This is a genomic window from Indolivaga alginatilytica (assembly GCF_003201355.1).
GTDB classification, from domain to species: Bacteria; Bacteroidota; Bacteroidia; order Bacteroidales; family Dysgonomonadaceae; genus Dysgonomonas_A; species Dysgonomonas_A alginatilytica.
Map to the genome: position 1 here is coordinate 1 of NZ_QICL01000019.1, position 57,671 is coordinate 57,671.

Here is a 57,671-nt window from a genome sequence, read left to right on the forward strand (position 1 = left end):
TTTTGTCTGAGACCTTGGTTTGCATATCTTGAAAAACTCCCCAGTTTTTCTTTCTAAGATACGAAAAATCAAGGTCTTTTCAAAATATTAAAAAACTTATATTCAAATAATTATATCAATTTAGTGCCTCTTTTTGTCATGTACTATGGACAAAAGTAACAAAAGTGACACTTTTTTCAATGTCTTATTTTCCTTATTCATTCGTGTTACTTTTGTAATCGCATCAAGGTCTCATATATACTCCCTCTCAGCAGAAAAGAGTTGAAGTGAGGTCTTAACACATCCTTACATGGATAGATAAAACCATACAACTCTACTGATCTTCATGCACCCAAAACAATAAAAAGGTCTGTGACCTCAAACAGCAAATGAATAACAATAAAACATCCTAAAAGTTTACTTATCTTTGTAGAAACCATGATAAAGATACCTATTGTTATTTTATGAAAACAGATATTGAAATTGCCAGAAGCATCAAACTTGAGCCGATCAGTAAAATAGCTCAACAGATAAACATAGCTGATGAACACATCCATAACTATGGAAAGTACATGGCTAAAGTGCCTGTATCACTTATTGACAATGAAAAGGTAAACCAAAGTAATCTCATACTCGTAACTGCTATAACACCAACCAAAGCAGGTATCGGTAAAACAACAGTTTCTATAGGTTTGACTTTAGGACTAAACAAAATAGGAAAGAAAGCAGTAGTAGCCTTACGCGAACCCTCTCTGGGACCTTGCTTCGGTATGAAAGGGGGAGCAGCAGGAGGCGGATATGCACAGGTTCTACCGATGGAAGATATAAACCTGCACTTCACAGGAGATTTTCATGCAATCACCTCAGCACACAATATGATATCGGCTTTGCTTGATAATTATTTGTATCAAAATCGCGCGGCAGGAAAAGGACTGAAAGAAATTCTTTGGAAAAGAGTATTGGATATTAATGACAGAAGCTTACGTTATATAGTTTCAGGATTACACGGGTCGGCTAACGGTATTCCTACCGAATCGGGTTTCGATATAACTCCTGCATCTGAAATAATGGCAATACTTTGTTTATCGAAAGACATCGCCGATTTAAGAAGACGTATCGAAAAAATCATATTAGGATACAATTACGACAATACACCTTTCACGGTGAAAGACCTGGGTATTGCAGGAGCGATAGTTGTATTACTTAAAGACGCCATCAACCCTAATCTGGTACAAACTACCGAACACAACGCTGCCATAGTACATGGAGGACCCTTTGCAAATATTGCTCATGGGTGTAATTCAGTCATTGCTACTAAAGTAGCCATGAGCCATGCCGATTATGTAGTAACGGAAGCCGGATTCGGAGCAGATTTAGGAGCCGAAAAATTCTTCAATATCAAATGCCGTAAAGCAGGGCTAAATCCCAAGCTGACCGTTATTGTAGCAACAGCCCAAGGCTTGAAAATGCACGGCGGCGTTGCCATAGAAGACATAAAGAAAGAAAACACAGAAGGCTTAAAAAACGGATTAGCCAATATCGAAAAACATATCGTTAATATGCAATCGTTTGGTCAGACTGTAGTTGTAGCTTTCAACAAATATGCACAGGACACTCAGGCTGAACTGGATATTATCACCCGATTCTGCCAAGAAAAAAACATAGGATTTGCCATCAACAACGCTTTCACCGAAGGAGGCGAAGGAGCTGTGGAATTAGCGAATCTGGTTGTGGATACTATTGAGAAGAATCCATCAAAAGCGCTTTCATTTACATACGAAGACAGTGATTCTATACAACAAAAAGTAGAAAAAGTAGCAAAAAAAATATATGGTGCCGAATCGGTTGAATTCAGCGGCAAGGCTCAAAAAATACTGCAATTAATAAAGGGTACCGACATAGAAAAATATCCGATATGTATTGCAAAGACTCAATATTCGTTTTCGGAAGACCCGAAAGCTTACGGAGTCGCAAAAGGCTTTACTCTGACTATTAATGATATGGTAATTAATAACGGAGCAGAATTTATCGTAGCCATAGCAGGTACTATTATGAGGATGCCCGGATTACCAAAAAAACCACAAGCAAATCATATTGATATTGTAGACGGTTTAATTGACGGCTTAAGTTAAGGTCGAAGACCTTTTGATTGTTTTGGCAAGTTTAAAAAGCACAGTCAGTTATAATTTTAGAATATACCATTTCTCATGAAAAAAATGTTGATCCTGTTTTCGTTCCTTACTGTAGCATTTATTACTAATGCAACAGTAATGTATACAATACAAGATTCGCTTATTTACGAAAGGTATATCAGCCGGTTAAAAGCGGATGCAAGTTTACCGATAAGTGAATTGATAGTAAAAACAGCGTTATTTTTTCGGGAGGCTCCCTATGTAGCATCAACACTCGATAATAATCAATCGGAACAGCTGGTAATCAATCTCCGTCAATTCGATTGTACTACATTCGTAGAAAGTTGTATTGCCCTTAGCAGAACACTTAAAACGGGAGATCATACATTTTCTAATTTCGCCAATCAGTTACAGATTATCCGATATAGAAATGGTAAGATCGAGGATTATGCCTCCCGGTTACATTATGTAACAGACTGGATATACGACAATACAAAAAAAGGTATTCTAAAGAATGAAAGTTCGGCTTTAGGGGGAACATTAAACAACAAAACAATAGATTTCATGTCAACCCATACGGATGCTTACAAGCCTCTCCGCAATAATCCAAAGCTGCAACAAAAAATCACAGACACAGAGCATCAGATAAATAGCAGAGGCGGGTATTACTTTGTAAAAAAGGAGAACATAGGCAAGATTAACAATCAAATCGAAAATGGTGATATACTGGCATTTGCAACCACTATCAACGGTTTAGACTATACGCATATAGGCATCGCTTATCATAACGGAACAAAGCTTACCTTTATCCATGCATCCAGTAAAGCAATGAAAGTAATTATGGAACCTCAGCCCTTGTCTGATTATTGCCTGAAATCAGCGAAATGTACAGGCGTAAGTATTTTACGCATAATAGAACAATAAGTATTTTACATTAAGGTCTTAGACCTTTTTATTGCTTTGGTAAGCATAACAGCAATAGTCTGTTATAATTCGAAAATACATCATTAAATATTTTTATTTACATTACTAAATATAAACGATGAATAAAGAAATATTTTTAAGGATGAGCAGTTGGTCACAACTCTTTTTCCTTTGCCTTTTTAGCTTTGGCGGTTTAATCATAGCTTCCATTCTTACTCTTGCAATAGGAGCAGGTATGAACTCGCTTCAATCATTGGATTTTATGAAGGCTATGCAAGTGGTTCAGGTAATATTCATTTTCCTGATCCCGGCTTTACTGTGCGCTCATTTATTTCACAAGTCAGCTCCCCGCTTTCTGAAAATAAATAAACCGATTGATGTAAAATTTCTGTTACTTTCTATTCTTCTTATATTCGCAATTCAGCCGTTAATAGCCTTTACGGGTTATTACAATGGCTTGATGACTCTTCCCGAATCTCTGGCAGGATTAGAACGGATTATGAAAATGATGGAAGAACAAACACAGGAGCTGGTAGAGAGAATGCTTACTACCAATTCTATTATTATTCTATTAATCAACCTGTTTGTAATAGCTATCACTGCAGGCGTTACCGAAGAGTTTTTCTTTAGAGGATCCATGCAGCAAACCATCAAGAAAATCTGTAAAAACAGGCATGTAGCTGTATGGATTACCGCATTTATATTCAGTTTCATCCATTTCCAATTCTATGGATTTGTACCGCGCTTGCTTCTTGGGGCTTTACTGGGATATATCTTCCTGTGGTCGGGTAACCTGTGGATACCGGTAATTGTTCACGCAATTAATAACACCATAGGCGTTCTGACCTTTCATTTCTTCCACAATACTCCTATATACGAGAAACTCGAAACTTTCGGGGTAGGCAATACCCTATGGGCTACAGTGGTAAGCGTTGTTTTGTCAGGAACTATTCTGGCTATTCTTTCACGGGAATATCAGAAGAATAATCCGCAGGACTTCACGATATAAAGATTCGACCGTTATTTTGGCAGGATATAATAACGTGACATAACTATAAGGAATGGTAAATATTTATTGTTACATTCTTAATATTAGATTTACTCTTAATGGAGCTTACAAAAAGAAAAGATGGTTTTGGACATCTGATAAAATGGATTATCAGACTAGGGGATCTTATTCTTATCAATCTCTGTCTGATTCTCTTATCGAATCTTCTTTTTTCGGATAATACATTCACACTCTTTATAAATAATGTCAGTTTGGGAGAGATATTCCTCCTTATCAATCTGATCTATTTTGTAGTTGTGAGTATTATTCCCATAAACTTATCATCAAATATTATTTTCTTTGACAAAGTCGTCCATCGGAGTTTCTTATTTATATCTCTTTATTTTATATTACTTACGGCAGGGATGCTATTATTGGGAGTCGGCAAAATCAGCTTCGACGATTGGTTAATCTTTTTCTGCGGATTGGCATTCTCTTATATTCTATGGCATATCGCAGTACGCATGGGTTTGAAACTATACCGCAGTAAAGGTTATAACTATAAGCGGATTGTAATTATCGGAAGCGGCAACAATGCTTTGAATGTTTACAACGAACTGAAATCAAGCGACTACGGATACAAAGTATTAGGGCTATTTGACGACAATCCCGATTTTCAGAACTCAACTCTTAACTATCTGGGAACATTATCTCAGGTTGACAAATTCTGTATCGAAAATAAGGTAGACGAAATCTATTGCACTCTCCCAAACAATGAAGAGTCTGCTATTTTACGTCTGGTGAACTTTTCCGAGAAAAACATGATACGCTTCTTTCTTATACCCGAATTTTACGGCTATATCAGAAGAAAATTAGTGTTAAACTCACTTCAATCGATACCACTGATCGGTATCAGACCCGAACCCCTGCAATTAGTATATAATAGAATACTGAAAAGAACATTCGATATCGTATTCTCATTTATTGTATTAATCACTGTCTATCCCATTATTTATATTGTATTCGGAATCATTATCAAACTTACATCACACGGCCCTGTTGTTTTCAGGCAACGAAGAACCGGATTGCAGGGAAAAGAGTTTACATGTTATAAATTCCGAACCATGCATCTCAATGACAAATCGGATTCCCTCACAACGCAGCATACCGATCCGCGAATTACACCCATAGGAAGATTCATGAGGCGAACAAGCATGGATGAACTCCCTCAATTTTTCAATGTTTTAATAGGGAATATGTCGGTTGTAGGACCTCGCCCCCATATGACTAAACAGACTAATTTATACAATGGACTTATAGATAAGTTTATGATACGCCACATGATAAAACCGGGAATCACGGGTTGGGCTCAGATATCGGGCTATAGAGGGGAAACAAAAACAATCGAACAAATGGAAGGCCGGTTCAAGCGTGATGTGTGGTATATCGAGAACTGGTCTTTTATGCTTGATATCAAGATAATCGTTGTAACTACCCTCCAATTACTGAAGGGTGATGAAAATGTTTATTAATAAAGAGAAGAGAGTTGTAACTGAAAATTCAGTTACAACTCTCTTCTCTTTCAAAGAATATCCAAGATAAAATTACTTATCTCTTAGTTTATCTTCTTATAAGTTTCTGCCATTTCACTTCCCGGGTTTATTGTCAGTTTATCCCCTTCAATAAGGTAATACACTTTATTCGCAGGACCGCCAAAAGAAGAAGCCTGTAAGAAATAAGATGCTCCGTCTACATACGTATAAGCCTGATTAAATTGATAAGCAATTTTATCCTTTACGAAAATACCATTCTCGTATACCCCTGTTATCTGTTCAATACATTGGGTATTGGTAAATTCCACATAGTCACACTTAGTATTTCCTTGTTCATCAACATCTTCCTTAAGCCATTTACCCATAAGAGGATTAGAAACAACTCTGGTGTAGGTCTCAGCTATTTCGGTTCCGGGATTTATGGTCAGTTTATCCCCTTCAATAAGATAGTACACTTTATTACCAGGACCGCCAAAAGAAGAAGCCTGTAAAAAATAAGATGCTCCGTCTACATATGTATAACCCAGATTAAATTGATAAGCAACCTTTTCATTGTCAAAAGGACTGTCACCGTTTGATTCATAACCTCCAACCACAGACCCGATATATCTGTCTGCTGTAAACTCGGCATACTCATAGCTGGTATTTCCCTGATTGTCGGTATACGACTTCGACCATTTACCCATAAGAGGATTAGATGCAGCAGCAGATCTCAATTCCTGATTTTGGTTATCGCCTTCAAACTCATCATTCGAACATGAGGTAAAAAGCAGCATACCAAGACCAACTACAAACGTCGATTTAAGAAAATAAGATAGTTTCATTATTGTGTGTTTAATTATTAATATTACCCCCTTAGGGGCGATGATTCAGATCATTCTAAAATTAACAGATAAAGTTTGTGTAATATGATTTGTTCCTATTCCGTTAAAATATTTTCCGTTGATTAAGAGCGGTTCTGTAGCGATTTGCGTTTCTTACGTGCTCAGCATGAGTCACGGCAAAATTATGCCTACCCGAAAAGTCTTCTTTAGCACACATATAAAGGTAATCATGTTTTTGTGAATTCAATACAGAATCTATTCCTTTTATTGAAGCAACCCTGATCGGACCCGGAGGCAATCCCGGATGTTTGTAAGTATTGTATGGTGATTCTACTTGTAAATGTTCGAAAAGTATTCGTTTTAACGAAAAGTCTCCGACCGCAAACTTCACCGTTGGGTCAGCCTGTAATAATTGCCCGATCCTCAATCTATTTAAATACAACCCTGCTACGACCGGGTACTCGTCCGGAAAATAACATTCTTCCTCCACGATAGATGCCAGAATAGATACTTCGACTGGAGTCAACCCCTGAGCCTTTGCTTTTTCAAGACGATCGCTTGTCCAGAATTTCGAGTATTCCTCCTTCATTCTTTTCAGAAAGCTATCCAAAGTTACATCCCAATAGACTTCATAAGTATTAGGAACAAACATGCACGTGATTGTTTCGGGCGTAAAACCTAATTTAGAGCAGATTTCCGCATCATTGAATGCATCCATAAACTCTTGCTCTGTCAACATCAGTTGAGACGCAAGGCGCTTCGCTAAGTCTTCCTTGGTGCGGATATTATTAAATTTCAGTTTCACAGGAGCTTGATGTCCTCCTTTTAATTCGCTTACAGCCTCCTGTATACTCATATCCGGAGTAATTGCATAACGTCCCGTCTTCATATTCGCGGGATACTTCATATAATTAGCCAGACGCTTAAATGCATTTAAGTCCGAAACATGAGCAGTAGTATCCATTTGGATAAGTACCGCATCGAAACTCTTTTGCTTATCGACATAAATATAAACAGTCTCTTTTATTCTGAATTCTGCATCCAGAAAACTCTTGATATATACAAAAACACCTCCTGCGGCAAGAATTAACACGGCAAGGATTATGAACAGAACATTACGTTTAGTTTTAGCCATCTTTTTAATGAAGGTCTCAGACCTGTTTTATTATTTTTTGTAAATATCGTAAATCAGTTTTGCAATACCCAAACAAGGTAAGGTCTTAAACCTTTTTGTTGCTTTGGTAAGCACAACAGCAATAGCCTGTTATAATTGGAAAGCATATCATTAAATACTTTCATTTACTTAGTTATAACTATTTTACGATATTCGGTTATCTAATCTCCGCCAAAATTAAACATATTATTTAGAAAAAATGAGGGTCTGATCTTGATAAATCAAAACAAACAGCTATATTTGCATCGCAATTCGGTTTTGCCTACGGAAAACCGTTGTTTGGAAGTGTGGGTGAGTGGCTGAAACCACCAGTTTGCTAAACTGACGTACGGGTAACTGTACCGGGGGTTCGAATCCCCCCGCTTCCGCAAACAACACTGAATTTCAGTGTTTTATAAGAACAAAGACTAAATCAGAGGCTACTCTTTAGATTTAGTCTTTATTTTTTAATAGTAAAAGAAAAACTTTAGAAACTACAAATAAGTTTTCCGGAATAAAATAATAAAACAACTTCGCTTTTAAAGTAGATACCCTCAAAGAACACTCTAAATCAGCAGGAGTCGCATGACAGACGCCCACTCTTTCTAAATAGAACTATATTCTGAAAAGATACTTAATTATCATAATGATAGGAGTACTGCCATTAGGAATATCCAATCATAAAATTATCTTGAAAAAATAATCGAAATTTGATATAGAGGTTGAGAACTATTAATCGACCTCTAGTTTAATCATCACTTAAATTATCTTGAACGTACACTATCAAAGTTTCGTTATCATGCCTTAGAAACAAGTGTCCATTTTCAATATAATAATTATTAGCATTCTTCAGCGCATCAAAAATTATAGTTTCTATGCTTGGGTTTCCCGGGCATCCTTTTGATGTGCTTAAAAACTCAGTAAACTGAATGAAATTATGTTTGATATTTATATGCCCCGTAAAGCCATTACATCCAGAATAACCGCCATAACGATTATTGGCCCATATTTTCAGAGTTATATAATTCTTCTCAGGGATATTTATGTATTCCCTTCCATCTACCTTCACTGTGTATAATTTCCATTTAGAAAGAGGTTTTTCTCCTTCCTGCTTTTCAGATGAAGAATAATCTCGATCATACAACGAATATTCATTATATCCTGAAATTGATCCACATCCCGAAAAGATGAAAACGAGAACAGAATAAATAAATAATTTAAGAGCGATATTGATTTGCATAAAACTATAGTATCTTAAGAATTTTATACTAAAATAAGGAAATAAACGAATAAAAGCATCATTAAATATAAAACCGCCCTAAAGCTATATTTTAGACTTTAGGACGGAAGTAATTTAGCAATAAAAAGCAAATACGATCCCTTCTTTGCTTTTCTTAATTTTCACACTGCAATTGGATAATAACCAATGACTTTTTAAATAATTATAATTAAATCTATCGTTCAGATATATAATTATTTGATCTATATCGCCAATTTTATCAGGAAATAAAAGCACAAGGTTGCAAATATTGTCATTGTCGAATGTTGTCGCTAATGTTACTTCCTGTTCATCAAACCTTATTTCAATTATATCCTCACATACACCCTTTTCAATATGCTTCATAATGCAGATCGGGTAATTGACATATTTATTTTCTATATCGCCATGAGAAAGCCATAGTATAGAGCCTGCGTGTTTAATCAGTTCGGAGAAATGTTGTATATCCATAGATGTCCGCTTTTAAGCCTGATTGAATAAATCAAGCCGATATAAATATTATTAATCAATAGTTTATATCCCTGTGTTTCCTTTTGTTCAAGTCAAACGGACTGATAACACGAACAATTACAGGCAGCAATACAAATATACAATTTTGCACCAAAAGTTAATATCGGTTTTTCTTTTTTACTTATCTTTAAAATCAAAAAGAATTATATTGTATGGTACATCTAGTTTATTGTGATGATAAGGCAAAGGTCTTAGAAAAGATATTAAATGGAGAGAAAACAATGATTGTACGGGGTGCTGCAGGTCGAAAAATACCTCATAGTCGGGTATTTGAGGGCGAAACCCTTTATTTTATGAAAAAGGGGTCTAAGAAAATCACAGCAAAAGCCATAGTATTGAATGTTGAAAATTTGGTAAAACTAACAGATGCGGAAATAATTTCCACACTTGAAACGAATCAAGCAAAACTAAGGCTTACAGATAATCAAAAAGAACGATGGCATAAAAAATGTCTTTGCTTAATTGAATTTAAAGATGTTGAAGAAATTACCCCGTTCGACTTTGACCATCAAGGCAATATGGATGATTGGTTGATTATCGAAAAAATAGAAGATGTAGTTGTAGGTACAAGCAAACCATATAATTATGACAATAGTCGATTTAAATGAAAACCATTAAAAATATCTCTTTACCTTTGTGTGTATAATTCAATCAGAATGAAGAGAAGCATTGCATATTTGCCGAAAAATAAACAACAAGATTTATATTTCATTATCAATGAGATAAAAAAGCGGTTGCCCCAAACTGAAATGATAATTCTATATGGCAGCTATGCAAGGGATCAATTTGTGGACTTTGACGAAAGGGAAGAATTTGGCATCATAACATCTTTTCGCAGTGATTATGATGTGTTGGTGGTAACAAGTGGAATATCTGATAAGAGTGCAGGGCAAAAACTCGACAATGTAGAAAATATCTATTACAAAGACCCCGAAGGTCAAACCCCTCTGCAATTTATCAATGAGGATATTAAAACCCTGAATAAACTGATTGAAGAAGGTCGTTATTTCTATACGCAGATAAAACAGGAAGGTGTTATTCTGTATGATAGCGGAAAACATAAACTTGCCCGTCGTCGTAAGCTAAACTTTGACGAAATAAGACAACAAGCTCAGGAATATTTTAATCAGAAATTTAGAAAAGCAAATGGCTTTTTTGATGGAGTAGAGTTTTATTCGAGTAAAAAAGATTATCAACTTGCATCTTTTAATCTGCATCAAGCAGCAGAAAACTATTATCATGCTATCCATTTGGTTTTTACGTTAAAAGATACTAAGCAACACAATCTTTTCAAATTATCTTCATCCGTTAAGCACTATTCAACAGATTTGACAAAAGTATTTCCCCAAAATACAGCAGAAGAAAAACGTTTGTTCAATTTGCTCAAAGATGCGTATGTCGAAGCGAGATATAATGCTGATTTTCTGGTAACAAAAGAGGATATTGACGCTCTTATTCCGAAAGTGGAATTACTAAGGGATATTACAAAACAGATATGTGAAAAGAAGATTGCCGAGTATACACAAATGTAACAATCGACTCATTAAAAAAGCGGCATAGTGGAATACTTAGATCAACTACTTATAATCTGCCCACTTATATTCATCAGTGGATTTATTGACAGTATCGCAGGCGGAGGAGGACTTGTATCACTACCTACCTACAACATCGCAGGCTTATCGCCCCATTTTGCATTGGGGACTAATAAGTTCAGCAGTTGCATAGGAACGTTTTTCAGCACTATGCGTTTTGTGAAGAACAAAAGCTACAATCTCACCAGTGCCATTCCCTCCATTATATTTGCGTTTATAGGATCGGCTATCGGATCAAAAATTGCGGTATGTCTGGATGCTAAAATATTACAGTATGTTCTAGTTGGCGGAATACCTGTAATTGCAGTCGTGATCTTCAAAAAGAAGGATTTATCGAATATCAAACCTCGAAAGCAGTCAAAAGCCAAAGTGATTATCTTATCATCCGTTATAGGCTTTGTGATAGGCGGATATGACGGTTTCTTCGGACCCGGAACGGGCACTTTCCTTATATTAGCTTATACTTCTATTTTAGGTTTCGACCTTTTAACGAGTATGGGTAATGCAAAACTAGTGAATCTCACATCCAACATTGCCTCTTTTATTGTATTTGCAATAGAGGGTAAAATTCTCCTCGCAATAGGAATCCCTGCCGCTTTGTGTGCCATTGCAGGGCATTATATAGGCAGTGGACTTGCCATCAAAAACGGGCAAAAGGTTATTCGCCCGATGCTGATATTCGTTCTCTCGTTACTTCTGATAAAACTGGTTTGGGATCTGTTCTTTTAAACTCAATATTTAAAAGATATATAGCTATAAAAAGCATCTTTAATTACATCGTTTGCTTCGTCATGAAACGGTACGCACGATTCCAGTATATCACATAATTTCGGATCTTTCGATCTTATGAATGGAAAAGGATTGCTATCAATTTCTTTTGTATTTATCTTATCAGCACATTCTTTCAAAAAAAACATGGTAGTAATTAGCTTTATCGTCCTGTACAAGATTTCTTTTCGCTCTATGGTATCAGATGCATTAACTTCCAGCAATCGATAAATCTCACCTTTTAAATCTCTTATCAGGCTCTTTCGGCTAATGCCCCTTCTCATCAACAGATTTATGATTCTTTCCTTCAAATCTAAAATTAAATTTGAAGGGTCATAAATTATTTCCGACCTGTAAATAATCGAAATTGGAACAACGTCGTAATTATGCAAAAATACCGAGTCGTTCTGTTGAAGAAATTGTCGCTGAAAAATAAAAATACTGATCCTTATACCTTTATAGATATATCCTATGTTATAGGAATTATGTATTGTTTTACTCGAAAAAAGTATATCTATATCACTTTCTTTTTTGAATGTTCCATGAGCTACCGACCCCGATAAAGCAATAGAGGCGTCCGGAAAAGAATTGTGCAGGCATTCCATTAATTCAGTTGCTATTTTCAGATGCATTATCGTAAAAATTTAATCGTTATTTCAGGATCTTGAAGGGAAAAGTATTCCTGTTGCATTTCTTCCAGCATTTTTTTCAACGGTTGTATGGCACTTTCCGATATTGGAACTTCCAGAATTTTTCTGAGTTCTTCCACATAAGCAGTATACTCCTGAGTTGCCCGTATTTTTTTATAAAGATATAAAACGCCAACTTCCAGATAATACAGGAAATAACGAGACTCCATAGAGGATTGCTTTTCAAACAGTTCTAATATATTTTGGACTATGAAAATTTCTCCATATCCATCTATACCTTCCGAAAGCAGTAACTGTTCATTTGATAGTAAGGCTATTATTCTCTCCATAACTTTTAAATAAAAATAATACCCTAAATGGTATTTAAGGTCTCAGACCTTTTTATTGCTTTGGTGTAGGGGTGAATCTATGTGTTCACCCATCTGTATCGGGCTGACACATAGGTCTGCCCCTACGACTAAAAATATAGCATTAAATATTTTGTATTACTTATTATTGAAAATCGGGCACAAAATAAGATTTTGTTTTTTGCAGTTCATCGACATCTATACTATAAAGATTGTCTGATGGCATCCTTAGATTTTCAACATATTCAAGTCCGCCGATAATATATAAAATACCATCTTTACAGACCATTTCACTATACATCAAGTCCAGATTAATTCGATAGGCATACATTTTACCGGATTCTACCTCATAGGTGAAGAGTAAATCGTGCTCGTATATATATATGACTCCCTCATTATATGCCAAGGCGGGTCTCTCCAGTCCATGGGGTAGCTTTCTTACCATTTTATATTCTCCCGTGGATATATTGTAAGTATTAATATACCTTATAGGAGCTTTTGAAAAACCTCCTATTTGATATAGAATACTATCGACAACAATACTCTTTGTCTCTTTGAAATAAGCCATGTCATCCAATTCATACCAATAACCTGTTTCCAGATTAAATAGATGAACCTTGTTTGTTAATTTTTTGCCATTATTGTTTTTCTTTATCGAGCCTCCCATTACAATAAGATTGTCTTGGAACACAGAAGATGCAAAATTGACAGCAGGATGTGGATTTGTCTTACTCGAAGAGATAGTATTATGCTCTATATCATACACTTCAACTTCGTCATTCAAATATTCAAGTTTTGGATTTTTTGCAAGTTTTTTCCCTCCAAGTATATAAATTTTCCCCTCATAATAATGAATATTATGATATGCTCTTTTTGAAAATTGCAAGTCCGAAGAATACCATGTATCACTGTTTATATCATATATTTGCAGTTTATTACTGCTATATTCCCATCTGTAGTAATCAAAAAGTTCGTTTCTCACAGAGCTGTCACCCCCTATAAGATATATTTTATTACCTACAAGTGCAGCACCAAATGCAAAGACTCCATTTTTAAGCGGTGCCAATTTTTCAAATTGAATACTCTCCTGCAAATACGTTCTATCGCCAACAACGGTTACTTCAGCAAGCGATTCCGATTTAGGGAGCATGTATACAATCTTACTTTTTCTTAACTCGGACAAGGATACTATTTTGGTATTATAACCCAGAAAAGAGAATGTCAAAGAGTCTTGTTCCGATAATGAGGAGAACTCTTGTTCCGAAAAAAATCCGTCATTGTCGGTTGTTACCCCTATCTTATTAAATGACACACTTACCCCTGCCATAGGTGTTCTGAATACGCCGTCTACGACCTGCATTTTCTCTTGAGCTGTAATAGTGCAAATTGAGTATATAAGTAGTAAAGTTAGAAGGACTCTCATAAGAATACAACTCTTATAAATTTTTATTCAGGAGAAAAAAAGGGTGAAACTTAATCCACCCTTAGATTAATACATTAAGTTCCCATTCTGGGGCACCAGTCATTTTCAGGACACCAACCGCTGAAATCCTGCATCCCTGTTCCAATGCTAACACAACTACCATTACCAGAGGGACCGGGAAGACCATTAGCTCCAACACAGTTACAACCATCGATTCCGCCACGATTTTCCTCGTAAGGACATATGGGATCTTCTGAACTTGAATCATACAAGGTTGTACCACCCTTTATTTCCTGTAAGTCAGACTTACTCAAAACCTGCAGCCTCTCTTCAAGACCCATTTCACTACTAAACTCAGCTTTTGCTAAATTTAGAGAGATCATCTCTTTTTTTTGTTTCATAGTTTTCTGTTTAATAGTTTATAAAAATGTAGCTATCGATAGCTTTTTGTATCAGTTTAAATGAATTTTGATGACAGGGATAGCACGCTCGCAATATATTGTATAGTTCTATGTCTTTTTCTTTTATAATAGAATAAGGGTCTATAGCTTCCTTTTTTGTAAGAATTTTGCTACTGTATTCTTTCAGAAAGAAAATCGAGATTATATTATTCAAGATAGCATATAACGATTCTTTGTGTTCTATACAGTCCGATTTTCTATTGCTTAACAGTTCCTTAATTTCACTTTTTAAATCACTGATAAGAGTTTTCTTTAAGAGTTTTTTTCTCAATAAAAGATCGTCGATCCGATCCTTTAAATCGATGATCAATTTGTCAGAATCATAAATTATCTGAGAATAATAGATGTATCCGATTCGCAAATTTTGATAGTAGTAAAGCAAATCCAAGCTCTTCTGCCAAAATATTTTTTTATGATATGAGAATATACCTATCTTAATATCCTTATAATAGCCGTATACATAATACGAGTTCGTAAAGTCTTTATGCGAAACCAGAATATCTATGTCGCTATTTTCGTTATAAGACCCGTTTGCGACTGATCCGGTCAAAGCAATCGAGAGATCAGGGCAGGCAGAATGAAGATAGTCGATAATTTCCGTAGCTACTTGTTTGTGCATTATCTCAAATTTTTTATAACTATACCAACAGTATCCGTATTGATAAAAAAATCAGTTTGCATTCTTTTTAAGAGTGCTTCCAGCAATAATATTACATTATCCGACATCTGCTGCTCCAAAAGACATCTCAATTCTTCAGCATATAATTGATATTTAGGCATGCTCTTTATTTGTTTATAAAAAGCGATCACCGCAGTCTCAATCTGGCAGAAAGAGAAGTTGGTATCTAAAGATTCTCTCCTTCCGATTAGTCGTAGAATACTCCTGATTTCAAAATTCTCATTATAGCCTGTAGCATTATTGATCAATAAATCATCGTTCGATAATAATCGAGCCAATATTGATAATTCTTCCATCGGTCATATCTGGTTATAATTTTCCTTAATGGTTTCCTGATACAGGTTTTTTACGAGGGAGTTAAACACCTGAGGGTATTGATTACAATTACCGGGGCGAATTCTTTTTTTACTTTTTAGTGATCTGATAACACATCCGCCTCCACAAAAAAGAACATATTTACATTTAATACACTTGTATCCGCTGATCTTATCATCAAACCACTTCTGATATCCTTCTTCTGATATTTCCAGATCAGGAATATAGCTTCCAACCTTATGCTCAGGTTGTCCCACCACATCCCAACAGGAGTACAAATCACCCACCGGGTCAAAAATCAAACTACTAACCTGTGCACCACAGAAATAACCTTTATATTTCACATCCTTACCCAGTATCATGTTGTTTAGAATGGAAGATATCCCATAATCCTGACATGAAAGCTTAGAAGAAAGGTTTCCAGTTGCTTTTTGCTCCTGAAAAGAACTCATTAGATCCAATTGATTTATTTGAGGTTTCTCGCCCTCAGCCGGTGCTGCTCCCGAGTCTATGTCATCTCTCAAAAGAGCCCAGTACGCACTGAAATTTTCATAACCATACCAGCCTTTAGCTTCGAAAAGGCTCATTAATTCATTCATCTTGGTTAAAGAGTATTCACTTGTATTTATTCTTAAACGTATAGTGATTCCCAACTTTAACAGATGGTCAATATTATTGGTAATTTTCTCAAAAGAGTCTTTATTCTTAAAGTGCGGCCTGTTTCGGTTTTGTATCTCTTCAACACCATCTAATGTGATTTGAAAGTGAAATAAATTACTATTCTCTTTTAAAAGATCAAAATAAGCGTCAATATCATATCCGTTTGTGGGAGCATAAAATGTGAAATTACATTTTTTACCTTTCTCTATAATATAAGATACAAGATCATAATTTTCAGCAAGAAACGGCTCGCCTCCATATAACCCGATTACCTGTGTACATTGCTTATTTTCATATTTCTCATAGATAATATCAAAAGCTCTGTCAATTTTGTCTTTTGTTATTTTGTCTTTTGATGGACATTTTGATGTATTTAACACTTCTTTTTCAAAACAATAAACACATCTGAGGTTACAGTCATACGACATGATAAACTGGAAGTTATATTTTTGGAATCTTCTGCTGTCATGAACTCCATCAGTTATACGTTTGATCAGTTCTAATTCCTGATCTTCTGTCAAGGAAGTCAGATACCCTCTCTTCACTAATTTACTCAAAGTGTTATCAGAAACATTCTCTGTGCTTTTCCTTTTGAGGTAATCGTAAACATCCTTATTTATGATATCAAATGCATGTGTATAGCCATTCATTATAGCATACGTATCTTTATCTACATTCACGATATATTATACGAGGAAGTTCTCATTGTGCTAAATTTAAGTTTTGTAAAACGTGTTAAATCATGCCTTCCGGAAAAGGCCATTAGATTACAATAATATTAAAAAAAGAAATGGAAGACAACTCTCGATAAGAAAAACAGCATTTATTTTTCTTTTTTTTGCATTATCAGGACAAATAATACATTCTTTTAGTTACCTCAATATTTTCTTTCGACATATCCCATCATAGCTTCCAACCTCTTTATATAAACGTGGAGAATATACAATGGAATAATACCAAATACACCAAAAGAACAATCGATAACTCTCCAGAAAAAAGGAATCTGTCTGATCTCACCGCAAATCAAAGCCAAAGGGATAACAGCTATGCAGGCAATCATTGCAAAATGAACAATCCATATATTCTGAACAGGCTTCCTGTAAAGACCAATAAACGCTATTGCAATAATAACATGAGCAAATGCCAGCCAATCATAACCATAAGCCAGGAAAGGATAATCACGATTTGTATTCACCAAAGCATTATATACCTTAGCTATCCAATACTGTAATCCCGTATAGTTATCTATAGGAGCGTCGTGCGATATCCCCAATAGACTACAGGCAATTCTCATCTCAGTTTCTAAAGGGAAAGCCGTTATTCCTGAAACAACAAGCGCGAAAATAAAAAAGATTATAAGCAGCCGTATTCTTTTAAGAAGTAGTTTCTCTTCTGTGTTTGTATCCATAATAAAAAATATTAGTCAGGTAAATCAAGAACTAAAGATAAGAAAAAACTACCTATCCTCGGCATATCTAAAGAAATACAGATTCTTTATCTAGAGAAAAAAAATCGCCATCTAACTTCTAGATGACGACTTTTCATTATATTTCCTTCTAAATCTTCTTTTCTTACTCTAATAAGAATTTACATCGGCTATAACAATCTCACTCTCGCTAGCTTATTTTCGAGGTTCCGCTACAACTAAACAAATCCCTTTCTGGTTTACTCCCCCCATACTGTTATTAGCTCTGATCAAACAAATATTACTGGAAGGCGTATTCCAGATTTCAACTGGGTAGTAACCCCCTTCGAGCTTATAAGCAAATCGCTTGCCATACTCATCCGTTAAAGTAGTTTTGGTAACATCATCGCCATTATAAACCAAACTTGGATTACCGTATAATTCTATTAAATAATTATGGTGGAATGTATATTCCATATCATATCGTGCAGGAGAGTCACCTCTATCTGTTTCCTCATGCCAATCAAAATCATTAATATCAGGTATACTCCTCAATTTCACATTTCTAAAATTAGCCTCAGACGTCCAGGGCATAAACCGGAAAGTCGCATATTCCGTATCCTTCTCACTTACAATATGGTTTAAGTTAAGACTTACTCCGCCAATCTTAGTCCAGCCTTCGTGTGTACTCATATATTGATTTGGAGTAATGCCCGTCACATAAGATAAATACTGATCTCTTGTACTTTGTCCCCAGTTAATGCTTATAAAATCCGCATTAGGTTTATTCACTTTATATTCAATAGAATCTTTACTGATTACAATTCCATCTTTATACCCTAAAACATATACTTTATATTTACCGAATCTATAATCGGTAATTCTTAGATCCCTTTCATCGTCTACTTGTGACCATTGATTTCCAAAAAAACCATAATCACTTGCAGCACCATTAGCATTCCATGTTATACTATCATAGGTATTATAGAGTAATTCTAAGTCAACATCAACACTCACTTTTATATCTTCAAAGGGAACTATCTCCGATTTAGAAGATATTAATTTAAGCTTTGCATCTTTAACAGTGATATTTTCATCATCATCCGAACAAGCACTAAAGCCAAATACAACAACCAAAGCGGTTGTAAAAAGGAGGTTCTTAATTTGCATAATTCATCGTTGTTTGGTTATATATCATAAAGGTAATAAATATTTCATACCTATGAGATAAATAAACAGACACCCCCAACAATTTGATATATAATTCTAGAGAACATAAGTGCTTGTTTTCTTTTTATTTTATGAAAAAGGTCGCTATCCAAACTTGGATAACGACCTTCTATATATTAATATTAAATTAGATAAAACACTTAATACTTATTTCTGTCTGCAGGAGCAGAGTTTTTGGTCTGTCCTCTTTTGAGTTAATACATAGATTCAACCCTACACCAAAACAAAATAAATAGGTCTGCGACCTTATTTATCTTCTTTCTTAGCTCTTGGCTTACGTTTTGGCTTTTCTTCCTGAGCAGCCTCTTCTTTAACCTCAACTGTTGCAGGCACTTCTTCTGCAACCTCAGGAGTAGCAACCTCTTCTTCACTAAGAAAAGCAATTCCTGCCGCCGACAGTAAGTTATACCAACTGATTAATTTCTTGATATCAGTATCGTAAACTCTTTCCCTGTCATAAGTAGGAAGAATCTCTGCGAAATATTTCTTTAATACATCAGGTTTTGAGTTTGTGGCTACCGAAGCCTGTGCTCCGTTTTCTTTTACTTGAATTTTAGTCAGCACCTCACTCAAAGGAACTTCACCCTCATCTGTATACATTGCAATATCACCCAAAGAAACAACCTTATCTCTTGCATAGATAGGAAGTCTTCTTTTATCTGTTAATGACTCAACAATGACCATATTCTTAGCATTTGACACGAGTCTGAATAACCCCGGTTTACCGGATACAGATAAAATAGTTTTCAACATAATCTTTATTTTTAGTTTTATCGTTCGACCGATTATACATTTAACGAATCACAAAAATAATGGGATTGTTGTAATATAAAAACACCAAGTTCGAACAAAAAAGTTAACAAGTTAATTATTAATTAATTATTAAAATATTTTTTTATAAATATGACAATAGGGTGTTGTTCCTTTATGTTCATAATATTGTTGATGGTAATCCTCCGCTTTCCAGAAAGTAGAGGCAGGCTTCAACATTGTAGCGACCTTAAATCCTTTACTTTCAAGAATAGTAATGTATTTCTGAGCAATTTGTTTCTCTTCTTCGTTGTTATAAAATATACATGACAGATATTGAGAACCTATATCGGGACCCTGCCCGTTAGTTTGAGTAAAGTCATGTGTCTCGAAGAACAATTTCACCAGTTCGTCATAATTGGTCTGTTTTGTATCGTACTCCACCTCTGTCGTTTCAAGATGTCCTGTTTTTCCAGTACAAACCTGCTCATAAGTAGGATGATCGACATGTCCGCCCATATATCCAACCGTAGTATGTGTTACACCTTTGGCTTTCATAAAGTAGTATTCGGTACCCCAGAAACAACCCGATGCAAAATAAGCCTTACGGATATTCTTATTTACGTCCGGAATAAATTTCAATGAAATAGAATTCACACAATGACGAGTTTCCTTATTGGTAAAACCCTCACCCAGGAATACATGACCCAGATGTGCTCCACAATTAGCACAGATAATCTCTGTACGCAAACCGTCTGCATCAGGAACCCGTTTTACTGCTCCGGGTATTTCATCATCAAAAGATGGCCAGCCGCAATGCGAATCAAATTTATCGGCCGATTTATACAATGGGGCATCACATCTTTTGCAAACATAAGTTCCCGGTTGTTTATTATTCACATATTCTCCTGTATAAGGTGCTTCGGTACCCTTATATACAATCACCCGTTCTTCTTCGGGAGTAAGCTTGTTATATTTCATTTCTTTTTGTTTTAAATTTTCTGCTTTCTGCGCACACGAAACCTGAACACTCAAAAAGCAAGACAATACAATGATGTATTTTATAGTATTGCCAAGTAAAGTAAAATATTTATTCCTTGATTTCATAATCATATGATGATTTTATGTTCAGAAGCTATCATTGCTTTTTACTTTAACCATAAAGAACTCAAAGTGTTCACTAAACCAGCTGATATTTCATTAATAAACTATTTATTAATGTTTCTTGTGGTGGTGGGATTTACTTCCATCCGTTTTTAACGAATTAGGGCAACCGCAAAAATTATCCTCACTCTGGTTCAGAAAAAAAATCACACAGCTATACATTACATACAACTGTGTGATAGATGATAATTTCTATCGGCAAAACTATTATGATTGGTTATATGGGGGGAATATACTGAACGGCAATAACATGCGTAGAAATTACGCAATTTAAAAAAAACGAATAGTTCCGCCTGAAAATTTTATAAAGTAGGGGAAGAATAAATAGGTGTTGTTAGTCTCTCTCTTATATATATTTTGACAGAAATAGCCAAATCTAAATAGTAAACTTTAGATTATTGCCGGTCGATATATCTGTTAATTTTACGCTCGTCATTTACTATCAGTGTTACCTTTTGGTACTATTTATAAATCAGTCATGCCAGATATAATTTATAAAAGAATACCAATTCCTGTTTTTCAGGTAATTCAGATTTTTGTCATTACTATAAGCTTCTCTCTCAAAAGAAATATTATAATAGGCGGCAAGGCTATCCCGGTACTGAGCCAAGCGAATAAGCCATTCTACGAAGTAAAGCAAGTAAAAAAACACCCATAACATCTCAACGATCTGCCTCGAATGGATTTTTTCATGATTCAATTCGTATTTCGATAAATTCCCATATTCTTTGCGACCAATTATAATACCAAACAGATTAATTGCTGCAAAACCTTTAGGAGGAAAATGCTTACTATAATATATCTTCATCAACAGCTATTTTGAAACAAAAATAGTCACAATAAAGTAATAAATACAGCAGACATTAATAATTAAATAATGTCGTATTAAACACTAATTGCTACTTACTTATTACTTTTACATATAATTTTCAATATTATACATTAGAACAGAAAAGGTGCTATGGAGTTTATTTATATCGCAATAATTTTAGTTTTTTCTATTTTCATTATCTGGTGGATATACTCCTCCGGGAAACAAGAATCTGAAGAGTTGAAGAAAGAAAACCAACGCCTCAAATCGGAGATTGGCAACCTGCAAACCAAACAACTTGAGGCGGTACATGAGTCGGCAAGCCTAAAAGCAGGTCTTCAAGCCAAAGAGGAACAATTAAGACACCAACAAACTGAACTTTTAAATACAAGGGAGCAGCTTAACAAAGATTTTCAGATATTGGCAAATAAGATTCTCGAAGAAAAATCGAGTCGCTTTACCGATATCAACAGACTCAATATGGAATCTATTTTAAAACCTTTAGGCGAAAAATTATCTGAATTCAAAACGAAAGTCGAAGAAACATACGACAAAGAATCCAAGCAACGGTTTTCGCTTGAGGAACGTATTCGCGAACTCGTAGTACTTAATCACCAGATAAGCGAAGATGCCAACAATCTCACCAAAGCTCTTAAAGGAAACAACAAGATACAAGGAAACTGGGGCGAAATGATATTAGAGTCTATCCTCGAAAAATCAGGATTAAAGAAAGGCGAAGAATATTTCTCTCAGGATATGCTTACTGACGAGAATGGACAAAAAATACTGAATAGTGAAAACAAAGCTCTTCAACCTGATATTGTTATCCTATATCCGGGAGGACGTAAGATCGTTATTGACTCGAAAGTATCACTCAATGGTTATATCAGATATGTAGAAGCCGATACCGACGAAGCTAGAATAATATCGGAAAAGGAGCATATTCTCTCCATAAAAAAGCATATCGACGAACTTAGCAGCAAAGCCTATCAGGATTATATAGAGTCGTTAGATTTCGTAATGATGTTTATTCCCAACGAACCGGCTTATATTTTAGCCATGCAATTAGATTCAGGACTGTGGGATTATGCATACCGCAAACGTATCTTGTTAATCAGTCCTACCAATCTTATTGCGTCTCTTAAAGTGGTAGCTGACTTATGGAAGAGAGAGGCTCAAAGCCGTAATGCTCAGGAGATAGCCAAGCGTGGTGCTATTCTTTATGATAAATTTGCAGGGTTTGTAGAAACTCTACAAGAAGTTGGAAAAAACATAGACCGTACTCAAAAAAGTTACGATAAAGCCTTCATTCAACTAAAAGATGGTAACGGAAACTTAATAAGACAAGCAGAAATGTTAAAAGAACTGGGTATAAAACCCCAAAAAGAGCTTCCAAACACCCAAAATCGTTAAATAACATTAATCACGAGAAAATAATGATCTTTAGGTATGTTTTATAACATAAAACCACTTATATTTGTACTGTGTTTTTCATGGTATTAGATTTAAGGTTAACAATGAAGATTGGTTGTCGGGATGACAACCTTTTTTTTGCTCTATAGTAAGAAACTCCGATAATTACTCTTTATTAAAATCTGCTATTCTATATTTTTCGACTAATAAACATTGCTTCACTAAACACGCTGTTCTCTATTTATACAAAACATGTACAATACTTTTAAATGCATTTATAGCTCTTTCAATCCGAAAAAGATGAATACGATTAATGCTAAAAAAGGCTATAAACATAACAGTCACAACAAAAAAAAATCAAACTCAAAACTTCATTAAATAAAGAAATTTAGCCGTATTTCTCCTCAAATAAGGTAAGCATTATCAAATATTTATATATTTTTGATTCTTAAAATAGTCACCAAAACTTTTTTTAGTATCCATCTTATAAAACTAATTTATGAAAAAAGCATTCCTATTGATATTTATTCTATTATTTGGAATTTATAATGCCTCGGCACAAGATTCTCCTTTCAGATTTGGTGTAGAAGCAGGTGTAAACATGTCTAATGCTACAATTGATAATAAAGATGCCGACCCCAATTTTAAAACGGGTTATCAAGTGGGACTAACAGTAGACTATACTTTTATGCAGAATTGGTTGATTCAGTCCGGTCTGTCTTTCACAACTAAAGGCTCAAAAATAGATGATTTTTCAGCAGGAAGAACTATTGGCGGTAATGGTCGAGGCGAAACTCATACATTCAACCAACTTTATATACAATTGCCAATATATGCAGCTTATAGAATAGATGTGTCTGATAATCTGGGTGTCGTTATAGGTGCCGGACCTTATGCTGCATACGGAGTAGGCGGAAAAACAAAACGAAAATTACACAATGGAGTATTTGGTGATGGCAGCACCGAGGTAAAATTCGATACTTTTGGCAATGGAGATGATGCTTTTGAACAATTAAAGAAATTTGACTTTGGACTGGGACTAAATATTAGTGCCGAGTTTAGTAAAATAGTTGTAGGGTTGGGATATGAACACGGATTACTTAATATCGCTGCTTACGATAATCTAAAATATCACAATCGTAACGTTGCTTTAACGTTAGGGTATAAATTCTAAGAAACGCTGGTTACAAAAAATAAGTAAGGGGAAAAATTACTTTCCCCTTTTATTCTAAAAATTCTATAATTTAAGCTTATTTAGCCAGCTCTGCAATCAATTCATCCCATTTAGCATCATCCATCTTTGGACCTACTATTTGTATTACATTTCCGGCAAGTAATGTACCTATCTTTCCGCTTTCGGCTAATGTTTGATTTTTAATCAAACCATATAAAAATCCGGCTGCATATAAATCTCCTGCGCCTGTAGTATCAATACAATTTACTTTAAGGGCAGGTACAAATACTTTTTCGTCACCTCTCTTTATCCATGAACCTTTCTCTCCTACTTTCACAATAGCTATCTCTACATCTTTGGCAAGCATATCCAATGCTGCCTCAGCATCAACATTCAATAATGCTTTTGCTTCATCTTCGTTGGCAAAAATAATATCAATATAATCAGGGATAATCTCAAGTAAAAAATCACGACTAGCTTCTACTACATTATAACTCGCCATATCAAGCACCACCGTTAAGCCTGCTTTTTTAGCTAATGTAATGGCTTTACGGATCAAATCCAGATTTTGCACTAAATATCCTTCGATGTAAAAATAGTCATAACCTACAAAATCCGATTCATTAAGATCTTCTGCTGTTAATCCCGCTGCTGCACCCAAGAATGTTCCAAATGTACGTTGCCCGTCTTTCGAAACAAAAGTTGTTGCAATACCCGAAGCCTCATCATCAGTTATAATTAAATGCGATGTTACTTTACATTTATCAAGATCGTGTTTATAATAAGTTCCATAAAAATCTTTACCCACTCGTCCGATAAAACCCGTAGCAATATCTAAACGTGCAAGACCATTAATTGTATTGGAAGCAGAACCTCCCGAAGCCACAAATTTCTCTCTGTCTGCTATCGCAAGGTGCAAAGATTCCTTTTTCACTTCGTCAATTAACTGCATACTCCCTTTTGGAAGCTCTAACTCTTCAAGTAGAATATCGTTGTCTTTCAAGGCCAAAACGTCCACTAGGGCGTTTCCCATTCCTAATACTTTCATTTTTATTAAATTTTCATGCAAAGATATTGCATAATTCGGAAATAAGCTCTACTTTTGCTACGCTTTTGGAGAAAAGTACTAAAAAAATATTCTTCCTTAGCTCAGTTGGTTAGAGCATCTGACTGTTAATCAGAGGGTCCTTGGTTCAAGTCCAAGAGGGAGAGCTTTTTTTGTTAGAATTATCCGAGAGTTTATACTCTTCCTTAGCTCAGTTGGTTAGAGCATCTGACTGTTAATCAGAGGGTCCTTGGTTCAAGTCCAAGAGGGAGAGCAAAAAAAGCCTAAAGATTTCTTCAGGCTTTTTCCTTTATATAGAAGTTAAAGCAACTCAAATTCAGATTTCAATCTGATATCTTCCGCCGAAGAACCGATCATAAGATCAAATTCACCCGCTTCAGAGTCAAATTCTAATTTTTGATTGTAAAAAGACAGCTTTTCATTATCAATAACAAAAGTAACTACTTTACTTTCGCCCGCGTTCAGTTTTATTTTCTCAAAACCTTTAAGTTCTTTTACAGGTCTTACAACTGAGCCTACTTTATCTCTCAAATACAATTGAACTACCTCTTCGCCTGCATACTTTCCTGTATTAGTTATGCGTGCAGTAACCTCAATAGTTTCACCTTTACTGATTTGTTTCTTCGAAAGTTTCAAATCCGAATATCCGAATGTAGTATAACTCAAACCATATCCAAATGGAAACTTAGGACTATTAGGCAAGTCAATATAAGCAGAAACGTAATTCAAATCATTTTCATTTTTAGCAGGTCTGCCTGTATTGAAATAGCTGTGATAAATCGGAATTTGTCCAACTGATCTAGGAAAGGTCACAGGTAATTTTGCTGAAGGGTTTACATCACCAAATAATACATCAGCAATAGAGTTTCCGGCTTCCGATCCCAACCACCATGTATAAAGAATAGCAGGAACGTTATCAGCAGTCCAATTAAACACTAATGGACGACCTGCATTGATTAGAACAACAACGGGTTTGCCTGTTGCCTGAATAGCTTTTACCAATTCCTCCTGAACACCGGGTAAACTTATATCACTACGGCTTTTCGCTTCGCCGCTCATATCGCGTCTTTCTCCGATACTCAATATTACCACATCTGCTTGGTTAGCTATGGAAACAGCCTCAGCAAATCCGCTTTTGTCTTCTCCTTCTATTTCACACCCCTTAGCGTAAAGCAATTTAGACGTTTTGCCAACTTTATTTTGTAGGCCGTCCCATTGTGATACAATAAATTTATCATAATCTACCTCATCCAGTTCTACTGACCAGAAACCAAGATTTTGCCTGTATTCTTTTACCAAAGGTCCTATAAAAGCAATTGTTTTGGTTTCTTTAGATAGTGGTAAAACATTATTTTCGTTTTTCAACAATACAATACTTTTAGCTCCTATCTCGCGTGCAGCTTTAGTATGCTCGGGGTTATTCATAGCAGCCTCTTGTCTCTTGACATCGCTATATTTATAAGGATCTTCAAATAATCCCATTTCGAATTTCTTATACAGAATACGTCTTACAGCATCATCAACCAAAGCAATATCTACTTTCTTTTCTTTAACTAAATCTGCCAGATTATTTTTATAACATCTACTCTCCATATCCATATCGCTTCCTGCAACAATAGCAGCCAAAGCAGCATCTTTTCCATCTTTCACAAAACCATGCTGCTTCATCTCTCCAATCGATCCCCAATCAGACACCACGAAGCCTTTAAAACCCCATAGTCCTTTTAGAATATCACGTTGCAGGAATACACTCCCGGTTGCGGGAATACCATTCAGGTCATTAAACGAATTCATAAAAGTGGCAGCACCTGCATCTAAAGCAGCCTTGAAAGGAGGCAGATATACTTCCCAAAGCATACGTTCACTCATATCTACCGAATTATAATCACGTCCGCCAACGGCAGCACCATAAGCAGCAAAGTGTTTAGCACAAGCCATTACACTTGTTATATCGCCTAATTTTTCTCCCTGAAAACCTTTTACTCTGGCTTTTGCAATTAAAGAACCCAGATAAGGATCTTCTCCTGCACCTTCCATCACACGCCCCCAACGAGGGTCACGGCCGATATCTACCATCGGAGCAAATGTCCAGTGAATACCGCTCGCAGCAGCTTCTACAGCAGCAATACGTGCTCCTAATTCAATAGCATCTAAATCCCAGCTGGCAGCTTCAGCCAATGGAATAGGAAAAGTAGTTTTATAACCATGTATCACATCTTGTCCGAAAAGCAAAGGAATTTTCAATCTCGATTGCATTGCCATTTCCTGACATTGACGAGTATGAGCCACACCTTTTACATTTAGCATAGAGCCTATCTGACCCGTACGAATCTGATTTTGTTTATCTCCATCTTTCGTTATCGGTCCGGTAGCCGAAGACCACTCTCCCGTGTATTGATTCAATTGCCCGACTTTTTCTTCGAGGGTCATTTGTTTAAGCAAATCATCTACTCGTTTATCTATCGCCGGATTTTGGGCTGTCAGACTTAAAACAGCCGACGCCGTAATAAAAGCGGTTAGGAATGTTTTTTTCATTGATATTAATATTTTATGTAACATTATTGGTTATTCAATCTTCAAATATATTGATTATTTGTCATAATAACACTAACCCCAAATAAGTAATAGAAAAGATTTAATATACATTCCTCAATTATAACTATCAGTTATAATTATGCTTATCGAAACCATAAAAAAATCTAAGATCTAAAATCAAAACCTATTTCTTAATTTAACACACCATATTATCTAAAAATTGTATATTTACATACTCATTCTATAAACCAACTATAAACCATGAAAAAGCTCTTTGTACTTTTATTCCTTCTTTGTGCGATCTTTCTTTGTGCACAAAATTCGAAAGCACAGGAATTACCCCTTATCCCCTATCCTTCCAATATTCAAACCGGAAGTGGAAGTTTTGCGATTAACGGAAATACAAAAATCGTTGTAGCAGACATGTCCAAATTCAACAATGAAGCAACCTACCTGCAATCATTGCTGAAATCGGCTATCGGTAAAGACGTATTTATTGCTAAAAGTGGAACCAAAAATGTAATTGAAATAAAATACAATTCTCAGTTAGAAAAAGCAGAGGCTTATACCCTTGAAGTTACACCCGATAAAATTACTATATCGGCAAGTAACGGGCACGGAGCATTCAATGCATTACAAACTATCAGACAATTACTACCTCCGACTATCGAAACTGTTGGAAATAATACTCTGACATCTGTTTCAATACCAAGTCTGAAAATTGAAGACAGCCCCGCATTTAGCTGGAGAGGAATGCATCTTGATGTATCTCGTCACTTTTTCACTCTTGATTATCTGAAAAAACATATTGACAGACTTGCTCTCTATAAATTCAATAAATTCCATTTACACTTAACTGACGACCAAGGATGGCGCCTTGAGATTAAGAAATACCCAAAGCTGACCAACGAAGGTGCATGGCGTACATTCAACAACCAAGATTCTGCTTGTATGAAAAAAGCGGTAGAGAATCCGAATTTCAAGATTGACCCTCGTTTTATCCATGAAAAAGATGGAAAAACGGTGTATGGTGGATTCTATACTCAGGAAGAAATGAAAGATCTTATCGCATATGCTCAATCGAAACATATTGAAATTATCCCCGAAATAGATGTTCCCGGACATATGATGGCTGCCATCAATTCGTATCCTTATCTTATTGAAGGACAAAAATCAGAATGGGGAGAGCTTTTCTCAACTCCTGTTTGTCCATGTAAAGAAGAAGCATACACTTTTACAAAAGATGTACTACAAGAAGTAATTGACCTTTTCCCTTCGAAATACATTCATATTGGAGCAGACGAAGTAGACAAAAAATCGTGGAGCAATTCAGAACTGTGTAAAGAATTTATGAAAGCCAATGGACTCGAAGATGTGGATAAACTACAGAGCCACTTTGTACACGAAATGCAAGAATTTGTAGAATCCCACGGTAAAAAAATTATTGCTTGGGACGAAATACTCGAAGGAGGTACAAATCCAAATGTAACCATTATGTATTGGAGAGGCTGGGTAAAAGATGCTCCTAAAAAAGCTGTATTAGGAAATAGCGAAGTGATAATGACTCCTACAAATCCTCTTTACTTCGACTATGTTAACAATAATATCAGTGTAAATAATGTATACCACATGGAAGTGATTCCGGCGGATGTACCTGCGGACAAAGCACATCTGATACAAGGAGCACAAGCTAATCTTTGGACGGAAATGATTCCGACTGAACAACAAGCCGAATTCCAGATGTATCCTCGTATGATTGCATTGGCAGAACGCACATGGACAAATAACACCGGTAGGTTTGACGAATTTTCTCAACGTCTTCTAAAACAATATCCAAGACTTGATGCTCTGGGAATAAATTACAGATTGCCCGATATTGAAGGATTTGCCCAAGAGAATGTTTTTATAGGATCAACCGATTTTATGGTAAACAGCCCACTTCCCGATATGACTATACACTACACGCTTGATGGAGACATTCCGACTGTTGATTCGCCCAAACTATCGCAACCCATCTCAATATCTCAACCAACGCTTCTAAAAATGGCTCTATTCAGTTCAGGAGGAGTGAGAGGTGAGATATACAGTCTAAATTTTAGACCTACAACTTTAAGTAAAGCTGTAATAGTAGAAAACACGAATGCAGGGCTTCGTTGCGATTTCTTCAATAAGTTTTACAAAAACACTAAAGAAATAGTAGGTACTCCCGATGAAACATTCGTAGTGCCAAACATTCAAGCCCCAAAAGAAACTAATTCGTTCGGATTGAAATTCAACGGATATATCAATGTTCCCGAAACAGGTATTTATAGTTTCTTCTTCAATTGCGACGATGGCGGAGTGCTTTATATAGCCGGAGAAACTGTTGTGGATAACGACGGACAACATTCTGCCATAATGAAAAGCGGACAGGTAGCCTTAGAAAAAGGCTTGCAACCCTTTCAATTAGATTTCCTTGAAGGAGGTGGTGGTTACACACTAAAACTTCAATACAGTTTCAATGGAGGTGCAGTACAAGAAATTCCTGATAGTTGGTTTAAACATTAAGACCAATAGATATACCATAATAAAAAAGAGCTCAACTATTTGAGCTCTTTTTTATTTCCTACAAAACATGAAAGCTAAACTAGCGCTTTTTTGATTTCCAAGGTTTAAAGACAGAAATTACAATCATAAACAATAACAAACCCGATTGAAAGAATCCACTGATTTCCATAAACCTATTATTTGCAATAAACTCAGCATTATAAACAACTTCCTCTTTCAATTCGCTTATAAGACTCAGATTCTGAGTAAGCGCAGGATGATAAGCAAATGTACCGAACAGTATCTGAGCCACAGTGATTATCCATTTAACAATAATCCATCGATGTTTGAAAAAGCCCCAGTTAGTAAATATTCCATACACAATGCCAATAACTAAACTGGTCATAGCACCCGTAATTATTAGCCAATTATCTACCACAAGCAGTATGCTGTATTTCATATGTAGCTCATCTACCGATTGTGCCTTTGACAAAAATGTAATAAGCACCATAGCTATGGCTCCACTAGTCCATATCATGGCAAATATTAAGTGGAGTATTTTAAGAACTTTGATACCTTTTGATCCTAATTTTTTCATATTGTTAGTTTAATAGTTGATAGTCAATATTTAAAAGAAAAAAATTATTTTGACTCTTCTACATTCGAATAGATACGTTGCAAAAGCTGCTTCAGCAATTCGTATTCAGCCGAATTTATATCTTTGAGTACCTTTTCGAGAGCCAAATCGCCACACTTAAGAGCCAAAGGCATCAAGTTCTTGCCCTCTTCTGTTATTTGAATAGCGTTTTCACGTTGTGAAACATGAATACGACATACCAAACCTCTGTCTTCAAGGTTATCAATGGTACGCTTTATAGCCGCCGCATCCTTGCAAAGCAAAGTAGCTATTTCCTGTTGACTCAATCCATCTTTATAGTACAAGCACCTGAGGACTATAAACTGCGAGTGTGGCAGCTCAATATTGTTTCGCTTAAGCTCTATCCTCAACATTTTATCCAATGAAAAAGAGGCTCTGTTTAATAGGAATCCCAGCGAATATAAATTGTTCATAATAATCTGTTTTTACAAATATATAAAAAACTATTGATTAGTCAATAATTCTATTAAGCATAAAAGAAGAGCACACAATGCGGCTCTTCTTTTACAATAAGGACAAATATTAGAAATAGTTATGTGACCTTAAAATTTACTCATTGAAGGATGTTTTCCTTTATATTTTGGATCGTAATTATCTATCCACCAATAATACATCATAGTGGCAAGTGCCCAATAAACAACCACCTGAACCCACAGAACTACATACTCAAACCAAACATCGGAGAGAGTTGCACCCATCGTATTGATGCTTACAAAACCATGAATGCCCGGAGTGGATGGCAGAAGATATGCAATAGCCTTCAAGACGGGAGGTATAGACACCCAAGGCCATGAAATTCCTGACATAAACAAAAACGGCACACTAGTAAATACAACTAATAACATTACAAACTCTCGTTGAGAACAGAAGTAAGATAAAGTCATAGCAAAAAAGGTAGCCGCCAGAATATAAGGAAAAAGAAACACTGCAATAGTCAAAGGATCTCCAATCTGAGGGAGATTAAACAAATAGGGAACAACTCGCAACACCCATGCAGATGTGATTATATACAGAGTACTATAACAGAAACCCTTACCAATAGTCAATTTCAAGGGATGAATATTTTTCCCTTCCGACATATGGGATGCAACAGTAAATCGCTTTTTATCATTATGAGTACCTACAATAGTACCTATACCCAACAGCAATGTTTGCTGAATAACGAGGATAAGAATTGCAGGAACCAAAAAGCTGGCAAAACCATTGGAGACATTATAGAAGGACACCCATTCATAATCTACCGCTTCCATTGTAGAAGCATCTTGCGCACGTGTGCCATGCCCCATATCGTTCACCCTGATATCAGCTCCCATTTCCAGAGACACTTCCATACAAGTAAGCAGCATTGCCTTATAAAAAAGCATACTACTCATATCAGAATATACTAAAACGGCAGTTTGCTGTGCAGTATTCAGATCAATACTGAATGATGCAGGAATATATATAATTCCGTATGCTTCTTTACGGCGAACGGCTTCGCGAGCTTCTTCCATATCGGCAACATGCGCAACTACATTTACATCGGCGGCTCCATCTACTTTACGCGTAAACTCTCGTGACAAAGCTGAGTTAGACTCATCTACCACGATAACCTTTACTTCATGAACTGCCTCATTATTGTATAAAAAAGCATACAATACCGGATAGGCAAGTGGAACTATTAAGAACAATAGTACTACTGCCGGATCCCGAAAGACAACTTTCAGCTCATGTAACCATACGTAATATATATCAAGCAATAATTTTTTCATTCTTCGTATACATTTTCGTACATAAAGTTTCTAACCCTACCCATACAGATCAATCCCAGAAAGAAAAATCCTAACAGAGTAGCATAGTGATAAGCCGAATATTGCCATGCAATACCATTAAGAGCCTGATCGACATAAATCAAGAAGAAATGCCGAAGAGGAAACAAGAAGCTTAATGCATAAAGGACAGGGCTCATAGCTATTGACGGAAACGAAAAGCCGGTTATAGAAAAGGAAATCATCCCTAATAAACTTGCCGCACTCAACGATAATCTATAATTTCCAAAAACTGCAAGCAACATCAGTCCAAACCCTTGAGCCGATAGTATCAAACACAAGTAAGCAAAGCAAATAGGAAAGAAACCTGAGTTTAACGGGAAATTATTATAATAGTACAATACTGACATAAAGAATAACGACAGTACAAAAAAGAGAATCGTATAGGGTAAAATCTTACCGAATATTGCCTTTACAGTAGAACCACCAGCCAAATCGAGGAACTTACGCCCTGTTCCCATCTTTACCTCAGAACCAAAGCTAGATATAGTAAACATAGCCAGAATCAAAAATATGATACCCGGAGTAAGCACATTATTCAGATATACGGAATAATTAAGCATCGGATTTCCGATAGGATGTGCCTCAATGGATATAGGTTGCAAAATAGGCATTAATTGCCCTTGTGTATAACCTTTTGCCTCCCCCATTCGAAGACCGACAGATGCAGAAGCCAATACACTAATAGTCTTCATATCCTGAAACAATAACGAACCGGATATAAGAAAAGCATTATTAGTATAGAAAACTATCTTGGGACGATTGCCCGAAATAGCATCTTTAGCAAAATTACGGGGAATAGTAAAAACTCCGTATACCTTCCCACGCTCCATTTCTACACGTGCTTCTTTGAATGAAAGACTCTTAAATTTGATATCAGTCTTCGCAAAAGCATCTAACTGACGAACCAAAGATCGTGAAGTCAACGAATTATCGAGATCAACCACAGCAATGGGTATCTTAGTCGGTAAACCTGCACTCATCATATACATGAGCAAACCAAATGTAAGTAATGGAGCAACAATCATCCCCCAGATACAAATCTTGGAAGATAATATACGTTTCCATTCCCTTATGAAGACTACCCACATACCTTTTTCTGAAGCCATTCTTTATTTAAGTAATGTTTATTATTTACTGCTATAATATAGCTACCCCTACTTATTATAATTGCCGAAGCAATAAAAGGTCTGTAACCTTTATTCTTTTATGACAAGCGACATTCCGGGCAAAATATCAGGCTGATTTTCTACAAAATGCCCTCTTACCTCAAAGGTTTTACGGTCATAACCACCTGTAGTTTTAGTTGCTTTCCAAGCAGCATAAGAACCAAGGTCTTTCATATAATATATTTTCAACTGTACGTCTTTATTCAGAGCAGGCACAAAAGCAGTAACTGTTTGCCCTATCTTGAAGTTTTGCAAACGATCTTCTCTCACATTGAAAGTTCCCCATTTGTCCGAAAGATCCATTACATTCATAATCGGAGCACCTGTACCAACCAACTCTCCTACATTAGGGAAACGGTCAGATACACGTCCGTCAACAGGAGAAATAAGATAAGTTTCTGTTATATAAGAATCAACCTCAGCAACAGCACCTTTTGCTCTGTTCAACATAGCCAATGCAGCTTCTTTATCTTCACGTTCAGCTCCGTTTTGTGCCATATCATATTGAGATTTGGCAGCTTTTTCGGTAGCTACGGCAGCATTATAATTTGCCTCAGCCTCATCTCTCTTCTGAGCCGTTGTTACACCTTTATTGTACAAATTTTGAACACGTGTAAAAGACTTCTGAGCGATATCAACTCCTACTTTTGCTTTTTGCCACATTTCGTAAGCAGCATTAATCTGTTCAACCCGCGCTCCTTTTTGAGCTTTGTTACTTTGTGCAGCAGCACCCTGCTCCGCAGCAGTAGCTTGCGAAAGCTTAGCATAAACATCGGGGGCACTAAGTATAGCCAAAGTATCGCCTCTACGAACAGAGTCTCCTTCTTGCACAAAGAATTTCTCGATACGTCCGGGAACTTTGCTCGAAATACGCACTTCGGTTATTTCGGCTTCTCCCTGCAACGTATTATCTTCTTGATTTAGAAAAAAGAATCCATAAATTGCAACAGCAATGATAACTGCGGCAAAACCGAGAATCGGAATAAGTTTTGATCCTGATTTATTATCTTCTCTACTCATATCTGTATTTATTAAGGTCACAGACCTATTTTTATTGTTTTACATTAGTTAAACTTCTACCTAGTGCTTTATTCAAATATACATTGCATAGTTTTACATCAATCTGAGAATCGATCATCTCCGAGTGAGCCGATAACCATGCCGTATGAGCAGCCAAAACATCCGAAGCAGGAATAACCCCTTCTTCGAAACCCAGCGTAGCATATCTCAAGTTTTCATTCGCTTTTTCCATATTTTGCTCCGAAGAAATATACCTTTTGTGAGCTTCATTCAGTTTAAAAGCCGATTGGTTGATTTGTAGTTCTATTTTTTCTTTTGCATCCTCTAACTGATATTCCTGAATACGAGTCTGAGCCTTTGCAGCACTCAGTTTAGCTGAACTGGTCATAAAATTAAGAGGAACACTCAATTTCAGCCCTACATTCCACATTCCACCGAATGTATTCTGAAAACCATCAAAAGCATTGGGGTTTGTCCATGTATAAGCAGCCATTAATCCCAGTTCGGGTAAAAACTCGGCTCTCTCTATTTTTTCTTTGCCTTTATATATTTTAGTCGCTAATTCCAGACTCTTTATTTCGGGTCTGTTGAGCAGAGCTTCTTCAATCGAAGGAGTAATAGGTGCTTCTGTTGAAATCAGCATTTCGCGTTTTTCATCTGCTAAAGCTACTTTTTCTTCAATTTCTAACCCGCATAATTGATTGAAAAGCATTCGGGCTAAACTCAAACCATTATCAACCTTAGTTAAAGTCATATCTGCTTCATTTTCTTTTACCATTACCGACAAAACATCCGCTTTGGTTGCAACACCTTCGGATTCCATTGAACCGACATCTGCATGCATCTTTTGTAGCAATCTGAGGTATGATTCGGCAAGATCTTTTTTATACGCCAATGAAACAATTTGCCAGTAAGAAGCATCCAACTCTGCAATAACATCTTGCAGCTCGGTATCTTTCTTTGACTTTGCCAGCTCCTGAGCATTTTTCATTATATCATTATAAGCCACAATACGACCACCCATAAACAACGGCTGAGTCATAGATATAGAACCTACCCAGATATTTTTTATATCGAGTTCTCCAATAGATCGTATTTTATCCGATAATTCCTGAGGAATTGGTATCTGGGTTCCGGGAGGAATAGGTATTCCTATACCCGACAAATCGGGAATGGTAATGGATCCCGGAATAGCAGAAGAACCTATAAGGTTCAGATTTTTTTCGTTGCGGATATACATTCCGGACGCAGAAAACTTAGGGAAATACTTTAAGTAAGCTTCCTTTTTTTCATAGTAGGCAACCTTTTCTTCCTCGGAGGCCATCTTCAGATGCTTATTATTCTGGATAGCCAGATTTCGGGCATCCTCGAGGCTTAATGTTCTTTGTGCTGATATAGTACCGCTTAAGGCGCCAAAGCAAAACAAAATCCAGAGAAAATTTCTTTTACTCATGTGTTGTGTTCATTTTAAGGTCTCAGACCTATTTAATATATAATACCGTGCATAATCCAATAAATAAGATATATCACCTGATTTAGTTGTTCAAACAACAAATTTACGTAAAAGTACACTCTTTACATTATATAAACAACACCTCAATATCTCTTTTGGTTCGGAATATTTAAATTCGGTGAAAAAATATATTCATGTCGTGCTTTTAATATAAAAAACATATTAACGCCCACCCACCCATAAAGAAGAATTTAGAAATTTAGCCTGAATGTCGGCAACTGCTGTTGTGCCGTCGGTCAGAGTAATTTCAAAGGAAACCTGAAATTTGCATTTGTTTTCTTTGTCGTTATTACCAAGTTGTTTAATTCTAACCCGACCTTCGGAGATATTATTCATATTTGTTCCATCGCCTACATAAAAATTACGCAATATCACACTCCAGTTAGGATTATCCTGCGTAAGTGTAAACCAATTTCCGGTAAGAGTTGTAGGCATCTTTATCTCTATATGCGATTGATTGTAGGTAGCCTCAGAATCTTCAATGATGAACTGAATGCACGTGATGTCGTTTTCAGGCCATGTAGTATATCCTGCCTCTACTATTTTGTGATCGTTTCCACCTACTCGGATTGTTCCCATCGGTTCTTGTGTGTCGTCATCCTTAGAACAAGAATTCAATGAAAAACAGATCATGATAGTTATGATAGAGATAAGTAGAAAGTTAATATTTTTCATAGCGTTGAATTTTAACATCTTATTACAAACAAAAATAGTAAAAAAATAATAAGATAAGTTGTTAACCGGAAAGAAAAGGACGGGAAGTCGCAAAAAATAGTCGGAAGATTTTTCTTCCAACCATTTCTAATTTTTCTACCCTATCAAATATATAGTAAAGATTATTCTCTGAAATAAATTCTCCTAACCCTCGATGATACAGAGGTTAATACCTCATAAGGAATAGTATTGATCTTCTTAGCCTGATCTATAACAGATAATTCATCTCCAAAAAGAATTACCTCATCGCCCTCTTTAATATCGAGTCCAGTGATTTCGATCATAGACAAGTCCATACAGATATTGCCGATAATAGGAACCAAATGACCATTGACCAACACATGCCCGTTTCTATTTCCAAATTGACGGCTCAAACCATCTGCATATCCTATACGGATAGTTGCAATAGAAGCATCATGATCAAGGTCACCCCTTCTGCCATACCCAACAGTTTCTCCTTTTTTGAGATGTTTTATTTGCAGGATCGTCGTTTTAAGCGTACAAACATTACGCAAACCGTCTAAGCCACTGGCACTAATGCCATACAAGCTGATACCTAAGCGCACCATATCCATTTGCTCTTCGGGGAAACGTTCGATACCTGCCGAATTAAGAATATGTCGCCAAATGGGATAGTCCAATCCATCTTGTAATGCCGATGCAAGCTTTTTAAATAACGAAATCTGCTGTGTTGTAAAATCGTCAAACGCCCAACTTTCGCTCGCTGCTAAATGTGAGAATGTCGATTTCACCTTAAGAGCTTGTTGCGATCTTAAACGCTCTAACAATAAAGGTATATCTTCTTCGGCAAAGCCAAGACGATGCATACCCGTATCCATCTTTATATGAATAGGAAAATCGGAGATTCCCCTGCGTTGTGCTTCTTTTATAAAGGCATCGAGAATTCTGAAATTATAAACTTCGGGTTCGAGATACGATTCAAATAACTGATTAAAACCCGATACTTCAGGATTAAGCACAATTATAGGAGTCTTTATTCCTGCTTTTCGCAATACAACCCCTTCTTCGGCAATTGCCACAGCAAAATAATCGCATTTATGATATTGAAGTATCTTAGCAACCTCTTCGGAACCCGACCCGTAAGCATCTGCCTTAACCATACAGATAATCTTTGTGTCAGGATTCATTCTCGAGCGGTGGAATTTAAAATTATGAAGTATAGCATCGAGATTTATATCCAACACCGTCTCATGATTCTTTTGCTCTATAAGCTCGCTGATACGTTCAAATTCAAAATGACGTGATCCTTTTAATAAGATCGTTTCTTCATGAAATTCGTTCCATATTCCGGAAGAGATAAAGTCCTCAGTAGAATCAAAGAAGATATGGGGAATATTCGCAAACAACTTTTGCTGATCCGAGATATGATGACCTATACCAATAATCCGACCAATGCTAGCAGAATCTGCCAGATCTGAAACCGATTTATATAGAGCCTCATCCGAAAATCCCGATTGCAATATATCCGAGAGAATAAGAGTTCGTTTCGGAGAATCCTCAGCAGATTGTTGTCCCAAGAAAGACAGTGCAATCTTCAACGAGTTGATATCCGAATTATATGTATCGTTTACAATTATATTATTATTCTTACCTCTACGCACATCCAGACGCATAGCTACCGGTTCAAGCTGTTTTACCTTTTCCTGTATAGTTTTGATAGATGTAGTCAGATATAACGCTGCCGCTATACTGCTAGTGACATTTTCGACAGAAGCATCATCCGTAAAGGGTAATTCTACCGTAAATGGTAAGCCGAGAAAAGAGTAGGTAATAAACGATTTAGCTTCGAGCTTCTCAACTTTCAGTATAAGTAAGGGACTGTTAGACCGATTGTTATAAGACCATGTAAAACTTTTTTGAGACAGACAAGTAGCCTCCATACATTCATCAAGAAGTTTATTACCCTCTTCACAAATTATAACATCGCAATTGACAAATAACTCTAATTTTTCGAGACATTTTTGCTTCAAATTCTTGAAGTTCTCTTGGTGAGCATCTCCAATATTTGTAAACACTCCGATAGTTGGCTGTATTATTTTTTGCAGACGGGTCATTTCGTTAGGCATAGAAATACCAGCCTCGAAGAGCCCTAGTTCTGTATTTTCATTCAATTGCCATACCGACAAAGGAACTCCCAATTGAGAGTTATAACTACGTGGCGATCGGGTTATATTCTTCTCTGAACCTAACATCTGATATATCCATTCCTTCACAATGGTTTTACCGTTACTTCCCGTTATAGCTATAACAGGGATATCAAAGTGTTCGCGATGAAAAGTCGCCACCTTTTGCAAGGCCAGCAAAGAGTCTTTGACATGTAAAAGATTTATGTCTTTAAGATTCTTCCATTCGGGATGAATAGTTTGTACAACAAAATGTCGTACACCCAGATTGTACAATTCATCAACATACTTATGCCCGTCGTTATTTGCCGTCTTCAACGCAAAAAACAATGTCTCTCCGGGATTAAAAACTTCACGACTGTCGCTCAACAAATGACTTATGGGCGATTCGGGATTGTTTACCTCTTTTATTTTTAATGTCTTGGCAATTTCAGAGATAGTATATGTCATTTCTATATTTAGTTTTTAGAACTCTCAGTTTACTTCAATAAGTAACTAATTAAAGTCTTTTTTGTTGAATAATAAAGCAGCAAATATTTACTCGGTTTATACTCTTTAGGAGAGTTTTTTCTCAAGTAACAAAAGCTCCTTTTCACAATCAGAGTAAGGATATTTATTTCGTAAAGATTTGACCTTTAACAAAGTTTGTTTTAAAAATTGTTTATGCTCCTCTGTCTCTTCATTAAAAGGTCGATGACCAATTGCTCTACTAATATTCTGCCATTCGACACATAATTTTCGGGTCTCTTCATCTAAATAAGTAGCAGTAAAAACATCCCAGATATATTGTATAGCTACATCATTGGGGTGGATCATATCTTCGGCATAAAACCGATAATCTCTCAACTCATCCAAAACGATTTCATAAGACGGAAAATAATACAGGTTGGAGAACTTATTCATTAACTCGTCAATAGCAAGAAGTAAAACAGCTTTACTCAATTGATTATTGTGTGCCCCGTCTTTCCAATGGCGAATAGGACTTACGGTGAACATAATCTTCAAATCGGGATTAATTCTTAGAGACTCTTCTATAAGCTTACTCCATGAAAAAACAATTTCCGATACAGAAAGTTTTTCTCTATTAAAGATATTTAAAGGCTGTTTATGACAATTAGCAACTACTTGTTCTGTTTCTTTGAGATTAAAAGCATAGGCAGTGCCAAAAGTAATGAGCAGAACTTCGGCTTCTTTCAAGTCGGCAGAAGCTTTTTCTCTGGTTTCATTTATAGTTTTAAGAAAGCTATCTTTATCAGAACTTGAAAATACACTGTGATGAAAATAAGTTCGGTAAATTCCCTGATGATGAAAAATGTCATCTTCTGTAAAAACTCTATTTTGCTGTAACATCTCTATTGCCTGGGCGATAGAAGCGGGATTATAAAGTACGCCGAAAGGATTTACATTGACCGAAAATTTATTTTCGAGAAGTTTTTTCCCTATATTTTCGGCAAAGCAAGACCCAAACAAAACTATTTTTGTTTGATGATTAATTCTTAGTTCTGATTTTGGGACTTCAACCTTTTTCCTGAATTCCATTCAAATAAAATTCTAAAATAAGTAACATTCAATATAACTAAGTTTGGTTATTCTACCTACAAAAAAAGTAGAAAGGCTTATCTCCTTAATATTCTTTTTCGTTAGCCAAGTTCCATGCATTCAAATAAGATGCTTTAGTTATCTCAACTAATTTTCCCCAATTAATTTTCGAGAACTCATCACTTGGTTTGTGATAATCGGGATGCCCATCAGTATGATACCAAATAATCGGAACACCTGCCTTTGCAAAAGACCCATTATCACTTCCTCCCACAGGCTTATCCCAAGGTGTGTAATTAGGAGTCAATTGCAAATCATATTTTTTGATATCATCTTTCAGCCATTTACCAAAAGCAGGATTAGCTTCGGTATAGAAATAAACTACATAAGAAGGATTTGCTTCATCATTATTACGCCCTATCATATCGAAGTTTAGATAGCCTTTCACTTGATTGATAAATGTACAGTTTTGTGTAAAATATTTAGAACCCAATAAGCCATCTTCTTCGCCATCCCAAAATGCAAAAATTACATTACGCTGAGGCTGAACCCCACTTTCAACAAATGCTTTTGCGATCTGCATTACGGCCGATACACCAGATGCATTATCGTCAGCTCCGTTATATATTTGATCGCCCACCAAATTTGTATCCATTCCCAGATGGTCGAAGTGAGCTCCCACTATCACATATTCATTTTTGTTGACTCCGGGAATCATTCCCAGAACATTTCGCAGATTCAAAACACGATGAACTCCTTGTTTATATTTAGCGATTGAATCGGGATTTACCTGATATCTTTTCTTTTGTTTAAAATCTTCACTATATGCTTCAAAAGGTTGAAAATAGGTTTCACTTAAAGACTGAATACCCAAAGCCGTAAGATATGAAGCTAAATATTCTGAGGCTACTTGTCCTCCTAAAGCTCCGGCTCCACGCCCTTGAAGAGCATCACTTGCCAAAAAGCCAACTGCCGCTTTCGCCCCTCTTTCCGAGATCGAATTTAGTCCTTTTTCGATAGGCTTCTGAGCAAAAGCACTTAACAACGAAACACTTAATAATAAAACAGACAAATAAATTTTCATGATAATAGATTTTCGGGATAAAGTTGCTTTATCCTTACATACAACAAATCTGGTCTATGACTTCGATTTTACTTCAATAGATTTAAACTTATCACGGTTAGATGTAACCTGTTTTACATACTGAACCACTTCCGACCCTCTAAGGTAACCGTTTTTGCAGACAGAATCATTATAATATTCGGGTTTACTTTTTAGCTCTATATATTTTTCAACATGCCCATCCCATATATATGGATTATCATTGTACTTTCGAGCCAAAGCCTGAGCATCTGTAACGTGTCCATTTCCACCATTATACGCTGCTAACACAAACTTAAGTCGTTGTTCCTTATCCTCTATCTTAGCAAACATCCCATCTAATTTATTTATCAGCTCAGCCCCCACTTTTATACTTAGTTCAGGATTTTTAAGATCATCTCCGGAGATCCCAAATATTTTAGCCGTACGAGGCATCAATCCCATCAACCCCACTGCACCTGCCCACGATGCAACCTCAGGCTTAAAGCGTGATTCCTGATATGCTACTGATGCCAACAGATGCCAATCATATCCGGATATAGCAGCATATTTCTTGAAAATCTCATCATAAAGTGAAACATGCCCTTTAGGAACATTGGCTAAAACATTCAAATCAAAATCGGGCTGCTTGCTTAACTCGAAGTATTTTTTCAGAATAGATTTGTATTCTCGGGTCTTACTATTTTCAGCAAACCACTCGTTCAAAATCTTTCCCAGTTCGGGTGTATCTTTACGAACAGCCCATGAAGAACGCTGTTCGAAACTTAGAGGTAGAGAGACATCAATATTACGATAGTATGTTTTATTCAATTTAGCAATATATTCGTCCGCCACTGTATAGTCGATCTGTTTTTGGGCAACCATTTGGATAAGGTCTTCCACCGTTACCGTATCTTTCTCTACATCTTTAATGATAATACCATTGCCTAACTCAGCATCCAGATTGAGTAATCGTTTATGATATTTTGTGTTGTGCTTTATATAGACCTCTTTTCCTATCAATTGAGTAACATCAGTCACCATCGAATCTCTCTTGTTTGTTCTTTGGACTAATACCTGATGAGAAACCTGCTCCAATCCACAATAGAGAATGGAATCCTTCAATTCATTTTGCACAGAAATCGGGCTGGTTATTAGATCACCTTCGCCATTTTGAAGCATCTCGATGAGACGTGTAGAATTTTCGGCAACCTTTACATTGAGTTTCAATCCGTAATAATCGCAAAATTCTTTTGCCAGATCATAGTCATAACCCATCGGTTCGTCCTTGTATATAAAATAAGACGTAGAGCTGCTCAATGTGATAATAGTCAGTTCACCCGATTCTTTTATTTGTTCAAAATCACGGGTTTGAGGCTTCTTTCCTCCACAGCCGCAAAGCATTATCATAATACCCATTAAGGAAACAAGACAGTTAATCTTCAACGCCATATTCTGCTTATATTGAATAAAAACATGCATATATCGCAACAAATATACTATTTTTTAGATCACAGTCTCAAGTTTAAGCAATCAACATAACTTAAAATCCCTCATTAAGTTATAACCTTGCTAAATATTATTTATCTTTAGAATCAATAAAGTAGAGACCTGTTTTTCAGCTATTCTGATTTTAAGAATGTGATAGTAAAAGTATAATAGCTGTTTGAATAATTTAAATAAACTAAAATATGTCAATGACTCAAATAGCTTTGTTAAAAAAAGCAGAAATACCAACAAACAAACAAATTCAAGAAGCTATCCAAAACATGGGATATGACTTCAAGATTTTCGAAAATCTTGAAAAAAAAATTGATCAGAATGGACTTAATTGTAATATTAACGGACAACAAACTTATTTTGAGACTTATCTTGTAAATGCAGATGAAGTTGACGAAAGTTGGATTAAAACAGACTTAACCAACGAAGATTCTGCAATCTTATTTGTTTGGGGTGCAGATTTTGCAGCAGCAGTTTGTATTGGACTCATATCGGTTGTGCTGATAGATCAAAGCAAAGCATTGATTTATTACATGGACGACCAAATGAGATATACAAAAGAAATGTTGATAGCAGACACCTCACAAATTCTTGAAGAATTAAAAAAGCAAGACAATAGCAGCAAAACAGATAAAGAAATTGCTAATTCCAATTCGGCAAATTTCCAGATAAAACAGAATTTCTGGAATCGACTCAAAGGTGTTTTCAAGTAGAACGACAAATAGTGAAATACATCATTAAATACTCTTAGGAAAACATTAGTTTATCTATACTATGAAGCGATCTTTGAAGCAGGTGACAAAGTACTAACTAAAGGTGACACAAAAATGTCACCTTTGGGATTCTTAAACTATTCAATGTATTTATAATCAGCAAACTGGCAAAAACAAAATCAACAAACTGTGTTTTGAGTGTTACTTTTGTAACTTTTGTAACCTTTTAGGCACTAATTTATTACAAATAAGCGATTTACTAAAACACAAAAGTATACAAAGAGTGTTACTTTTGTCACCTTTTTGTCACCTTTTGTTACGCTGTTTATCTACGTATAAATAAGCTTTGGGATTTACCTTTTCTGAAAATCATAGCATCATTACGTTTACCTTTACGAAGTTCTTTTTGTTCCTCTTCAGGCAGCATAACTACACTTCTACACTCATCGCAACAACATCCTTTCATAGCCTCGGCACACTCGGGACATTGGATAAACAGAAGGTGACAACCTTCGTTCGCACAATTGGTATGTGTATCACAAGCTTTACCACACTGATGACAATGTGCAATAATATCTTCGGTTATACGCTCACCCAAGCGATTGTCGAAAACAAAATTTTTACCAATAAACTTACTGTCTAATCCTTCGGCTTTTACTTGTCTTGTATATTCAATAATACCACCTTCCAATTGATAGACATTCTTAAAACCCTGATGCTTGAAGTAAGCACTGGCTTTCTCGCAACGAATACCTCCTGTACAATACATCAACAGGTTTTTGTTTTCTTTATGCTCTTCCAGCATTTTATCTATAATAGGAAGAGATTCTCTAAATGTTGTAACATCAGGAGTTACAGCTCCTTCGAAATGCCCCACTTCGCTTTCATAATGATTACGCATATCCAACACCACGGTATCAGGATCAGCCATCATCTCATGAAATTCTTTTGCTCTAAGATGTACACCAATATCGGTAACATCAAAAGTTTCGTCATTAAGCCCGTCTGCCACAATCTTCTCGCGAACTTTAATCGTAAGTTTTAGAAAAGATTTGTTATCATGCTCAACTGCTACATTCAATCGAATATCTTTCATAAACGGATAAGTATCCAGATAATCTTTAAAAGCTGAAATATTAGCGGCTGGCAACGAAAGCTGCGCATTGATACCTTCGGTAGCTACATAAATACGTCCAAGCACATCTAGTTTTGACCACTCCGGAAAAAGAGCATCTCTAAAAGCCTGAGGATCGGCTATATGAGCATAAGCATAAAAAGAAAGTGTGAGACGTTGAACTCCTGCTTCATCTATCAGTTTGGCTCTTTCATCAGCGCTCATCAAATTGTACAGTTGCATATTATACAATATTTTAAGTTAAGTAAATATTTATCACTACATCTTATAGGCATAACAAACTATTGCTGTTCCACTTACTTAAGAAACAGAAAGGTCCGAGACCTTAAATAAAGAGACAAAAGTAAGTGCAAAAAACAAGAACCGATGACTATGAGTCATCGGTTCTATCTATATCTAAACCTAAACAGGTTGTAACCTTAGAATTGTTGCATGTCACACAATTTACGATAGTATCCGTTAAGATCATACAACTCATTGTGATGACCCCTTTCTACAATACGGCCTTCGTGCATTACGCATATCTCATCGGCAGTTTTTATTGTAGACAGTCGGTGAGCAATTACGATAGTCGTACGATTACGCATCAAGTTTTCAAGAGCCTCCTGAACCAGTCGTTCCGATTCGGTATCAAGAGCAGAGGTTGCCTCATCCAGAATAAGTATCTGAGGATTTTTAAGTATCGCACGAGCAATGCTTACACGCTGACGTTGTCCTCCCGAAAGCTTTCCTCCACGATCACCAATGTTAGTATCATAGCCGTTTTCTGTTCCAACAATAAAATCATGTGCATTAGCTATTTTTGCAGCCTCTACAACATCATCCATCGTTGCACTATCTACTCCAAAAGTGATGTTATTAAAGAATGTATCATTAAATAGAATTGCTTCCTGATTCACGTTCCCCATCAAAGAACGTAAGTCAACTATCTTTGCATCTCTAACATTAACGCCATCTATTAAGATTTCGCCCTTATCCACATCATAGAAACGAGGAAGCAAATCGACCATTGTAGATTTACCTGAACCCGATTGTCCTACGAGAGCAATAGTCTTACCTTTAGGTATTATGAGGTTTATATCCTGCAACACCCAATTATTTTGATACTTAAACCAAACTCCTTTATATTCTATCTTGTCATTGAAAGGTATTTGCACAGGGTTCTCAGGATCAGTTATATTACTTTCTGCTGCTAGTATTTTATCTATACGAACCATGGACGCCAAACCTTTCTGAATAGCATAGGCGGATTTAGAAAATTCCTTAGCCGGATTTATAATACTGTAAAACATCACCAAATAAAACATGAAGCTCGATGCAGTTATAGAAGCATCGTGTCCAAGAATAAGATTACCACCATACCAAAGCACAATAGCGATAGTCAGCGTTCCCAAGAATTCACTCATAGGATGAGCCAATTGTTGACGACGATTTATTTTATTAGACATTCTGCGCAAGTCATCGCCACCTTTGTGAAATCTACCAGCTACTTTCTTTTCAGCATTAAAAGCTTTTATAATACGCAATCCACCTAAAGTCTCTTCGATTTGAGCCATTAACTCTCCCCATTTCTCTTGGGCTTCCGTAGACTGACGTTTTAAAGTCTTCCCGACCCGACCCATTATAAAACCTGATACAGGAAGTAGCACCAACACAAAAATCGTTAGTTGCCAACTGATAACCAACATCGTTGTGAAGTATACTAAAATCAAAATAGGATTTTTGAAAAGCATATCTAAGGAACTCATAATTGAGTTTTCTACCTCACCAACATCACCGGTCATTCTACCAATGATATCACCTTTTCGTTCTTCCGAAAAGAAAGACAATGGAAGTGAGAGTATTTTATCATTTATCTGATTACGAATATCTCGCACTACACCTGTACGTATCGGAATAAGGAAAAAAGAACTTAGATAAGTAACGCCAACCTTCACTAAAGTCATTCCAACCAAAGCCAATGCCAGAATAAACAAAATAGAGGAAGCTCCATATTGCTCAATATAATTAGCACTCAGATAATAAAAATTATTCTGAGCAACTTCCATTACAGATTCTACTTTCTGAAAAATAGTTGTTGCATCCGGGCTGATCCAAGGCAAAAATTCATATGTATCCTCATTTATTTTAAAAAGGATATTAAGAATTGGCACTATCAAAGCAAAGGATAGTACATTCATTAACGCCGACAGGATATTAAAAGCAAAACTAAAAATAAGCTCCCTTTTGTAAGGAGGCATAAATCGGCGAAGAATACGTAAAAAATCTTTCATATAGGAGTCTAAGTGAATAAAAGGATCTGATCGTACATTGATAAAGATAACCCATCTTTATTTTATAAGACATTAGATCTGTTCTGTGACCTTAAAACAAGCCCGCAAGTTAGTCATAATTATTTTCATCCAAAACACAATGTTTGGCGATCTTATGAATCATCCATATATTTGCTTATAAAAAGACAAAAGAATGATTAGATATATCCTCCTTTCCCTTTGTGTATTATACAACCTGACGATATTCTCTTCCGAAGGATATATGTTCAGAATACAACTCAAAGACAAAGGACAAACAACCTACTCCATAGACAAACCCGAAAAGTTTCTTTCGAAGCGTGCAATAGAACGTCGACAAAGACAACACATCGGCATAGATGAAACGGATATACCGATTTCATCGACATATATTAATATTATCGAGAATTTAGGATGCAAGGTAGTTGCAAGGAGTAAATGGTTAAGTACTGTTAGCATTTATTGTATAGACAGCTCATTTGTTGATAAAATAAAAGAGCTTGACTTTGTAAGCAATGCAACTTTTGCCTGGAAAGGGGACACAACCAATACAGAAACAAAAGATATTGCAAGAAGCAAACGCACCGTTATTAAATCTGAAAGTGAATACGGATATGGAGAAGATCAGATACGAACAGTAAATGGTCAGTTTCTACACAAAGAAGGATATAGAGGCAAAGGCCTTGAAATCGCGGTTATTGATGCAGGATTCAGAAATTTGAACGAGCTCTTACTTCTTGATAATGTATCTATAAAAGGGTCTAAGGATTTTGTATTTAATGGTGACGACATCTTTAAAAGTAGCGATCATGGATTGAAAGTATTATCAGTTCTGGCAGCAAACCGCCCCAATATATTTATAGGAACCGCTCCTGAGGCAAAATATTGGTTGCTACGATCAGAAGACAATCGATCTGAATTCCCAATTGAGGAAGATTATTGGGCAACGGCAGCCGAGTATGCCGACAGTATAGGGGTAGACATAATAAACGCTTCGCTTGGCTATCACACATTTCATGCTCCTGCACAAAGTTATACCCACGAACAACTCGACGGAAAGACCGCTTATATCACTCAAGCTGCCGAAATAGCCGCATCCAAGGGAATCTTTGTTGAGATAAGCGCAGGAAATGAAGGTTCAAACTCATGGAAAAAAATCGCATTTCCGGCAGATGCTGAGAATGTACTTACTGTTGGAGCTATAGCCAGAGATTCAACTATCGCCTATTTCAGTTCAATAGGTCCCACAGCAGATGGAAGGATAAAACCCGATGTTGTAGCTGTAGGAGTTAATACTGCCGTTGTAGCTAGTTCGGGAGAGGTAGAGCCGGCACAAGGCACATCATTCTCCGGTCCCATCATGGCAGGATTGGCTGCCTGCTTATGGCAATCAGCACCTAATCTAACTAGTTTAGAATTACTCGATATTATCAGAAAATCCGGAGACAGATACAACAATCCCGATAATTACTACGGATATGGTATCCCTAATATGAAAACTGCATTTCTTTTGGCAGGAAACACGCCAACAGGAATAGAAGAGGAAGCGATCAATAGCGAGCCTCTATTTGAGATAAAGTCCGATAGTATCGGTCATTTTAGAGTTTTCAGAAATAGAGAAACTAATGATAACACATACACGATTAGAGTTCACAATCTGGATGGAAAAACAATTCTCACAGATACTCTAAGCGAACAGGAACAAGATTTCCGATTACATGATTCTTCTAAACAAGTAAGAATTATAACCATTACAGGGACAGGAATAAAGGAATCGTATAAAATTATATTTTAAGCTCACACATCAATGGAACAAGCAATAATCTCATTATACGAACTAAATAATTTAGTGAGGGGTGTTATAGCAAATACATTCTCCCAATCTTTTTGGATACGTGCCGAGATGAGCGATGTGAGAGTCAATCAAAATGGTCACTGTTATCTCGAATTCATCGAGAAAGACAGCCAAAACCGAAATATTATAGCTAAAGCACGTGGGAGCATCTGGTCTAATGTTTTCAGGCTTATAAAAGCCTATTTCGAATCAGAAACAGGGCAAGCTTTCGGTACAGGATTAAAAGTTCTTGTTCAGGTCAGTGTAGAGTTTCATGAACTGTATGGTTATAGCCTCAATGTTCACAATATCGACCCGACCTATACCCTAGGCGATCAGGCTCGTACCAGAGCTTTAATAATAAAGCAACTGGAAGAGGAAGGAGTGCTAACCCTCAATAAAGAATTGGAACTACCTGATATTGCAAATCGGATTGCCGTTATATCATCTCCAACTGCCGCGGGATACGAGGATTTTTGCAATCAATTGGAGAATAATGCGGATCAATTTGCATTTTATACTCATTTATTCCCTGCAGTTATGCAAGGAGAAAGAACAGAAGCATCTATCATATCGGCACTTGAACGAATTTACGAGCATATCGACAAGTTTGATGCTGTGGTCATCATTCGTGGAGGAGGAGCAACATCCGAATTGAGTAGCTTCGACTCGTATCTGCTGGCTGCAAACTGTGCTCAATTTCCTCTACCTATCATAACAGGAATTGGTCACGAACGAGATGATAGCGTATTAGACATAGTAGCTCATACAAGAGCGAAAACACCTACTGCTGTTGCTGAATTCCTGATAAAGAGAATACAATCGACAGCCACCATCATGTATGATCTGCAAGAATCGATTGTGACATCAACAAATAGAAAAATAACGGAAGAAACAGTATTTCTGAACACATTAGCCACTCATTTCTCATATATAACGAAAGACAGGACAAAAGATCAGCTCAACAAGCTTAATAGTTTTGCAGACAGATTGAGAAATGCAGCGAAAAGGGTAATTCAAGAAGAAACACATAAGTTAGTAAACAGAGAACAACTACTCAATCTAATTTCACCGGAAAATATCCTAAAAAAAGGCTATACACTTACAATAAGGGATAATAAAATTGTAAAAAGTTCAGCCGAGCTAAAGTCTGGTGATAAGATTACCAATCGATTTTATGATGGAGAAGTAGTATCCGAGGTTAAATAAAACACTCTACTCTAGGCAGTTCATTATATCAATTTCAAGTCTTTTTTTGTCAGAATATCATCTATGGCATCACTATAATCCGAAGCATCCTTCCACAAAGAAGCATTCATACTGTGAAACCAACTATCGTCGATGAATTCGACCGTCTCAGGGTAATCATACCCCAATTTATCTAGAGTTATTCGTAATTCAGCGGCAAAAGTAAAATCAGAATCATTCAACTTAGAATAAAGTGAATACCACAATGCTCCACCTGTATCTAAATAAGTATCCTTAATCTTAGATGGCGAAAAGTCAACTTTAATATCAGCTAAAAAGTCAAATTCAAAGAAAGAAAATCCCGGCCAAAGATACCAATACGAGTCTCTCGTCTCTTTTTTACCATAAAAAATCTGATTGTCAAATGTTTTTACTATTGATACAGGACGAATAGGATATATATCGTGATCCAAAAAACCAAACCAGCGAGGTTTACGTTTCATCACAACTTGATAAAAAACCCAGTTAAGAGATACTCCATGAGATTTTGACCCTATAATAAACGAATTGTTTTCTAATTGAGGAATACCAACATACATTACTCCCTCATTCTCACAGATTAATCGTATTTCTTCCCTTTTTTCCGGCATATTAGAGTTATCCGCAACTATATGGGTGTAATTATCATCTCTTACATTTTCTTTTATTTTACGTATCTGATGTTTAAGCACATGAACATTATTAAAGGCAATTGTAATAAGATCAAGGCTTGTTTCGCTGTCTTGTGGTTTAACCATATCAGAACATTCCGCAGGCACTTTCAGCAACTTATTCAACTGCGAATAATACTTATATAAATTGACTCGTCTCAAAAAGGATTGCTTTTTCTCAGGGCTTCTTAACTTCATATACTTAAGTAATTTCGACTATTTAACACTAACTTTTAGTTATAACTAACTGTACTTATTCTACTTGCCAAAGCTATAAAAAGGTGCGAGACCTTATTTTGTTTTGAGAATTGTCTTTGTCAAAACTCCGATAGCGTCCCTGACAATGACCGACCCGAAGAAATAGAGTATTGATATATATATTAACGCAACCAAAATTATTTGAAAAATGGTAAGCAGCAAGAAATTACCAATCAGATACTGAAGCATATAACCACAAACCACCGCTAACAGTGTAGTGGCAAAGTAAGGAGACAAATCTTTGAGTAATTCAACCATTTTGTAATCGATATCCTTATTGCAAATGTAAGAACTTACAACGTATTTAATAAAGTAAGTAAGTGACAAGCCTCCCACCAAGTACAAATAATCGAGCTTGAAACTCAAAGATATTACAATAACAAATAAAATGAGTACATTCCGAAAAATCTCCAGCGAAAGTATCTTACCCGATTTTCCTTTAACCCTCAGAAGATCGGTGTTAGAGGAGTCTAAAGAAGCAAAAAGCCCACCTAGACATAATAGTTGAAGGATAGGAACAGTATCAGCCCATCCGACTCTCAATAGCGATATAATAAATGGTTTAGAAACCAGTATCATCCCGATAAAAAGGGGAAAAACAATAAAAGCTTTCGCACGTATAAATTTTCGGACAGCTTTTTTTAATCTGACATTATCGTCAATATTAGACAGAACGGTAAAAGGTACACTTTGGATTGTTCCTGCCAAAAAATCAAAAACCGTATTATGCAATTTGGTTGCCTGATTGTATAGCCCCGTAATCCCTAATGAATACTGCTTAGCTATTATATTTTGCGGAATATTGGTAGAAAAAGAGTTCAACACCCCTCCTATTACCAACTTTGAGCCGAAAGCAAAGAACTCTTTGAATGATTCGCCCGAAAAATGTCCTGCCGGCTTCCATTTGCCAAAAATCCATAAGCAAGCCGATCTTATCAATGAAATAACCACTATTTGCGAAGCTAACGCCCAAACTCCATACCCGAAATAGGCAAGAAGTAAAGCAATAGAGTATGAAATCAGCACAGAAAAGAAGTTGATCTTTGTAATCAGCTTATAATTAATCTCTTTAAGTAGTTTTGCATTCTGAATGATAGCGAAAGAATTAAACAGGAATGAAAGGAACAGGAATCGCGCAAGTGGAGCCAATATTGGTTGATTATAATAACTACTGATTATTGGTGCTAAAAAAAACAAGACTATATATAAAGTAAATCCGATAAATATATTTGTATAAAACACTGTAATATAATCAGATTGGGTTGGATTTTTCTTTCTGATTAAAGCTGTTGTAAAGCCACTTTCCTGTAATAAATTAGCCATTCCTGTAAAAATAGCCAATACACCGATTAATCCGTAGTTTTCTTTATCAAGCATCCTTGCAAGTAAAACTCCGGAGACAAAAACAAATAATTGTTGAAAAAGCTTATCGGCAGCACTCCAACTGAGTCCGGAAACTGTTTTCTCTTTTAATGTTTTCTCTTTCATCGAATAATCCAAGATCTGAGACCTCTTATATTACTTTTATAAATAATAAATATGACTTCCAGCTATACCTAAAAAAATAATGCATTGTGTATTAGTCGATAGTGTAACCCCTTTTGTTGCTTTAGCAGGTAAATAACACTAAATCGTTATAATTATAAAGCGATGTCTATAAATATTTAATACTATTTAGATATTAAAGGCAAAGGTAAAAAAACGAATCAAACCTCGAGCCTAATTAATCTTTTCTTTTAGAAGACTAAAATTGAAAGAAGATCGTAACCCTTTTTAGTATTTCTGTAAGTATAATACCTGAGAAATAGATAATCCAAAAACATATAATCAGATACTTTTATCTTACAAAAATAATGCAAAACACTTACAATAATTCAAGTAAAAAGACAACAGATATTACTAAATCTAAGAAAATAATTGATATTAATTTTATTAATAAGTTTTCCAATTGGTTATTTTAAAAAAATTCAATAGAAACTAATAAATAAATACATTAAAAATAAATATATAATTAGTGATATATATCATCAGAATTATATCTATATTTTAACTTTATAACTAAATAAATAATATCATAATATTTTCATTACAAATAGAATAAATACACCTCTATTATAGATTATAATAATAATAAAATTATTTTAACTTAATTATATAAAATATCTTTTAGAAAAATATCTATAAACTAAAATAAAAATAGCATACTAAATAGTTTATTTTGAAATATTAATTGATTAAAATTCATAAATAAATTTAGAAAAAGAAAATATTCTACTGAAAATATGAATTTAAGAGCAAAAAATAAAATAGCATACATCGATAAGATAGTAAATAAATTCGATACGATCTATAATGAAAGAAGTAAGTAAAAAGCATCAAAAATGAGTTATTCTAATTCAAAAATATTTAGAATTATCAGCAATAATCACACTAACAAAATTACAGCTATTTTTATGCTAAATTCTTTTTATCTTTGATAAGTAACAGCAACGGACTAAAGCCCTGTCCTCAAGACATAACTTACTGTTTTTGTTACACTTATAAGACATCAAAAAAAAGTCTACGACTTTAAATAAAGAAAAGAACTATTTAATGATCACACTCATTATTTCCGGTGGATTAGGTAATCAGATGTTTGAATATGCTGCGGGCAGGGCTTTATCGCTTCGTCACCGAACAAATTTAAGCATTGATTTATATATACTTAACAAGAAAACAAAAGCAACTATAAGAAATTATGAGCTTATTGTTTTCAACATCGAAACACCTATAACCAGCTCAATCTTCAACAAAATAGCAGTAAAAGGATTTGGCCTGTTAAAATCAAGTAATACGAGGCGTATACTTCTCAGCAATACGGGGATATTTCGTGATGAAAAGGCTCAATGTTATGATTCACGATTTAAAAAGCTATCGGAGAAAATGACACTTTTCGGTTATTTCCAGAATGAGAACTACTTTAGAGATATATCTGAGCAACTAAGAACAGATTTCACGTTCCAAGCACCATTAATCGGAAGAAACGATGAAATTCGAAGCCTAATAGAGCTGAATACGTCCGTATCCATCCATATAAGACGTGGTGATTACTCAAATACAAACTCAAATCTTCCTATCCTCGATATATCACATTACAAAAAAGCGATCGAGTATATATCTTCTCAAATAAGTAATCCTTATTTTTTCATTTTCTCAGATGACATTGACTGGGTAAAAAATAACTTAGACCTATCAGACTCAAATCATCAATTTATCGACTGGAATAAAAATAAGAATAGTTATATAGATATGCAGTTGATGAGCTTATGCAAACACAATATTATTGCCAACAGTTCTTTCAGCTGGTGGGGAGCATGGTTAAATACTAACCCTGATAAATTGGTAATAGCTCCCGACAAATGGTATAAAGGAGATAACGGAATCTACCCTGATGGATTTTTACCTAAAGAATGGATCGTTTTATAAAGTACGGTAAACCTTTTTGTACATTTGTAATTATCCGAATAACTAAAACGAGGTTAAGAGTAAAAGGAAAATAAACTTACTTAGCAATAACAGATGATGAAATTATCAGTCATAATGCCCGTTTTTAACGCAGAAAGATATCTGCGCGAGGCTATTGACAGCATAATCAATCAGAGCTATACTGATTGGGAATTAATCATAATTAACGACGGCTCAATAGACTGTAGCGAAAATATTATTAAATCTTATACAGATACGCGACTCAGATACTACAAAAACGAACAAAATATAGGCTTAATCCAAACCTTGAACAAGGGGATAGATCTTTGTAAAGGAGCATATATCGCCCGAATGGATGCGGATGATATCGCAGAAAAGGATCGATTTGGAATCCAAATAGCATTTTTAGAGAACAACAAAGAATATGCACTCTGTGGTTCCGATGCCAAAGTCATTGATGAAAATAATATTGAGACAGGAAAAATACTAAACCTTCAAAGTAATGAGTATCTACAAATAAATTTACTTTTTTCTGTACCCTTCATACATCCTACTATACTAATTCGGAGTGAGGTATTAAAAGATAATTATTTCGATACAGAATATAAACATGCCGAGGATTACGAATTATGGTGTAGAATTGCCAATAGCCATAAGGTTGCTAACATTGGTAACTTCTTATTACGATATCGCTGGCACAGCAGTAATGTATCAGTAACTAATTCCGAAAAGCAGGAAGAAATCAAAAACAGGATAATTTGCAGGGAACTCAAGAATATTGATTTGCAACCTTCGGAAAAAGAATTATATCTGCATAAAGTAACATTCCAACAATTCGATTCAAAATTTTCAATAAAGAAAGAAACTTTTGATGATTACAGCGAACTTGATTCTTGGTTTCAAAAAATAATAAATGCGAATCGAAATCTACAAAAATACAATGAAGCCGCACTGATTTCTTTTTTATGGAGTAGATGGATTGTACTTTGCATTTCACAGAAAAGATACAGGAAAATTCTCAAACCTCAATTTTCATCCTACAAACTTCCAATTCTTTCCAGAACTTTTAAGCTTCTCTTATTTTTAAGAAAGAAAGCGTAAAAGAGATGATCTGCCAGCACTTCATTTTGCACTCCGATTAATGCAATAAAAAAAGTGTGCAATATTATTTATATTACACACCCTATTTATTTTAGAAAAATGTCGCTTAATTGAATTCTTTCAGAAGAGCAAGCATTTCATCATCAACCTGCCCGAAAATGGAAACACCGGCAGCTCCATTATCTAAAGCATACCTGATGCCATCACGTAAATCGTCTTTATCCTTGAAATCGGGAACATATAATCCGGCATAAAGAGGGAAACGACCATTAAGCCCTTTCAATCCTTCCTTCACGGCAGTACCGATCCACGATGTTTTTTCTCTATAGAAACCATGATAAATCATCGGATAAATCGCTGTTAAATTCCAATTTGTCCAATCTTGTCTTACCAATCTTTTAGCAACATCGGGTGTTGGAAATACTGCTGCAGTTATTGCTTTATTATGGCTTTTAGCCACATTAGTTAATTCATTCACTACATTGGTAACAGCATCATATCTAAATTTCTTCCAAGATAAACTTTGAGTAGGATACTCGATAGAATCGAGGTTTTCGCCATATTGCTCCTCGAATTTCTTCTTACAAACATCACAATAGCAATAATCGTACTGAGGTAGCTCCTCTTTTTGTACAATACCGTATACTTGCCACAAATTCACGGCCAGTATTACATCACTGTAACGAATGTAATCCAAGTGAATACCATCCACATAATCTTTAGAAAGTGCCTTCTCAACGTCTTTTTTCAGATAGTCAATAACTTCGGGACGAGAAGGGCAAAGCCATCTGTAATAATCAACATAAGGTGGTTGATCGAAACACGATTCTCCTTTAGCATTGATCGCATACCAATCAGGATGGTTATCTTTCAAATATTGCTCACCTCTGTTCATAATCCACATCCATCGATGAGTCTCTAAACCCTGAGCTTTTGCTATTTTAAAATGACGCTCATTATCTGCTTCAAAAAAGATACCTTTTATACCGGCATCGTAGTATTTCTTATATCTGACAGTGAGCTCACCATCGGTATCTTTGTCATTAGGATTTAGCCAAACCCAAAATTTATGAGTTTTTTGTGCTTCAGACTTTTCTTCTTTGATATCTTTTCCAAACATTTGAGTGGGAAAAGTAAATAGTAATGCCACAAGGCAAACTAAGAAAAACTTATAATCTCTGTGTTTCATGATAAATAATATTGTTTCTTTAAATAAATAAAAGTATTTAATAGTATACTCTCAGATTGTAATAATCTATTGCTTTGCCTCTTACCAAAGCAATAGAAAGTTCTGAGACCTTAGTTCTTAGTTGATAAGCCCTTCATTATTAATTCTTATTTCTTTTGAATCTGCACTCGATATAGTTGCAGAAAACTGATAAGAGGTCGATTCCATCGATAATTTATTTTGTTTCCCTTCAATCGAAACAACTTCAGGAATACCCAGTTCTTGTAGATTCCTGGAAAATTTGCCCTTAGCATTTCTATACTCACGCTGTTTGTAATAAACGAGCCATAA

50 protein-coding genes and 3 tRNA genes (1 of these 53 running past the window's edge) are annotated in these 57,671 nt (G+C 35.7%); 18 read left to right on the forward strand and 35 right to left on the reverse strand.

Going from position 1 to position 57,671, the window contains the following annotated elements:
• Positions 1-443 precede the first annotated feature (443 nt).
• From CLV62_RS13835 to CLV62_RS13850, 4 genes are all read left to right on the forward strand, one after another.
• Positions 444-2,111: a formate--tetrahydrofolate ligase gene (locus CLV62_RS13835; RefSeq protein ID WP_110311377.1), complete on the forward strand. Its 1,668-nt coding sequence runs from the start codon at positions 444-446 to the stop codon at positions 2,109-2,111.
• 75 nt (positions 2,112-2,186) lie between these two features.
• On the forward strand, positions 2,187-3,035 hold the full coding sequence (locus CLV62_RS13840) for an N-acetylmuramoyl-L-alanine amidase-like domain-containing protein (RefSeq protein ID WP_110311378.1): 849 nt from the start codon (positions 2,187-2,189) through the stop codon (positions 3,033-3,035).
• A gap of 118 nt (positions 3,036-3,153) precedes the next feature.
• On the forward strand, positions 3,154-4,044 hold the full coding sequence (locus CLV62_RS13845) for a CPBP family intramembrane glutamic endopeptidase (protein ID WP_110311379.1): 891 nt from the start codon (positions 3,154-3,156) through the stop codon (positions 4,042-4,044).
• A 98-nt stretch (positions 4,045-4,142) separates the two neighbouring features.
• Positions 4,143-5,555: an undecaprenyl-phosphate glucose phosphotransferase gene (locus CLV62_RS13850; protein ID WP_110311380.1), complete on the forward strand. Its 1,413-nt coding sequence runs from the start codon at positions 4,143-4,145 to the stop codon at positions 5,553-5,555.
• 83 nt (positions 5,556-5,638) lie between these two features.
• Here the strand turns inward: CLV62_RS13850 and CLV62_RS13855 are convergent, their stop codons facing one another.
• Complete coding sequence (locus tag CLV62_RS13855; RefSeq protein WP_110311381.1) at positions 5,639-6,400, reverse strand: hypothetical protein; 762 nt, start codon at positions 6,398-6,400, stop codon at positions 5,639-5,641.
• A 103-nt stretch (positions 6,401-6,503) separates the two neighbouring features.
• Positions 6,504-7,535: an endolytic transglycosylase MltG gene (mltG, locus tag CLV62_RS13860; RefSeq protein ID WP_110311382.1), complete on the reverse strand. Its 1,032-nt coding sequence runs from the start codon at positions 7,533-7,535 to the stop codon at positions 6,504-6,506.
• Between the two features lie 320 nt (positions 7,536-7,855).
• Here mltG and CLV62_RS13865 point away from each other — a divergent pair.
• Positions 7,856-7,942 (forward strand) — tRNA-Ser (locus CLV62_RS13865).
• A gap of 359 nt (positions 7,943-8,301) precedes the next feature.
• On the opposite strand, the gene CLV62_RS13870 is transcribed toward CLV62_RS13865, so the two are convergent.
• Complete coding sequence (locus CLV62_RS13870; RefSeq protein ID WP_110311383.1) at positions 8,302-8,793, reverse strand: META domain-containing protein; 492 nt, start codon at positions 8,791-8,793, stop codon at positions 8,302-8,304.
• A gap of 114 nt (positions 8,794-8,907) precedes the next feature.
• A complete protein-coding gene (locus tag CLV62_RS13875) occupies positions 8,908-9,282 on the reverse strand; it encodes a hypothetical protein (protein WP_110311384.1) in 375 nt (124 codons plus the stop codon).
• A gap of 212 nt (positions 9,283-9,494) precedes the next feature.
• Here CLV62_RS13875 and CLV62_RS13880 point away from each other — a divergent pair, with 212 nt between their 5' ends.
• From CLV62_RS13880 to CLV62_RS13890, 3 genes are read left to right on the forward strand one after another with little or no spacing between them, the layout of a single operon-like run.
• Positions 9,495-9,950, forward strand: coding sequence for a hypothetical protein (locus CLV62_RS13880; protein WP_110311385.1), 456 nt, complete (start codon positions 9,495-9,497; stop codon positions 9,948-9,950).
• 48 nt (positions 9,951-9,998) lie between these two features.
• A complete protein-coding gene (locus tag CLV62_RS13885) occupies positions 9,999-10,874 on the forward strand; it encodes a HEPN domain-containing protein (protein ID WP_110311386.1) in 876 nt (291 codons plus the stop codon).
• Between the two features lie 27 nt (positions 10,875-10,901).
• The gene (locus CLV62_RS13890; protein ID WP_110311387.1) at positions 10,902-11,663 is read left to right on the forward strand and encodes a TSUP family transporter; all 762 of its coding nucleotides are present in this window, start codon (positions 10,902-10,904) and stop codon (positions 11,661-11,663) included.
• 2 nt (positions 11,664-11,665) lie between these two features.
• Here the strand turns inward: CLV62_RS13890 and CLV62_RS13895 are convergent, their stop codons facing one another.
• From CLV62_RS13895 to CLV62_RS13950, 12 genes are all read right to left on the reverse strand, one after another.
• Positions 11,666-12,334 carry a nucleotidyltransferase domain-containing protein gene (locus CLV62_RS13895; RefSeq protein ID WP_110311388.1) on the reverse strand — a complete coding sequence of 223 codons (669 nt, stop codon included), beginning with the start codon at positions 12,332-12,334 and terminating at the stop codon, positions 11,666-11,668.
• The gene (locus CLV62_RS13900) at positions 12,334-12,681 is read right to left on the reverse strand and encodes a hypothetical protein (RefSeq protein ID WP_110311389.1); all 348 of its coding nucleotides are present in this window, start codon (positions 12,679-12,681) and stop codon (positions 12,334-12,336) included. Before CLV62_RS13900 ends, CLV62_RS13895 begins: the two co-directional genes overlap by 1 nt.
• Before the next feature lie 163 nt (positions 12,682-12,844).
• Entirely contained in the window at positions 12,845-14,122 is a 1,278-nt protein-coding gene (locus CLV62_RS13905) for a Kelch repeat-containing protein (RefSeq protein ID WP_110311390.1), read from the reverse strand.
• 74 nt (positions 14,123-14,196) lie between these two features.
• Complete coding sequence (locus tag CLV62_RS13910; RefSeq protein WP_146212750.1) at positions 14,197-14,505, reverse strand: hypothetical protein; 309 nt, start codon at positions 14,503-14,505, stop codon at positions 14,197-14,199.
• Positions 14,506-14,533: 28 nt separating this feature from the next.
• The gene (locus CLV62_RS13915) at positions 14,534-15,202 is read right to left on the reverse strand and encodes a nucleotidyltransferase domain-containing protein (RefSeq protein WP_110311392.1); all 669 of its coding nucleotides are present in this window, start codon (positions 15,200-15,202) and stop codon (positions 14,534-14,536) included.
• A complete protein-coding gene (locus tag CLV62_RS13920; protein ID WP_110311393.1) occupies positions 15,202-15,558 on the reverse strand; it encodes a hypothetical protein in 357 nt (118 codons plus the stop codon). The genes CLV62_RS13915 and CLV62_RS13920 overlap by 1 nt, the downstream gene beginning before the upstream one ends.
• A 3-nt stretch (positions 15,559-15,561) precedes the next feature.
• Entirely contained in the window at positions 15,562-16,917 is a 1,356-nt protein-coding gene (locus CLV62_RS13925) for a radical SAM/SPASM domain-containing protein (RefSeq protein ID WP_245904097.1), read from the reverse strand.
• Positions 16,918-17,114: 197 nt separating this feature from the next.
• A complete protein-coding gene (locus CLV62_RS13930) occupies positions 17,115-17,645 on the reverse strand; it encodes a hypothetical protein (RefSeq protein WP_110311394.1) in 531 nt (176 codons plus the stop codon).
• A gap of 213 nt (positions 17,646-17,858) precedes the next feature.
• Positions 17,859-18,812: a hypothetical protein gene (locus CLV62_RS13935; RefSeq protein ID WP_110311395.1), complete on the reverse strand. Its 954-nt coding sequence runs from the start codon at positions 18,810-18,812 to the stop codon at positions 17,859-17,861.
• Positions 18,813-19,118: 306 nt separating this feature from the next.
• Positions 19,119-19,625, reverse strand: coding sequence for a DUF5606 family protein (locus CLV62_RS13940; protein ID WP_110311396.1), 507 nt, complete (start codon positions 19,623-19,625; stop codon positions 19,119-19,121).
• Between the two features lie 129 nt (positions 19,626-19,754).
• Positions 19,755-20,603, reverse strand: a complete 849-nt coding sequence (locus tag CLV62_RS13945; RefSeq protein WP_185144270.1) for a bifunctional methionine sulfoxide reductase B/A protein — start codon at positions 20,601-20,603, stop codon at positions 19,755-19,757.
• Between the two features lie 655 nt (positions 20,604-21,258).
• Positions 21,259-21,594 (reverse strand): hypothetical protein, encoded by a 336-nt coding sequence (locus tag CLV62_RS13950; protein ID WP_110311397.1) that lies wholly within the window; start codon positions 21,592-21,594, stop codon positions 21,259-21,261.
• 153 nt (positions 21,595-21,747) lie between these two features.
• Between CLV62_RS13950 and CLV62_RS13955 the strand changes: the two genes are divergently transcribed.
• Both CLV62_RS13955 and CLV62_RS13960 read left to right on the forward strand, forming a co-directional pair.
• The gene (locus tag CLV62_RS13955) at positions 21,748-23,010 is read left to right on the forward strand and encodes a DNA recombination protein RmuC (RefSeq protein WP_110311398.1); all 1,263 of its coding nucleotides are present in this window, start codon (positions 21,748-21,750) and stop codon (positions 23,008-23,010) included.
• A 499-nt stretch (positions 23,011-23,509) separates the two neighbouring features.
• A complete protein-coding gene (locus CLV62_RS13960; RefSeq protein ID WP_110311399.1) occupies positions 23,510-24,184 on the forward strand; it encodes a porin family protein in 675 nt (224 codons plus the stop codon).
• A gap of 76 nt (positions 24,185-24,260) precedes the next feature.
• On the opposite strand, the gene CLV62_RS13965 is transcribed toward CLV62_RS13960, so the two are convergent.
• Positions 24,261-25,232: an adenosine kinase gene (locus CLV62_RS13965; protein ID WP_110311400.1), complete on the reverse strand. Its 972-nt coding sequence runs from the start codon at positions 25,230-25,232 to the stop codon at positions 24,261-24,263.
• A 90-nt stretch (positions 25,233-25,322) separates the two neighbouring features.
• On the opposite strand from CLV62_RS13965, the gene CLV62_RS13970 reads away from it, so the two are divergent.
• Both CLV62_RS13970 and CLV62_RS13975 read left to right on the forward strand, forming a co-directional pair.
• Positions 25,323-25,396: transfer RNA gene (locus CLV62_RS13970), tRNA-Asn, on the forward strand.
• Between the two features lie 33 nt (positions 25,397-25,429).
• Positions 25,430-25,503: transfer RNA gene (locus CLV62_RS13975), tRNA-Asn, on the forward strand.
• A 47-nt stretch (positions 25,504-25,550) separates the two neighbouring features.
• Here CLV62_RS13975 and bglX read toward each other — a convergent pair.
• A complete protein-coding gene (gene bglX, locus CLV62_RS13980; protein WP_110311401.1) occupies positions 25,551-27,785 on the reverse strand; it encodes a beta-glucosidase BglX in 2,235 nt (744 codons plus the stop codon).
• Between the two features lie 261 nt (positions 27,786-28,046).
• Here bglX and CLV62_RS13985 point away from each other — a divergent pair, with 261 nt between their 5' ends.
• Positions 28,047-30,332 (forward strand): family 20 glycosylhydrolase, encoded by a 2,286-nt coding sequence (locus tag CLV62_RS13985; protein WP_110311402.1) that lies wholly within the window; start codon positions 28,047-28,049, stop codon positions 30,330-30,332.
• A 79-nt stretch (positions 30,333-30,411) separates the two neighbouring features.
• On the opposite strand, the gene CLV62_RS13990 is transcribed toward CLV62_RS13985, so the two are convergent.
• The 11 genes from CLV62_RS13990 to CLV62_RS14040 form a co-directional block, all read right to left on the reverse strand.
• Positions 30,412-30,909 (reverse strand): hypothetical protein, encoded by a 498-nt coding sequence (locus tag CLV62_RS13990; protein WP_110311403.1) that lies wholly within the window; start codon positions 30,907-30,909, stop codon positions 30,412-30,414.
• A 44-nt stretch (positions 30,910-30,953) separates the two neighbouring features.
• Positions 30,954-31,382 (reverse strand): MarR family winged helix-turn-helix transcriptional regulator, encoded by a 429-nt coding sequence (locus CLV62_RS13995; protein ID WP_110311404.1) that lies wholly within the window; start codon positions 31,380-31,382, stop codon positions 30,954-30,956.
• A 129-nt stretch (positions 31,383-31,511) separates the two neighbouring features.
• Complete coding sequence (locus CLV62_RS14000) at positions 31,512-32,720, reverse strand: ABC transporter permease (protein ID WP_110311405.1); 1,209 nt, start codon at positions 32,718-32,720, stop codon at positions 31,512-31,514.
• The gene (locus tag CLV62_RS14005) at positions 32,717-33,886 is read right to left on the reverse strand and encodes an ABC transporter permease (RefSeq protein WP_110311406.1); all 1,170 of its coding nucleotides are present in this window, start codon (positions 33,884-33,886) and stop codon (positions 32,717-32,719) included. Before CLV62_RS14005 ends, CLV62_RS14000 begins: the two co-directional genes overlap by 4 nt.
• 90 nt (positions 33,887-33,976) lie before the next feature.
• Entirely contained in the window at positions 33,977-34,966 is a 990-nt protein-coding gene (locus tag CLV62_RS14010; protein WP_110311407.1) for an HlyD family secretion protein, read from the reverse strand.
• A gap of 31 nt (positions 34,967-34,997) precedes the next feature.
• Positions 34,998-36,419: a TolC family protein gene (locus tag CLV62_RS14015; RefSeq protein ID WP_110311408.1), complete on the reverse strand. Its 1,422-nt coding sequence runs from the start codon at positions 36,417-36,419 to the stop codon at positions 34,998-35,000.
• A 222-nt stretch (positions 36,420-36,641) separates the two neighbouring features.
• Positions 36,642-37,154: a hypothetical protein gene (locus CLV62_RS14020; protein WP_146212751.1), complete on the reverse strand. Its 513-nt coding sequence runs from the start codon at positions 37,152-37,154 to the stop codon at positions 36,642-36,644.
• 161 nt (positions 37,155-37,315) lie between these two features.
• Positions 37,316-39,787, reverse strand: coding sequence for a bifunctional UDP-N-acetylmuramoyl-tripeptide:D-alanyl-D-alanine ligase/alanine racemase (locus tag CLV62_RS14025; RefSeq protein WP_110311410.1), 2,472 nt, complete (start codon positions 39,785-39,787; stop codon positions 37,316-37,318).
• Positions 39,788-39,892: 105 nt separating this feature from the next.
• Entirely contained in the window at positions 39,893-40,876 is a 984-nt protein-coding gene (locus CLV62_RS14030; RefSeq protein ID WP_110311411.1) for a GSCFA domain-containing protein, read from the reverse strand.
• A gap of 85 nt (positions 40,877-40,961) precedes the next feature.
• Positions 40,962-41,960: a M28 family metallopeptidase gene (locus CLV62_RS14035; protein ID WP_110311412.1), complete on the reverse strand. Its 999-nt coding sequence runs from the start codon at positions 41,958-41,960 to the stop codon at positions 40,962-40,964.
• Positions 41,961-42,014: 54 nt separating this feature from the next.
• A complete protein-coding gene (locus tag CLV62_RS14040) occupies positions 42,015-43,409 on the reverse strand; it encodes an MltF family protein (RefSeq protein WP_110311451.1) in 1,395 nt (464 codons plus the stop codon).
• Between the two features lie 245 nt (positions 43,410-43,654).
• Between CLV62_RS14040 and CLV62_RS14045 the strand changes: the two genes are divergently transcribed.
• Positions 43,655-44,170 carry a hypothetical protein gene (locus CLV62_RS14045; protein WP_110311413.1) on the forward strand — a complete coding sequence of 172 codons (516 nt, stop codon included), beginning with the start codon at positions 43,655-43,657 and terminating at the stop codon, positions 44,168-44,170.
• Between the two features lie 325 nt (positions 44,171-44,495).
• On the opposite strand, the gene trhO is transcribed toward CLV62_RS14045, so the two are convergent.
• Positions 44,496-45,527: an oxygen-dependent tRNA uridine(34) hydroxylase TrhO gene (gene trhO, locus CLV62_RS14050; RefSeq protein WP_110311414.1), complete on the reverse strand. Its 1,032-nt coding sequence runs from the start codon at positions 45,525-45,527 to the stop codon at positions 44,496-44,498.
• Positions 45,528-45,724: 197 nt separating this feature from the next.
• Positions 45,725-47,578 carry an ABC transporter ATP-binding protein gene (locus CLV62_RS14055; protein WP_110311415.1) on the reverse strand — a complete coding sequence of 618 codons (1,854 nt, stop codon included), beginning with the start codon at positions 47,576-47,578 and terminating at the stop codon, positions 45,725-45,727.
• A 193-nt stretch (positions 47,579-47,771) separates the two neighbouring features.
• Here CLV62_RS14055 and CLV62_RS14060 point away from each other — a divergent pair, with 193 nt between their 5' ends.
• Positions 47,772-49,391 (forward strand): S8 family peptidase, encoded by a 1,620-nt coding sequence (locus tag CLV62_RS14060; protein ID WP_110311416.1) that lies wholly within the window; start codon positions 47,772-47,774, stop codon positions 49,389-49,391.
• A 12-nt stretch (positions 49,392-49,403) separates the two neighbouring features.
• Positions 49,404-50,639, forward strand: a complete 1,236-nt coding sequence (gene xseA / locus CLV62_RS14065; RefSeq protein WP_110311417.1) for an exodeoxyribonuclease VII large subunit — start codon at positions 49,404-49,406, stop codon at positions 50,637-50,639.
• Positions 50,640-50,662: 23 nt separating this feature from the next.
• Here the strand turns inward: xseA and CLV62_RS14070 are convergent, their stop codons facing one another.
• Positions 50,663-51,526 (reverse strand): hypothetical protein, encoded by an 864-nt coding sequence (locus CLV62_RS14070; protein WP_110311418.1) that lies wholly within the window; start codon positions 51,524-51,526, stop codon positions 50,663-50,665.
• A gap of 93 nt (positions 51,527-51,619) precedes the next feature.
• On the reverse strand, positions 51,620-53,074 hold the full coding sequence (locus CLV62_RS14075; RefSeq protein ID WP_110311419.1) for a lipopolysaccharide biosynthesis protein: 1,455 nt from the start codon (positions 53,072-53,074) through the stop codon (positions 51,620-51,622).
• Positions 53,075-54,178: 1,104 nt separating this feature from the next.
• Here CLV62_RS14075 and CLV62_RS14080 point away from each other — a divergent pair.
• Together CLV62_RS14080 and CLV62_RS14085 are read left to right on the forward strand one after the other, a co-directional pair.
• Positions 54,179-55,051, forward strand: coding sequence for an alpha-1,2-fucosyltransferase (locus tag CLV62_RS14080; RefSeq protein WP_110311420.1), 873 nt, complete (start codon positions 54,179-54,181; stop codon positions 55,049-55,051).
• A gap of 93 nt (positions 55,052-55,144) precedes the next feature.
• A complete protein-coding gene (locus CLV62_RS14085) occupies positions 55,145-56,152 on the forward strand; it encodes a glycosyltransferase family 2 protein (protein WP_110311421.1) in 1,008 nt (335 codons plus the stop codon).
• Between the two features lie 106 nt (positions 56,153-56,258).
• Here CLV62_RS14085 and CLV62_RS14090 read toward each other — a convergent pair whose 3' ends face one another.
• Positions 56,259-57,341 carry a family 10 glycosylhydrolase gene (locus CLV62_RS14090; RefSeq protein ID WP_110311422.1) on the reverse strand — a complete coding sequence of 361 codons (1,083 nt, stop codon included), beginning with the start codon at positions 57,339-57,341 and terminating at the stop codon, positions 56,259-56,261.
• Positions 57,342-57,458: 117 nt separating this feature from the next.
• Positions 57,459-57,671: the end of a carbohydrate-binding family 9-like protein gene (locus CLV62_RS14095; RefSeq protein WP_110311423.1), read on the reverse strand. 885 nt of this gene lie beyond the right edge of the window; only the last 213 of its 1,098 coding nucleotides appear in the window; the start codon falls outside the window, past its right edge; it ends in the stop codon at positions 57,459-57,461.

What these genes read in the sequence shown, in the direction of transcription:
- CLV62_RS13930 (WP_110311394.1), bottom strand. Translation starts at nt 17,645, where the DNA reads ATGGATACAAACACAGAAGAGAAACTACTTCTTAAAAGAATACGGCTG.
- CLV62_RS14090 (WP_110311422.1), bottom strand. Translation starts at nt 57,341, where the DNA reads ATGAAACACAGAGATTATAAGTTTTTCTTAGTTTGCCTTGTGGCATTA.
- CLV62_RS13880 (WP_110311385.1), top strand. Translation starts at nt 9,495, where the DNA reads ATGGTACATCTAGTTTATTGTGATGATAAGGCAAAGGTCTTAGAAAAG.
- CLV62_RS14070 (WP_110311418.1), bottom strand. Translation starts at nt 51,526, where the DNA reads ATGAAGTTAAGAAGCCCTGAGAAAAAGCAATCCTTTTTGAGACGAGTC.
- CLV62_RS13915 (WP_110311392.1), bottom strand. Translation starts at nt 15,202, where the DNA reads ATGCACAAACAAGTAGCTACGGAAATTATCGACTATCTTCATTCTGCC.
- CLV62_RS13870 (WP_110311383.1), bottom strand. Translation starts at nt 8,793, where the DNA reads ATGCAAATCAATATCGCTCTTAAATTATTTATTTATTCTGTTCTCGTT.
- trhO (WP_110311414.1), bottom strand. Translation starts at nt 45,527, where the DNA reads ATGCAACTGTACAATTTGATGAGCGCTGATGAAAGAGCCAAACTGATA.
- CLV62_RS13945 (WP_185144270.1), bottom strand. Translation starts at nt 20,603, where the DNA reads ATGAAATATAACAAGCTTACTCCCGAAGAAGAACGGGTGATTGTATAT.
- xseA (WP_110311417.1), top strand. Translation starts at nt 49,404, where the DNA reads ATGGAACAAGCAATAATCTCATTATACGAACTAAATAATTTAGTGAGG.
- CLV62_RS13885 (WP_110311386.1), top strand. Translation starts at nt 9,999, where the DNA reads ATGAAGAGAAGCATTGCATATTTGCCGAAAAATAAACAACAAGATTTA.
- CLV62_RS14020 (WP_146212751.1), bottom strand. Translation starts at nt 37,154, where the DNA reads ATGAAAAATATTAACTTTCTACTTATCTCTATCATAACTATCATGATC.
- CLV62_RS14080 (WP_110311420.1), top strand. Translation starts at nt 54,179, where the DNA reads ATGATCACACTCATTATTTCCGGTGGATTAGGTAATCAGATGTTTGAA.
- bglX (WP_110311401.1), bottom strand. Translation starts at nt 27,785, where the DNA reads ATGAAAAAAACATTCCTAACCGCTTTTATTACGGCGTCGGCTGTTTTA.
- CLV62_RS13965 (WP_110311400.1), bottom strand. Translation starts at nt 25,232, where the DNA reads ATGAAAGTATTAGGAATGGGAAACGCCCTAGTGGACGTTTTGGCCTTG.
- CLV62_RS13900 (WP_110311389.1), bottom strand. Translation starts at nt 12,681, where the DNA reads ATGGAGAGAATAATAGCCTTACTATCAAATGAACAGTTACTGCTTTCG.
- CLV62_RS13845 (WP_110311379.1), top strand. Translation starts at nt 3,154, where the DNA reads ATGAATAAAGAAATATTTTTAAGGATGAGCAGTTGGTCACAACTCTTT.
- CLV62_RS14055 (WP_110311415.1), bottom strand. Translation starts at nt 47,578, where the DNA reads ATGAAAGATTTTTTACGTATTCTTCGCCGATTTATGCCTCCTTACAAA.
- CLV62_RS13955 (WP_110311398.1), top strand. Translation starts at nt 21,748, where the DNA reads ATGGAGTTTATTTATATCGCAATAATTTTAGTTTTTTCTATTTTCATT.
- CLV62_RS13985 (WP_110311402.1), top strand. Translation starts at nt 28,047, where the DNA reads ATGAAAAAGCTCTTTGTACTTTTATTCCTTCTTTGTGCGATCTTTCTT.
- CLV62_RS14015 (WP_110311408.1), bottom strand. Translation starts at nt 36,419, where the DNA reads ATGAGTAAAAGAAATTTTCTCTGGATTTTGTTTTGCTTTGGCGCCTTA.
- CLV62_RS13960 (WP_110311399.1), top strand. Translation starts at nt 23,510, where the DNA reads ATGAAAAAAGCATTCCTATTGATATTTATTCTATTATTTGGAATTTAT.
- CLV62_RS14025 (WP_110311410.1), bottom strand. Translation starts at nt 39,787, where the DNA reads ATGACATATACTATCTCTGAAATTGCCAAGACATTAAAAATAAAAGAG.
- CLV62_RS14085 (WP_110311421.1), top strand. Translation starts at nt 55,145, where the DNA reads ATGATGAAATTATCAGTCATAATGCCCGTTTTTAACGCAGAAAGATAT.
- CLV62_RS13855 (WP_110311381.1), bottom strand. Translation starts at nt 6,400, where the DNA reads ATGAAACTATCTTATTTTCTTAAATCGACGTTTGTAGTTGGTCTTGGT.
- CLV62_RS14045 (WP_110311413.1), top strand. Translation starts at nt 43,655, where the DNA reads ATGACTCAAATAGCTTTGTTAAAAAAAGCAGAAATACCAACAAACAAA.
- CLV62_RS14060 (WP_110311416.1), top strand. Translation starts at nt 47,772, where the DNA reads ATGATTAGATATATCCTCCTTTCCCTTTGTGTATTATACAACCTGACG.
- CLV62_RS13905 (WP_110311390.1), bottom strand. Translation starts at nt 14,122, where the DNA reads ATGAGAGTCCTTCTAACTTTACTACTTATATACTCAATTTGCACTATT.
- CLV62_RS13935 (WP_110311395.1), bottom strand. Translation starts at nt 18,812, where the DNA reads ATGCAAATTAAGAACCTCCTTTTTACAACCGCTTTGGTTGTTGTATTT.
- CLV62_RS14035 (WP_110311412.1), bottom strand. Translation starts at nt 41,960, where the DNA reads ATGAAAATTTATTTGTCTGTTTTATTATTAAGTGTTTCGTTGTTAAGT.
- CLV62_RS13950 (WP_110311397.1), bottom strand. Translation starts at nt 21,594, where the DNA reads ATGAAGATATATTATAGTAAGCATTTTCCTCCTAAAGGTTTTGCAGCA.
- CLV62_RS13990 (WP_110311403.1), bottom strand. Translation starts at nt 30,909, where the DNA reads ATGAAAAAATTAGGATCAAAAGGTATCAAAGTTCTTAAAATACTCCAC.
- CLV62_RS13940 (WP_110311396.1), bottom strand. Translation starts at nt 19,625, where the DNA reads ATGTTGAAAACTATTTTATCTGTATCCGGTAAACCGGGGTTATTCAGA.
- CLV62_RS14030 (WP_110311411.1), bottom strand. Translation starts at nt 40,876, where the DNA reads ATGGAATTCAGGAAAAAGGTTGAAGTCCCAAAATCAGAACTAAGAATT.
- CLV62_RS14040 (WP_110311451.1), bottom strand. Translation starts at nt 43,409, where the DNA reads ATGGCGTTGAAGATTAACTGTCTTGTTTCCTTAATGGGTATTATGATA.
- CLV62_RS13895 (WP_110311388.1), bottom strand. Translation starts at nt 12,334, where the DNA reads ATGCATCTGAAAATAGCAACTGAATTAATGGAATGCCTGCACAATTCT.
- CLV62_RS14075 (WP_110311419.1), bottom strand. Translation starts at nt 53,074, where the DNA reads ATGAAAGAGAAAACATTAAAAGAGAAAACAGTTTCCGGACTCAGTTGG.
- CLV62_RS13840 (WP_110311378.1), top strand. Translation starts at nt 2,187, where the DNA reads ATGAAAAAAATGTTGATCCTGTTTTCGTTCCTTACTGTAGCATTTATT.
- CLV62_RS14005 (WP_110311406.1), bottom strand. Translation starts at nt 33,886, where the DNA reads ATGGCTTCAGAAAAAGGTATGTGGGTAGTCTTCATAAGGGAATGGAAA.
- CLV62_RS13850 (WP_110311380.1), top strand. Translation starts at nt 4,143, where the DNA reads ATGGAGCTTACAAAAAGAAAAGATGGTTTTGGACATCTGATAAAATGG.
- CLV62_RS13910 (WP_146212750.1), bottom strand. Translation starts at nt 14,505, where the DNA reads ATGATCTCTCTAAATTTAGCAAAAGCTGAGTTTAGTAGTGAAATGGGT.
- CLV62_RS14000 (WP_110311405.1), bottom strand. Translation starts at nt 32,720, where the DNA reads ATGAAAAAATTATTGCTTGATATATATTACGTATGGTTACATGAGCTG.
- CLV62_RS14010 (WP_110311407.1), bottom strand. Translation starts at nt 34,966, where the DNA reads ATGAGTAGAGAAGATAATAAATCAGGATCAAAACTTATTCCGATTCTC.
- mltG (WP_110311382.1), bottom strand. Translation starts at nt 7,535, where the DNA reads ATGGCTAAAACTAAACGTAATGTTCTGTTCATAATCCTTGCCGTGTTA.
- CLV62_RS13835 (WP_110311377.1), top strand. Translation starts at nt 444, where the DNA reads ATGAAAACAGATATTGAAATTGCCAGAAGCATCAAACTTGAGCCGATC.
- CLV62_RS13920 (WP_110311393.1), bottom strand. Translation starts at nt 15,558, where the DNA reads ATGGAAGAATTATCAATATTGGCTCGATTATTATCGAACGATGATTTA.
- CLV62_RS13995 (WP_110311404.1), bottom strand. Translation starts at nt 31,382, where the DNA reads ATGAACAATTTATATTCGCTGGGATTCCTATTAAACAGAGCCTCTTTT.
- CLV62_RS13875 (WP_110311384.1), bottom strand. Translation starts at nt 9,282, where the DNA reads ATGGATATACAACATTTCTCCGAACTGATTAAACACGCAGGCTCTATA.